The organism is Sorangium sp. So ce204 (assembly GCF_051526795.1).
In the GTDB taxonomy this organism is placed as follows: domain Bacteria; phylum Myxococcota_A; class Polyangia; order Polyangiales; family Polyangiaceae; genus Sorangium; species Sorangium cellulosum_B.
Genome location: NZ_CP150317.1, coordinates 7,854,320 through 7,911,990, shown reverse-complemented (window position 1 = coordinate 7,911,990; position 57,671 = coordinate 7,854,320). Strand labels below are relative to the sequence as shown.

At 70.7% G+C, this 57,671-nt stretch carries 43 protein-coding genes (1 of these 43 cut by a window edge); 14 read left to right on the top strand and 29 right to left on the bottom strand.

The window, feature by feature from the left end; all coding sequences use genetic code 11:
* Positions 1 to 11 carry the final stretch of a hypothetical protein gene (locus WMF22_RS29375; protein WP_438037350.1) on the top strand. The gene continues 652 nt to the left of window position 1, outside the view, so the window shows 11 of its 663 coding nt (coding positions 653-663); its start codon lies off the left edge, out of view; its stop codon occupies positions 9 to 11.
* Between the two features lie 49 nt (positions 12 to 60).
* Here the strand turns inward: WMF22_RS29375 and WMF22_RS29370 are convergent, their stop codons facing one another.
* The 12 genes from WMF22_RS29370 to WMF22_RS29315 all read right to left on the bottom strand — a co-directional run bounded on the left by WMF22_RS29370 (position 61) and on the right by WMF22_RS29315 (position 8,213).
* Entirely contained in the window at positions 61 to 690 is a 630-nt protein-coding gene (locus WMF22_RS29370; RefSeq protein WP_437293326.1) for an SGNH/GDSL hydrolase family protein, read from the bottom strand.
* A 33-nt stretch (positions 691 to 723) separates the two neighbouring features.
* Positions 724 to 858: a hypothetical protein gene (locus tag WMF22_RS29365; protein WP_437293325.1), complete on the bottom strand. Its 135-nt coding sequence runs from the start codon at positions 856 to 858 to the stop codon at positions 724 to 726.
* A gap of 183 nt (positions 859 to 1,041) precedes the next feature.
* Positions 1,042 to 1,449, bottom strand: coding sequence for a VOC family protein (locus WMF22_RS29360; protein ID WP_438031923.1), 408 nt, complete (start codon positions 1,447 to 1,449; stop codon positions 1,042 to 1,044).
* Positions 1,450 to 1,616: 167 nt separating this feature from the next.
* A complete protein-coding gene (locus WMF22_RS29355) occupies positions 1,617 to 2,033 on the bottom strand; it encodes a DUF6210 family protein (protein ID WP_438031922.1) in 417 nt (138 codons plus the stop codon).
* 157 nt (positions 2,034 to 2,190) lie between these two features.
* Entirely contained in the window at positions 2,191 to 2,763 is a 573-nt protein-coding gene (locus WMF22_RS29350) for a hypothetical protein (protein ID WP_438031921.1), read from the bottom strand.
* A 108-nt stretch (positions 2,764 to 2,871) separates the two neighbouring features.
* Entirely contained in the window at positions 2,872 to 3,246 is a 375-nt protein-coding gene (locus tag WMF22_RS29345; protein WP_437293321.1) for a hypothetical protein, read from the bottom strand.
* 155 nt (positions 3,247 to 3,401) lie between these two features.
* Entirely contained in the window at positions 3,402 to 4,832 is a 1,431-nt protein-coding gene (locus tag WMF22_RS29340; RefSeq protein ID WP_438031920.1) for an SPFH domain-containing protein, read from the bottom strand.
* A 278-nt stretch (positions 4,833 to 5,110) separates the two neighbouring features.
* Complete coding sequence (locus WMF22_RS29335) at positions 5,111 to 5,665, bottom strand: hypothetical protein (RefSeq protein ID WP_438031919.1); 555 nt, start codon at positions 5,663 to 5,665, stop codon at positions 5,111 to 5,113.
* A gap of 128 nt (positions 5,666 to 5,793) precedes the next feature.
* Positions 5,794 to 6,333: a carboxymuconolactone decarboxylase family protein gene (locus tag WMF22_RS29330; protein WP_438031918.1), complete on the bottom strand. Its 540-nt coding sequence runs from the start codon at positions 6,331 to 6,333 to the stop codon at positions 5,794 to 5,796.
* A 75-nt stretch (positions 6,334 to 6,408) separates the two neighbouring features.
* Complete coding sequence (locus tag WMF22_RS29325) at positions 6,409 to 6,873, bottom strand: MarR family winged helix-turn-helix transcriptional regulator (protein WP_437293317.1); 465 nt, start codon at positions 6,871 to 6,873, stop codon at positions 6,409 to 6,411.
* A 121-nt stretch (positions 6,874 to 6,994) separates the two neighbouring features.
* Positions 6,995 to 7,735 (bottom strand): HEAT repeat domain-containing protein, encoded by a 741-nt coding sequence (locus WMF22_RS29320; protein WP_438031917.1) that lies wholly within the window; start codon positions 7,733 to 7,735, stop codon positions 6,995 to 6,997.
* Between the two features lie 82 nt (positions 7,736 to 7,817).
* Positions 7,818 to 8,213 carry a type II toxin-antitoxin system PemK/MazF family toxin gene (locus WMF22_RS29315; protein ID WP_437301626.1) on the bottom strand — a complete coding sequence of 132 codons (396 nt, stop codon included), beginning with the start codon at positions 8,211 to 8,213 and terminating at the stop codon, positions 7,818 to 7,820.
* A 350-nt stretch (positions 8,214 to 8,563) separates the two neighbouring features.
* Here WMF22_RS29315 and WMF22_RS29310 point away from each other — a divergent pair, with 350 nt between their 5' ends.
* Positions 8,564 to 9,898 carry a serpin family protein gene (locus WMF22_RS29310; protein ID WP_438031916.1) on the top strand — a complete coding sequence of 445 codons (1,335 nt, stop codon included), beginning with the start codon at positions 8,564 to 8,566 and terminating at the stop codon, positions 9,896 to 9,898.
* Between the two features lie 7 nt (positions 9,899 to 9,905).
* On the opposite strand, the gene WMF22_RS29305 is transcribed toward WMF22_RS29310, so the two are convergent.
* From WMF22_RS29305 to WMF22_RS29295, 3 genes are all read right to left on the bottom strand, one after another.
* Positions 9,906 to 10,292 (bottom strand): DUF5615 family PIN-like protein, encoded by a 387-nt coding sequence (locus tag WMF22_RS29305; RefSeq protein ID WP_437293314.1) that lies wholly within the window; start codon positions 10,290 to 10,292, stop codon positions 9,906 to 9,908.
* Positions 10,289 to 10,525: a DUF433 domain-containing protein gene (locus WMF22_RS29300; protein WP_437293313.1), complete on the bottom strand. Its 237-nt coding sequence runs from the start codon at positions 10,523 to 10,525 to the stop codon at positions 10,289 to 10,291. The genes WMF22_RS29305 and WMF22_RS29300 overlap by 4 nt, the downstream gene beginning before the upstream one ends.
* Positions 10,526 to 10,602: 77 nt before the next feature.
* Complete coding sequence (locus tag WMF22_RS29295) at positions 10,603 to 12,120, bottom strand: xylulokinase (RefSeq protein ID WP_438031915.1); 1,518 nt, start codon at positions 12,118 to 12,120, stop codon at positions 10,603 to 10,605.
* A gap of 136 nt (positions 12,121 to 12,256) precedes the next feature.
* Between WMF22_RS29295 and WMF22_RS29290 the strand changes: the two genes are divergently transcribed.
* Positions 12,257 to 13,291, top strand: coding sequence for a zinc-dependent alcohol dehydrogenase (locus tag WMF22_RS29290; RefSeq protein ID WP_437293311.1), 1,035 nt, complete (start codon positions 12,257 to 12,259; stop codon positions 13,289 to 13,291).
* A 158-nt stretch (positions 13,292 to 13,449) separates the two neighbouring features.
* Positions 13,450 to 14,208, top strand: coding sequence for an SDR family oxidoreductase (locus tag WMF22_RS29285; RefSeq protein WP_438031914.1), 759 nt, complete (start codon positions 13,450 to 13,452; stop codon positions 14,206 to 14,208).
* 55 nt (positions 14,209 to 14,263) lie between these two features.
* On the opposite strand, the gene WMF22_RS29280 is transcribed toward WMF22_RS29285, so the two are convergent.
* The 3 genes from WMF22_RS29280 to WMF22_RS29270 form a co-directional block, all read right to left on the bottom strand.
* The gene (locus tag WMF22_RS29280) at positions 14,264 to 14,593 is read right to left on the bottom strand and encodes a hypothetical protein (protein WP_438031913.1); all 330 of its coding nucleotides are present in this window, start codon (positions 14,591 to 14,593) and stop codon (positions 14,264 to 14,266) included.
* 770 nt (positions 14,594 to 15,363) lie between these two features.
* Entirely contained in the window at positions 15,364 to 16,488 is a 1,125-nt protein-coding gene (locus WMF22_RS29275) for a glycosyltransferase (RefSeq protein WP_438031912.1), read from the bottom strand.
* A 632-nt stretch (positions 16,489 to 17,120) separates the two neighbouring features.
* Positions 17,121 to 25,310 (bottom strand): CARDB domain-containing protein, encoded by an 8,190-nt coding sequence (locus WMF22_RS29270; RefSeq protein ID WP_438031911.1) that lies wholly within the window; start codon positions 25,308 to 25,310, stop codon positions 17,121 to 17,123.
* A 211-nt stretch (positions 25,311 to 25,521) separates the two neighbouring features.
* Here WMF22_RS29270 and WMF22_RS29265 point away from each other — a divergent pair, with 211 nt between their 5' ends.
* Positions 25,522 to 26,349 carry an SDR family oxidoreductase gene (locus WMF22_RS29265; RefSeq protein WP_437293306.1) on the top strand — a complete coding sequence of 276 codons (828 nt, stop codon included), beginning with the start codon at positions 25,522 to 25,524 and terminating at the stop codon, positions 26,347 to 26,349.
* Between the two features lie 249 nt (positions 26,350 to 26,598).
* On the opposite strand, the gene WMF22_RS29260 is transcribed toward WMF22_RS29265, so the two are convergent.
* The gene (locus WMF22_RS29260) at positions 26,599 to 27,528 is read right to left on the bottom strand and encodes a hypothetical protein (protein WP_438031910.1); all 930 of its coding nucleotides are present in this window, start codon (positions 27,526 to 27,528) and stop codon (positions 26,599 to 26,601) included.
* A gap of 350 nt (positions 27,529 to 27,878) precedes the next feature.
* On the opposite strand from WMF22_RS29260, the gene WMF22_RS29255 reads away from it, so the two are divergent.
* Positions 27,879 to 30,884: a PEP/pyruvate-binding domain-containing protein gene (locus WMF22_RS29255; RefSeq protein WP_438031909.1), complete on the top strand. Its 3,006-nt coding sequence runs from the start codon at positions 27,879 to 27,881 to the stop codon at positions 30,882 to 30,884.
* 16 nt (positions 30,885 to 30,900) lie between these two features.
* On the opposite strand, the gene WMF22_RS29250 is transcribed toward WMF22_RS29255, so the two are convergent.
* Positions 30,901 to 31,746 (bottom strand): hypothetical protein, encoded by an 846-nt coding sequence (locus WMF22_RS29250; protein WP_438031908.1) that lies wholly within the window; start codon positions 31,744 to 31,746, stop codon positions 30,901 to 30,903.
* A 406-nt stretch (positions 31,747 to 32,152) separates the two neighbouring features.
* On the opposite strand from WMF22_RS29250, the gene WMF22_RS29245 reads away from it, so the two are divergent.
* Positions 32,153 to 33,193 (top strand): Gfo/Idh/MocA family protein, encoded by a 1,041-nt coding sequence (locus tag WMF22_RS29245; RefSeq protein ID WP_438031907.1) that lies wholly within the window; start codon positions 32,153 to 32,155, stop codon positions 33,191 to 33,193.
* Between the two features lie 7 nt (positions 33,194 to 33,200).
* Here WMF22_RS29245 and WMF22_RS29240 read toward each other — a convergent pair whose 3' ends face one another.
* A complete protein-coding gene (locus WMF22_RS29240; RefSeq protein ID WP_438031906.1) occupies positions 33,201 to 36,740 on the bottom strand; it encodes an AgmX/PglI C-terminal domain-containing protein in 3,540 nt (1,179 codons plus the stop codon).
* Between the two features lie 274 nt (positions 36,741 to 37,014).
* Between WMF22_RS29240 and WMF22_RS29235 the strand changes: the two genes are divergently transcribed.
* Both WMF22_RS29235 and WMF22_RS29230 read left to right on the top strand, forming a co-directional pair.
* Positions 37,015 to 37,683, top strand: coding sequence for a hypothetical protein (locus WMF22_RS29235; RefSeq protein WP_438031905.1), 669 nt, complete (start codon positions 37,015 to 37,017; stop codon positions 37,681 to 37,683).
* 51 nt (positions 37,684 to 37,734) lie between these two features.
* Positions 37,735 to 38,823 carry a Kelch repeat-containing protein gene (locus WMF22_RS29230; RefSeq protein WP_437293299.1) on the top strand — a complete coding sequence of 363 codons (1,089 nt, stop codon included), beginning with the start codon at positions 37,735 to 37,737 and terminating at the stop codon, positions 38,821 to 38,823.
* Positions 38,824 to 38,936: 113 nt separating this feature from the next.
* On the opposite strand, the gene WMF22_RS29225 is transcribed toward WMF22_RS29230, so the two are convergent.
* Positions 38,937 to 41,003: an ATP-binding protein gene (locus WMF22_RS29225; RefSeq protein ID WP_438031904.1), complete on the bottom strand. Its 2,067-nt coding sequence runs from the start codon at positions 41,001 to 41,003 to the stop codon at positions 38,937 to 38,939.
* 163 nt (positions 41,004 to 41,166) lie between these two features.
* Here WMF22_RS29225 and WMF22_RS29220 point away from each other — a divergent pair, with 163 nt between their 5' ends.
* Positions 41,167 to 42,393 carry a sigma-54-dependent Fis family transcriptional regulator gene (locus WMF22_RS29220; RefSeq protein ID WP_437293297.1) on the top strand — a complete coding sequence of 409 codons (1,227 nt, stop codon included), beginning with the start codon at positions 41,167 to 41,169 and terminating at the stop codon, positions 42,391 to 42,393.
* A 156-nt stretch (positions 42,394 to 42,549) separates the two neighbouring features.
* Positions 42,550 to 43,329, top strand: coding sequence for a hypothetical protein (locus tag WMF22_RS29215; RefSeq protein WP_437293296.1), 780 nt, complete (start codon positions 42,550 to 42,552; stop codon positions 43,327 to 43,329).
* Between the two features lie 82 nt (positions 43,330 to 43,411).
* Here the strand turns inward: WMF22_RS29215 and WMF22_RS29210 are convergent, their stop codons facing one another.
* Positions 43,412 to 45,322, bottom strand: a complete 1,911-nt coding sequence (locus WMF22_RS29210) for a DUF4215 domain-containing protein (RefSeq protein WP_438031903.1) — start codon at positions 45,320 to 45,322, stop codon at positions 43,412 to 43,414.
* Between the two features lie 268 nt (positions 45,323 to 45,590).
* On the opposite strand from WMF22_RS29210, the gene WMF22_RS29205 reads away from it, so the two are divergent.
* Positions 45,591 to 46,355 carry a TVP38/TMEM64 family protein gene (locus WMF22_RS29205; protein WP_438031902.1) on the top strand — a complete coding sequence of 255 codons (765 nt, stop codon included), beginning with the start codon at positions 45,591 to 45,593 and terminating at the stop codon, positions 46,353 to 46,355.
* A 652-nt stretch (positions 46,356 to 47,007) separates the two neighbouring features.
* Positions 47,008 to 48,753, top strand: a complete 1,746-nt coding sequence (locus WMF22_RS29200; RefSeq protein ID WP_438031901.1) for a glycoside hydrolase family 5 protein — start codon at positions 47,008 to 47,010, stop codon at positions 48,751 to 48,753.
* Between the two features lie 265 nt (positions 48,754 to 49,018).
* Here the strand turns inward: WMF22_RS29200 and WMF22_RS29195 are convergent, their stop codons facing one another.
* Positions 49,019 to 50,434, bottom strand: a complete 1,416-nt coding sequence (locus tag WMF22_RS29195; protein WP_438031900.1) for a right-handed parallel beta-helix repeat-containing protein — start codon at positions 50,432 to 50,434, stop codon at positions 49,019 to 49,021.
* A gap of 488 nt (positions 50,435 to 50,922) precedes the next feature.
* On the opposite strand from WMF22_RS29195, the gene WMF22_RS29190 reads away from it, so the two are divergent.
* On the top strand, positions 50,923 to 51,930 hold the full coding sequence (locus tag WMF22_RS29190) for a hypothetical protein (protein WP_437293291.1): 1,008 nt from the start codon (positions 50,923 to 50,925) through the stop codon (positions 51,928 to 51,930).
* 63 nt (positions 51,931 to 51,993) lie between these two features.
* Here WMF22_RS29190 and WMF22_RS29185 read toward each other — a convergent pair whose 3' ends face one another.
* The 5 genes from WMF22_RS29185 to WMF22_RS29165 all read right to left on the bottom strand — a co-directional run bounded on the left by WMF22_RS29185 (position 51,994) and on the right by WMF22_RS29165 (position 57,644).
* The gene (locus tag WMF22_RS29185; protein ID WP_437293290.1) at positions 51,994 to 52,368 is read right to left on the bottom strand and encodes a DUF4406 domain-containing protein; all 375 of its coding nucleotides are present in this window, start codon (positions 52,366 to 52,368) and stop codon (positions 51,994 to 51,996) included.
* Between the two features lie 9 nt (positions 52,369 to 52,377).
* On the bottom strand, positions 52,378 to 53,412 hold the full coding sequence (locus WMF22_RS29180; protein WP_437293289.1) for an aspartate-semialdehyde dehydrogenase: 1,035 nt from the start codon (positions 53,410 to 53,412) through the stop codon (positions 52,378 to 52,380).
* Between the two features lie 161 nt (positions 53,413 to 53,573).
* Positions 53,574 to 54,836 carry a glucose-1-phosphate adenylyltransferase gene (glgC, locus tag WMF22_RS29175; protein WP_437293288.1) on the bottom strand — a complete coding sequence of 421 codons (1,263 nt, stop codon included), beginning with the start codon at positions 54,834 to 54,836 and terminating at the stop codon, positions 53,574 to 53,576.
* Between the two features lie 96 nt (positions 54,837 to 54,932).
* Positions 54,933 to 56,603, bottom strand: coding sequence for a serine hydrolase domain-containing protein (locus tag WMF22_RS29170; protein ID WP_438031899.1), 1,671 nt, complete (start codon positions 56,601 to 56,603; stop codon positions 54,933 to 54,935).
* A 213-nt stretch (positions 56,604 to 56,816) separates the two neighbouring features.
* Positions 56,817 to 57,644: a TIGR02452 family protein gene (locus tag WMF22_RS29165; protein WP_438031898.1), complete on the bottom strand. Its 828-nt coding sequence runs from the start codon at positions 57,642 to 57,644 to the stop codon at positions 56,817 to 56,819.
* Positions 57,645 to 57,671 lie beyond the last annotated feature (27 nt).

Sequence of the window (57,671 nt, the reverse complement as noted above, 5' to 3'; positions counted from 1 at the left end):
CATCCTTCTGACTGGCGCCGAGTCGAAACGGCGTTCGGCTCGCGCAGCCGCAACGGCTTTCTAGCCGGCGGTCACGGTCGTCGCTCGCTTCTGGACTGCGGCGGCGCCCAGCGCGCGGACGAGCGCCTGCGCGATCTTCAAGCCGCCGGCGCCCGACGGCTCGATGGCGTTCGCGAAGTCCCCCACCTCCGAGCAGACAAGGCGGAGGTCGACGACGTCGAGCGCGCGCGAGAAAGCTTGACGGAGGATGACGTCATTGAACGTCATCAAGGCGATGCGAGCTCGCTCCGCCTCACCGGGAGCGAGGTTGCCGTTGTAGATCGTGCAGACCGTGGTCGGTCGACCGAGCGCGACGACGGCCTCGAGCGCCCACGAGTAGGATTGCGCGAACGCGTCCACGCGTTCGCGGAATATGTCCAGAGCCTCGGCCGTCGACCGGACGGGCAGTCCGAGAATGTCGGCGTTCGAGAGCGCGTCGTTCCCGCCAAGCGAGAGGATGACGTGGGTCGCGTCCTTCGGTGTTCGATCGAGCTGGGGTCCGATATCAGAAGTGGTCGTACCGTCGACCGCACACAGGGTGACTCGCCAGGAGGGCAAGAGAGCGCGGAGGTGCGATGCGACATCGGGCTCGCCGTTGGTATACGAACCATTGTCGAAGATTGAATCACCCAAGAGAACGACAGACGACATGATTCTCTCCCGTGAAATGAGTCGCGTCCGCGATCATGCGCTCGGCCGTGGACGGGAGCGGGCGCGGCCCCGGACCCGCTCGTCGTTGCGGCGCGTGGTGCCGGCGGTCCGCGGACCGTCGCCGTCGAGCCCGCCGCGCTTGTTCTCCACGTACATGATCCGGCGCATGGCGACCCCTCTCGTCCGTTCTATCACGACTCGAGCTCGAACTCGTCCGCGAGTTCGTACGCCCGGCGCTCCAAGAGCCGCGGCGGCCGGACCGGCCGGAACGGCCGGGCTGGGCGGAGCCTCGATCGGCCTCGAGGCCCCCGCCCAGCAGGTTGGCGATCGAGCCGGCCGGCGGCCGCACGGTCAGCGTTCGTGCAGCACCGCCTCTAGCCGGTGGCCGTCGGGGTCGCGAACGAACGACGCGTAGTAGCCGGGATCGTAGTTCTCGCGAACGCCGGGCGGTCCTTCATCGACACCGCCCTTGCTGAGGGCCTCCGCATGGAAGCGATCGACCGCCTCGCGGCTCGGGGCAACGAAGGCGAGGTGGAAGCCTCGACCGGGCGCCTTCACGTCAGGACCGGACGCGACGATGGCGAAGGGCGGCTCAGCTTCGTATCCCTCGGGCCCGTACCCCACGCTACGGGCGTTTTGCGAGAGCCGGACAAAACCGAGCGGCGCCAGACAGGCGTCGTAGAACTCCGCAGCACGTTCGAGGTTCTCGACACCGACCGAGACGTGATCGAACACGAAGACTCTGGCGTCCTTGGGCATCGGTGCGAGGTACCTCTTGCGGTCGTCCGTGGCAAGCGACAACGCGCGGGAGGACCTGTACGGACGCGCCGGAGAGAGCGGCGCTGAGCGGACAGCCAAAAACTACCGAGGACAAGAGTTGCCTGGCGCTCGCCGCCGAGCAGCGCGCGCCCGGCGAGCGCGCGGCCTCAATCGGAGTTGGGCCAAGTCAGAATCCCAGGGCGCGGGTACGGTCCGAACCCGGTGAAAGGGCCCGAGGCCGATTCGCCTTCTATCACAACGTGCACCCACGCTTCGTGCGAGTCTACGAGGCGTGCCCGGTCGGTCACAATGCCAACGATGCGACACTCGCGCAGGACGCGGTCGACGACATCCGCGTCCTCTTGGTCGAGTCCGAGCATCGCGCCGCTGCCCATGTACTTCGGACCTTCGAAGTGCGCCGCGAGGGAGCGCCACCCGTCTTCGGCGTCGAGCGGAACGAAGACGCCTTCGATCTCGGGTTGCATGCAAATGTTCCCGCAGGTCTGGTTCGAGTAGATGACCCCGCTCGGGCAGGGGATGAGCAGGCCGAGGCCTGCGTCGTATAGCCTGATGATCTTGTTCATCGTCCTCGCCTCCCGAACGCCTGCGGCTCCGCCGCGCCGCCGATCGCCGCCGCTCGCTGGGCAGCTCGCGCGACGGTTCGTGAGCAATCCGGCCTATCCGGCTCCGCGATGTTTGCTCACGAAGCGATGGTTCCAGACCGTGGGCCATGGCGCAGGCTCAAGGTGAGAAGCTGAAGGAAGACTCCACCAGCTCGAGGCCAGGCTTCACATGCGTCATGTCGTCGTCATAACATTGCTCCACCGCGATGAACGAACGTTTGTCGTCCGCGTGCGAAAACACTCGAACCGAGCCCGCGCTCACGCCTAGCAGCTTCCCTTTCAGGAGCATGCCTTGTCCGGCGTACTTGCCCCACGTGGTAAACGGCGTGCGTGCGGGCGCAGAGAGCAACCTGGGGACGAACCCGTCGATCTGCGCTTGAACGTTGTCTGCGGGATCGGTCGGCACGTCAAGGACGAAGATCATCGTCATGCACGAGCCGGGGCTCTCGACGTTCACGTGGTGATCGGGATCATTGTCCGGTGGGTCCGCCTCGACCCTCCAGTTTCCCGGGTATTTGAAGGAGAAGCCGGGCCGCACGTAGCGCTGGGTGTGCACCAGATCGGCGGGCGCCTCGCTCGACGCGAGATCTTCGAGGAACGCAGCGCCGGCCTTCGTCGCTCCGATTCCGGCGAAGAACCCCACCACGAGCCCGATGAACAGGAACAGGAAAGCGACGGCGGTCTTGCTCATTCCGCCTGCTGATCGCGACGGGCCGTGGGGTGTCATCATCGGTAGATCCTGCTGTCCCCCGGGCTGGCAACTACATCAGCCCGATGCCTTACCTTTCCAGCGACTCGCTCAGGCGCGCGTGTTTCGCGCGTCGATTGGCTCGGTGCCGCCTGCGGGGCTGTTTCTGGCGCCGAACAATGCGAGCATCACGAGGACGAGCCCGACCAGCTCCAGGAGGTGAGAGGCGAAGCCCGTCAGGGAGGCAATAAAAACCAGCTTGTGCGCTGCGCCGCCGCTCCGGATACTGGATATTTGCCAGTACAGGTGCACGGCATTGATGAGCCAGCCCATGACGAACAAGGAGAATCCGCAGCCCGCGAGGAGAGCCGGCTTGCCTTGCGTCGGATAGCGATAGAACGCGAGGGCGATCGCCGTGATGTAGGCGATGAGAAATGGCATGCGGAAAATCTGCGACCCCAGGAACGTCAGCATCGTCTCACCCATGATTGTGCGCAGCTCCTCTCGCGATCCGACCCCACCCCGTCGTGCCGCCCGCACTCATCGTGAAAAGGTAGCGTAGCTGACGGCTGCCCCGCCTTGTCAAGGCGGTCAACGCGTGATCGTGCGGCCTCCAACGCCGGACGACGGCGCGGACGGGCTCAACGCTGGCTGCCGTCCAGCGCGCTCTCCTCGGTCAGCTCCGCCTTCGGCGCGCGCGCCGGCGGCACCTCGAGCCCTGCGGCGCGAGCCAGCCCCATCACCCCCTCCACGGCCGCCGCGATGTATCCGAACGGGTTGGCGCCATCGACGGCCGTGACGTGCACCTCTCCCATCCGCTGCTGGAAAGCGGCGGCGAGCGCCGGCATCTGCTGCGCGACCGTCAACCGGATGACCTCCGGCGACACGGTGTTCTCAATCTCCCGGAGCGCCCGCGCGCGGTCGATCTCGATCTCCTGCGTGAGGCGCGCCTTCTTCGCCTCGATCTCGGCGATGGCGAGCTCGGCCTCGGCCACGAGCCGGCGCGCGCCCGCGATCGCCGCGCGCTGCGTGAGCAGGTCGATCTCCTGGGCGCTCGCGGCCATCTTCGCCGCGTGGCGCGCCGCCGCCGCCTCCGCCTCGAGCGTCGTCTTCTCGATCTCGGCCCTCAGCGTGAGCGCCGCGATCTGCTGCTCGTGGGCCAGCCGCGTCTCCTTCAGCCGCGTTTCGGAGGCGAGCTCCTCGAGCCGGGCCTTCTCGCTGGTCTCCTGGCGTCGCGTGCGCAGCTCGACCTCGGCGGAGAGCCTGGTCAGCTCGATCGCGCGCTGCGCCTCGGCCTCGCCCTGCCGGACCGCGCGCTCGGTGATCAGCGACGCCTCCCTGGCCTTCCGCTCCTGCTCCTGGCGATAGTGCGCCTGCAGGTTGCCGAACACCGCCGGAGAGAGGATGCGCACGTCCTGGATCTCGATTGTATCGATGAGGACGCCCCACCCCTTGTCGGTGGCGTCCTCGGCGCTGCCGCGCCCGGAGACGACGGGCACGATCTCTCGTATCAGCTCGCTGGCGAGCCCTTCCTTCCGCCGCGTCAGGCATTCCTCGACGGAGAGGTTCGCGACCAGCCGGCGCACGGCGCCCGCAAACATGTCCACGAGGAGCGCCTCGAGCTTCTCCTGCGCGCGCTCGGGGAACGAGAAGTTCAGCATCCGGAACGCGATGAGCGGCTCCGCGATGCGGTAGACGGCGAGCCCCGTGATCTCCACGCCGACCTTCTCGAGGGTGACCTGGTCGGCCGTGAACTGGAGCTTCTGGACCGTGGTCGGCACGATGGCGACGCTGTCGCCCGGGAGCTTGAAGCACGAGGCGCCCTGACCGGAGGTGGGCCGGAGGCTACCCCGCCGCATGTGAATCAGGTACTCGCTCGGCTTCGCGCTGACACGGCCCCATCTCTTGAGCTTCTCTGGATCTTCGGCCGGCTTGCCGGCGCGCCAGCCCTGATCGTACCGCCCGCGATGGGCCGCCCCGGTCCCGTGATCGTCCGCGTGGAGGACCGCCGCGGCGCCGCCCGGCACCCCGTTCTCATGGATGATGACCCTGCGTTGCTCGATGTGCGTCATGACCTCTACCTCGCGAGAACGGCTTTCGCAGGAAGCGGGCCAGGCAGGAGAGGCGGCGAAGGAGGCGTCCCGGGGCCGCGCCGCGCGCCGGCGACCCGCGACAGGCGAGGCGCCGATCCGGAATGGAGCGCAGCGCCGATCCGGAATGGAGCGCAGCGCCGGTCCAGGATGGAGCGCTGTCGCCCGGCCGCGGCGGCGGCCGACCCCTCCTGCCGCGAGCCATCACACCGATCTCGGCCACCCGCCACAACGCACGCTCCCGGGATCAGGAGACGACGTCAGTACTTGCGGGAAAAGGCACGCTCGACCCACGCCTCGATGTCCTCGTGGGAGCTCCCCGGGCCTGGCTCATCCGTGCCCGCGATGCGGCTGCGGATGTCGGCCATCGGCTTCGAGCAGTCGGTGACGCGCGAGATGCGTCCCGCCTCGAGCTCCACCTCGAGGACGTGGGCGTATTTCCACGCCGGGTGGAAGCCCATGTGAACATACAGATCGAGCAAGAAGTCGCGCGCGAGAAGCAGGCCGCCGCTGAACGGGACGTGGAGCCCGATCCCTTCGTAGACGGCCGTGAATCCCAGGGGCGTCGTCGGCTCCTGGGGCATCTTGTCCAGCAGGGGAGGAGCTTCGCCTTCGAGCGCGACGTCCAGGCCGTCGAGGTACAGGGTGTTGTGGCGAAGCCCATAGCGACAGACGAAGCCACGCCAGCACGCGGTGCTCGCCGGGCGAACACGAAGTCCGTAGCTCGCCGGGTCGAACAGCTCGCCGCCGTTCACGCCCGCCAGGCTCCAGTCAGCGCCCGCATAGGCGACGTCGTCACCGATTTGCGCAGTCATCTATCTGCTACCTCGAACCCTTCTGTCGTGGAGAGCCAGCGTACCTGACGCTTCCCCCGCCTTGTCAAGGAGACCAACGCGAGATCACCGCGGCGCTTCCGCTCTCGAGCCCCGCGCTCCTGTCGCGATCAGCGCAGCGCGTGGGAGCGGGTCATCCGGTTCGCGAACGTCGACAGCGTGTAGGTTCCGATGCCGACGATCACCTCGAGGGCCTGCTCGGCGGTGAAGCCCGCGCGGAGGAAGGCGTCGAGATCGGCGTCCGGCACCTGGCCCCGCTCGCGCAGCGTCGCCTCGGTGAACGCCGCGAGCGCCTGGAGGCGCGCGTCGGGCGCCGGCCTTCGCTCGAACAGCGCCGCGGCGACCTCGGGGGAAGCCCCCGCGCGGAGGAGCAGCCCGCGGTGCATCGTGCGGCAGAGATCACAGCCGTTCTCGCCGGCGACGACCATCACCACGACCTCGCGCTCCACCGGCGAGAGCGTCGCACCCTCGAAGACCGCGAGGAGCTCGTCGAAGGCGCGCACCAGGAGCGGCGAGGTCGCGAAGCGCGCCAAGGGCAGCGGCAGGAAGCCGAACTTCCGCGAGGCCTGCTCCAGCGCGGGGCGGGCCGCCGCGGGCGCCGTGTCGAGCGTGTGCGCAGGAAAGTGAGGGGAAGCAGCGGTCTGGCTCATGCGGGTCTCTCCTGAATTGGTTGTCTATGCAATTAATTGGCGATGAAGAAGGCGGCGTGGAGGGCGGGGCTACGTTCAGCCTTTGGGCTCGAGGTTCGCGAGGATGCGCTGCAGCGTGCGCCGGGTCGTGAGCAGATCGTCCTCCGGGATGCCGGCGCGCGACGTGTCCACGAGGGCCTTGGCCTCGCCCGACAGGGCCTTGCGCAGCGCTCGCCCGCGCGCGGTGAGGTAGACGAGCCGGGCGCGCCGGTCCGTCGGGTCGGGCCGGCGCTCGACAAGCCCGTCGCGCTCCATGAGCGCGACGATCCGGCTCATCGTGGGCACATCCCGGAAGGTGCGCTCGGCCAGGTGCGTCTGCGTGACGCCCTCCTGCTCCCACAGGCGGACGAGGACCATCCATTGCTCGGGCGTGATCTCGACGCCGTGCGCGCGGAAGCGCCGGTACATCTCGGCGCGGGAAGCGAGGTAGACGCGCGCCACCCAGTAGCCGAGCGCGTTGTCGAGGACGATCCCCCCTTCGGCGGTGAACTGGTCGCGCATGATGGCCGAGCATACCGCGCGGTATTTGATTGTCAATGCAACCAATCGTGCGATGCGCCGCGCTGCTTCGTGCGGCCAGGCTTGCCGGCGGGATCGACCGGCGAGGCCGCGGGAGGCGGCGTCAGGGGTTATCCTGGGTCGTACGGAGCTCCCGTACGAGTCGCTCGAGCGTGAACCTCGACTCATGCCACCAGGTGTCGCTCTGGCTGAGCTGGGAGGTTCGATCCAGGAGCTCGTTCAGCTCGGGCCACAGCGCGGACGCATCCCGTCCAAGGGCGGCGACCGCGCGCAGCCAGCGCTCGAGCTGATAGGGAGCAAGCCGAGCGTCGAGCCGTGGACGCGACGCCCCGAGGACCGGCGCCATCGGGTGTTCGTCGCCGCTGCGCGCGAGCGCCTCCACCGCCAGCCAGCGCACGGTGAAGAGCTCGTCGGAGAGCGCACGACGGAGCGCCGGAGCCTGCTCGGGACACGGCGCAGCGCGCGCGAGGACGCGGGCCGCGGCGATCCGAACGGTGGGCTCCTTGCTCGTGAGGGCATCGGCGACCGTTGTCAGAACAGGCCGCGCAGCCACCCCGGCTCTCTCGAGGGCGACGACGGCGGCTCGCTGGACGTTTGGATTGGATGCATGTACCCAGCGGGCCGCGCTCTTCACGCCCCGCTCGGTCGGGGCGACCGGCGGCAGCCACCTTCCGATCGGCGCCCGACATGGAACCGGGCGGCCCCACGCCCCGGCGAGCGCGAGCAGGAACCGCTCAGGCTTCGGCTCTTCCCCCGAGAGACGCTCGATCGCCGCATCGATTCGCGCCCGATCCTGCGCAAGCGCCTTCTTGAAGTCGTCCTCCGGGTCACCGTGGTGAGGCATTCATCGTCCTCCAGAGAAACCGCGCTCGTCCGACGTCGCCGCCTCGGTGAAGTCGACCTGCCCCACGAGGTGCACCCGCTCGCTACCGCCTGAAGAACGATGCCTGCTGGAAGCGCAGGCCGGCCAGGATCTGATCCACCCGTGCGTCGGACAGCGACCCGATCCGCTCGCCCAGGCGGGCCTTCTCGACCGAGGAGATCTGCGACACGACCACGACGCTCTGCCTGGGAAGGTTCCCCTCGCCCACGTCGAGCAGGATGTTCCCAGGCTCGTTCGCCCGGTGCAAGTTCGACGTCAGCGCGCACACGACCACGGTCGTGATCCGCGAGTGGTTGAAGACGTCGTCCTGGACCACCACGTGGGGATGAGAGTAGCTCGGGACAGGCCCCCGCGAATCATCGGGCCCTATCCAGAACACGTCGCCGCGATCGATCCGCGCTGAGCGCGTGCCTGTCGGTTCTCCTGCGCCCTCGTCCATCTTCATGTGCCTCGCGCGCCGGCACGAAGGATGGTCCGTGGCGCACCTCGGCGCAACCCGCTCCTGCTGCACGACCTTCCCAGCACACCACGGGGTCTGGCAAGGAGGCACAGTCGCATCGACACAGTCGCATCGACCCCGCCGATCCATCGGTTTCGCCGTCACCGGAGGCTCCCAAGCTCACCCGTGAGCACCGTGCACGGCTCACCTTGGCACAATCTGCTCCAGACTTGCTGGCAGCGCGCGTCTCCCCGGGACAAACATGCGATTTGCGGCGCAAAAGCGCACTGGCACGCAGGCTGCAAAACCCTGGCATCATGAGAACATCAATTGTCTTGGCGACCGTGCTCATGTCGGCTCTCGTGGGGTGCAGCTCGAACGAGGGAGGCGGCAGCGGCGGTGGCCCGGACCAGGGAGAGGGCGGCTCGGGGCAGGGAGGGGGCGGCGGGGCCGTCGAGTGCTTCGAGAAGAAGGCTGGATGCGTGCTGCCGTCGGACGCGGCGCGGATCGAGAGCCCGGTCGTCTCGGAGGAGGATCGGGTGTTGCTGGCGCGCAACAACGCGAGCTTCGCGCTCGACCTCGGCCGCGCGATCTCCAGCGCGAACGCGAACGTCGTCTACTCGCCTTACAGCATCTCGACGGCGCTCGCCATGACGTACGCGGGCGCGCGGACCACCACGGAGCAGGCGATGGCCGCGGCGATGCGGTTCGAGCTCCCGCAGGAGCGGCTGCACCCGGCGTTCAACTACGTGGATCTCGAGCTCCACAAGCGCGCCGAGGGATCGAGCGGGTTCGAGGGAGGCGGCTTCCGGCTCCACACGGCCAACGCGATCTGGTCGCACGTCGACCTCGCGCTCGAGCAGCCGTTCTTGACGGTGCTCGGCGAGAGCTACGGGGCGCGCGTGCGGCTCGCCGACTTCAATGCCCCGGAGGAGGCCGAGAGCCTCATCAACGCGTGGGTGAAGGACCAGACGGAGGGCAAGATTCCGAATCTCCTCAACGGCAGCGTGACCCCGGAGACGCGCGTCGTGCTCACCAACGCCATCTACTTCGACGCCGCGTGGCACACGCCGTTTGACGAGGACTTGACGAAGCCCGGCGCGTTCCAGCGCGGCGACGGCACGAGCGTCACCGCCCAGATGATGCACGGTAGACAGGAGACGCGCTACGGCGCCGGCGACGGCTGGGAAGCGGTGGAGATCCCCTATGCGGGCACCCCGGTCTCGATGTTCGTCGTCCTGCCGGCCGAGGGGACCGCGGACGCGCTGGCGGAGTCGCTCGACGGCGCGGCGCTCGAGACGATCATCACCTCGCTGCAGTCGCGGTCGGTCGACATCACGATGCCGAAGTTCTCGTTCGGCACCGCGGCCGCTCTCAAGGCGGCGCTCGAGGACCTCGGCATGGGCGTCGCGTTTGGCGACAGCGCCGACTTCTCGGGCATCATCGAGGACGGAGGGATCCAGATCCAGGACGTCATCCACAAGGCGGTCATCGACGTGGACGAGGCCGGGACCGAGGCCGCGGCGGCGACGGCGGTCGTCCTCGCCGTATCTTCCGCGGCCTCGGGCGTCTTCAACGAGCCCGCGGCGATCGTCCTGGACCGTCCGTTTTTCTTCTTCATCCGTGATCTGTACACAGGGGCGCTCCTCTTCGCGGGGCGCGTCAACGATCCGACCGCGCAGTGAGGAGACGTCAGCCAGGTCCTTCCAACCGTCGTCGGATCGGTAGGATCCTGACCCGCGAGGATGCCCCATCGAGCGAGACGATCGCGCCGCGGTCGAGCTCCTCGGCGTACTGGCGCAAGAGGCCGACGACATCGGCCCCGATGGCGCTCGGGAGCAGGTTGAGCGTTCGGACTTGCAGGACGCTGGGGCCGATGGCGCCCGTGGTGGCAATCAGGATGCTGAAGTCGAGATCGTGTGTGAAAACGACGTATCCGCCCTCGCGTGCCCACGCCATCAGCTCACGATCCGGCGCTCGTGGGTCACCCATTTCAGACCAGTGGACAGCCTCGAACCCGGCGTCGACAAGAAACGACACCCAGGTTGGCGACAGGTTCATGTCCACGAGGATCTTCATGACGCCTTCAGTGGAAGCTCGACCTCCTCGGTGCGCCAGGCTGCATACGTGAGCGCCGCCAGCACATCGTCCTTCTCGAGGTACGGGTAGAGATCCAGCACCTTCTCCACGGAGTGTCCGGCCGCCAGCAGTCCCAGGATCGTGCCCACCGTGACCCTCATCCCCCGGATGCACGGGCGGCCTCCCATCACTGCAGCGTCCTGAGTGATCCTTGCAAGCAGTTCCGTCGCCATGCCCTGGAGGTTACCCTGTCCTCGGACTCATGGCACCGGCCCGGCTCGCTCCTTCGCGAGCGGAGCGCGCGCCGCGCCTAATCCCTCGTGAAGGCCGAGAGGCGGCGCAGCAGCCCCGAGAGCTGCGGGTACATGTCCCGGTAGATCCCCAGCAGCGCCGCGTAGCGCCCCCGGCGCCCGGCATCGGGATGGAACGTCGCCGTGGCGGTCCCGCGCATCGCCCTCGCGGCCGCCTCGATGCTCTCCGCCAGCCCGGCGCCGGCAGCCGCGCACATGGCGGCGCCCAGGCACGCCGCCTCGACCGTCTCGGACCGTTCGATGGCGACGCCCGTCGCGTCGGCCATCACACCGCACCAGAGGTCGCTCGCGGCCACGCCGCCGACCGCGGCGAACTCCGCGACCTCGATCCCCGCCGCGCCGCGCATCAGGTCCAGCACCAGGGCCTGCTCGAGCGCGACGCCCTCGATCAGGGCGCGGTAGACGTGGCCGCGCCCGTGCGCGTCCGTGAGGCCCAGGATCGCGCCGCGGGCGTCGGGATCCCAGTGAGGGTTCATGGCGCCCTCCCAGTAGGGCAAGAGCAGCAGGCCGCCGCTGCCGGGCGGGAGCGACGCCGCCTCGGCTTCGAGCGCGGCCATCGCGGCCCCGTCGCGCGGATCGACGCCCAGCTGGCGGCGCAGGTACCAGTCCGAGAGCAGCGCCCCGCTGCGCAGGCTGCTCTCCAGCACGTAGCCGCGGCCGGAGGCGCTCGTCATGGTCCGCCATGCCGGGTCCTGCCGCGGCTCGGGGCAAAAGACGCCGAAGACCACCGCCGTGCCGAGGTTCAGGTAGGCGCGCCGCGGGTCCAGCGCATCGACGCCGAGCCCGGCCATCTGGCCGTCGCCGCCGCCGGCCAGCACCGGCGTGCCCTCGCGCAGGCCGGTGGCCGCCGCTGCGGTCGCCGACACCGCGCCGAGCGGCGCGCCGGGAGGGAGCGCCTCCGGCAGCCGCTCGGGCGTGATGCCGGCGGCGGCGCAGAGCTCCTCGGACCAGCGGCGCGCGCCGATGTCGAAGAGCGCGAGCGGATCGGCGCTCGCCCAGCTGGTGCGGGCGCGCCCGGTCAGCGCCTGCACGAGGTACGCCTGCACGTCGCAGAAGAGGGCCGTGCGGCGATGGGTGTCCGGCTCCTCGCTGGCCAGCCAGGCGATCTTGGGCAGCGCCGGGCCGAAGTCCGCGGCCTTGCCGGACAGCGCCCGCAGGCGGTCTTGCCCGATGCGGTCGATCACGGCGCCGAGGTGCCCGCGCGCCCGGCCGTCCAGCCAGAGCATGGCGGGGCGGAGCGGCTGGCCGTCGGGACCGAGGCAGGCGAAGGTCTCGCGCTGGTGCGCGAGCGCGAGGCCAGCGATGCGGCCCGGGTCCACCGTGGCGGTGACGCCGGCGACCGCCTGGCACAGGGCAGCCCACCAGTCCCGGGGATCCTGTTCGAATCGGTCGGGGGCCGGCCGCGCCAGCGAGAGCGGCGCCCGGCCGGCGGCGTGCAGGCGCCCCTGGACGTCGAAGGCCGCCGCCTTGGCCGCGGTGGTGCTCAGGTCGATGCCGAGGACGAGGTCGGCCGGCATGGCGCCGTCAGCGCCCCGGAACGCAGGATTGACAAGCGATCACGGGCGCAGACTACAGTACGGAATCGCGCCGGCACAATCGTCCAGCGCGGCGCCGCCGGGGAGCCGGCGGCGCCTTGAAAGGGAGACTGGAACAGTGCGCGCAACGTTCATTCACGGCATCCGCGATGTCCGGCTCGGCGAGGTCGAACCTCCGCGGCCGCGCGAGGGCATGGTGACGATCCAGGTCGCGGGCTGCGGGATCTGCGGCAGCGATCTCCATTATTACCTGGAGGGCGGGATCGGCGCGGCGCAGGTCCGGGACCCCTTCGTGCCAGGGCACGAGTTCGCCGGCTGGGTCGTCGACGACCACCCGGCGCTGGGCCTGTCGAGGGGGCAGCTTGTCGCCGTCGACCCCGCGCACGCCTGCGGCCGCTGCGAGTGGTGCCACCGCGGCCACGTGAACCTGTGCCCGCACGTGGAGTTCCTCGGCGCGCCGCCGCTCCACGGCGGCATGGCGGAGCGGCTGGCGGTGCGCCCCGAGCAGGTCGTGCCGGTCCCCCGCGGCTTCTCGGTGCGAAAGGCCGTGATGCTGGAGCCGCTGGGCGTCGCCGTCCACGCGATCGACCTGGCGCGGCCCCACGTGCAGGAGACGGTGGTGGTGCTGGGGTGCGGGCCGATCGGCCTCTGCCTGGTCCAGCTCGCGCGCCTGGCCGGCGCCGGGCGCGTCTTCGCTGTCGATCCCGTCGCGTACCGGGCCGAGGCCGCGCGCCGGCTGGGCGCGCACGACGTGGCGCCGAGCTTCGAGGCCGTCGCGGGGTGGACGGGCGGCCGGGGCGTCGACCTCGTGCTCGAGGCGACGAATTCGCCCGAGGGCTTCCACCACGCGGCCGAGGCCGCCCGCATCGGCGGTCGGATCCTGCTGGCGGGCATCCCGGAGGGCGACCGCTATTCGCTGCCGGCGGCGCTGTGCCGCCGCAAGGGGCTCAAGATCAAGCTCTCCCGGCGCATGGGGCACGTGTACCCGCGGGCGATCCGCCTGGTCGCCGAGGGGGCGGTGGACGTCGAGTCCATCGTCACCCACCGGTTCGACCTGTCCGAGGCCGAGAAGGGCTTCCGCATGCAGGCGGATTGCCAGGACGGGGCGCTGAAGTCGATCATCGTTCCGGACGAAGGCGACACGCCGTTCTGATCGGGGTCGTCGCGCCGGATCTCCAGGCGAGGCAGCGCGGCTGTCATTTTTCCTTCGCCCCATGTCACACGAGCTAGACCCGCTTCGTCATCGAGGGCGAGCGCGGGGTCACAGGAGCAAGGCACCGGCCGCTCGCGTGATCGACAAGGGAGAAAGACATGAAGATCGTGGTTATCGGTGGAACCGGCCTGATCGGGACGAAGCTCGTACGCAGGCTCCGCCAGCAGGGCCATGAGGTCGTCGCGGCGTCGCCTTCCACGGGCGTCAACAGCCTCACGGGCGAGGGGCTCGCCGGAGCGCTCGCGGGAGCCGAGGTCGTGGTCGACGTGGCGAACGCGCCGTCGTTCGAGGACAAGGCGGTCCTCGATTTCTTCGAGACCTCGGGCCGCAACCTGCTCGCCGCCGAGGCCGCCGCGGGCGTCAAACACCATGTGGCGCTCTCGGTGGTCGGCACCGATCGAATGCTCGGCAGCGGCTATTTTCGCGCGAAGATGGCGCAGGAGGCGCTGATCGAGGCCTCCGGGATCCCCTACACCCTCCTGCGGGCCACGCAGTTCTTCGAGTTCATGGACGGCATCGCGCGCTCCAGCGCCGACGCCGAGCGGGTCCGCCTCTCGTCGGCGCAGCTGCAGCCGATCGCCGCCGAGGACGTCGCCGACGCCCTGGCCGACGTCACGCTGAAGGCGCCCATGAACGGCATCCTCGAGGTGGCCGGCCCCGAGAGGCGCCCGCTCGCCGAGTTCGTCGGCAAGTACCTGAGCGCGAAGAAGGACCGCCGCGAGGTGATCGTCGACGCGGAGGCGCCCTATTTCGGTCTCCGGATCGACGATCGGTCGCTCACCCCGGGCGACGGCGCGCGCGTCATGCCGACGCGCTTCGACGACTGGCTCGCCCTGTCGCTGGCTGGCGCGCCGTGAGGCATCCGAGGGCACGCTCAAAGCGAGCTATCGATCGTATCCCTGCGGGGCGTGGTCAGCGCCGCTCGAGCGGCTTCACGACGAGCGCCCCGGTCTTGACATAGCGCTCGTAGACGACACGCAGCTCCGCGTCGTTGAGCCCCTGCTCGTCGTCGATGAGGTAGACCCCGCGCTGCGGGTCGCGGTAAACGTTCGCCTGGAACTCCTCCCAGCTCATGGTTTCGTCCCGGTCCGGCGCGGACTCGTCGGACTCGGACGAAGAGGAGGGCTCCGTGCCGCCGCAACCGGCGAGCGCGAGCGCCACCACGGGCACGCAGAGAAGCACGGACAGGGAGCTCGCGACGCGGCTCCTGGACAGACGTCTCGAAGACGATCCTCGATTCATTGAAACACCTCTCACGGTAAGGTCACACGTTGTTCGCAACCAAGAGAATCCTGCCGGCGGCGACTCGACATCCAGCGCCGACAGCATCTGGTATATTTACACAGGAATCGAGGGATATGGAAGTCCCATGCGGGAGTAGCAGGGCATTTTCATCGTCGCCGCATCGCCGCATCGCCGCATCGCCGCATCGCCGCATCGCCGCATCGCCGCATCGCCGCGTCGCCGCCAGCGGGGGGTGCAGTCTCGGTGGTGACTGCGCCTTGCGAGCCAGGAGGATGAAAAGAAGCGCGCACAGCGTCTGCCACAGGTCGTGTAAATCGAATGAATCCGGCGCGCCTGGGCTACCTCGGCCCCATCACGGCGCGCGGCGGAGGGGGTCGACTTCGCGCCGAGGGAGAGCGGCTCCTCGCGGGGCTGACCGGGGAGCCCATCTCACGCGTGTTTCGCGCGTGAGATGGCGAGTTCCGTCTCAGCGATTCTCGGCCTGGGCGGGGACCTCGAGGCGCAGCGCCCACGCCTCGTACGCCGGAACGCCCAGCGCGGCGAGCGAGGGGAGGATCACGCGGTCGATCCGCTCGTAGAAAGCGCGCGCCGCCGGGCGCGAGGGGATCCCTGGTTCTGCGTGTCAGAAATCCCGCCAGCGATCTGTCTCTCACCGGATCCCTGGCCGGACCTCTGGCGGGCGGAACCAGGTTCGGGCCGGCGGGAGGGGGCGCCTCGGGGAGCGGGTCGCCGTCGGCGCGCGAGGCCGCCTCCCGCCGCCGAGAGACTCAATATCTCCCGGTCGCCGCCACCGCCCGCCTCACCTCTTCGATCCTCACATCCCAGCTCTCGTATCGCATCGACGCGCCCCGCTCCGGGCGCGGGCCGGGCAGCTTCAGCTCTTCCTCGATCAGCTCGATGAACGCCTCGGTCGTGTCGCCGATGCGGGCCTCCTTCACCACCTCGACCTCGGGGATCCGCGTCGAGACCACCGGCAGGCCGGCGGCGAGGTACTCGCGGACCTTGAGGGGGTTGGCGTTGAGGGTCATCTCGTTGATAGGGAAGGGGTTGATGGCCACGTCGAAGCCCTTGCAGTAGGCCGGCAGCTCCGAGAAGGGTTTGCGGCCGAGGACGTGGACGTTGGGCAGCGCGGTGAGGCGGGAGATGTCGGTCGTCACCTTGCCGAGCAGCACCATCGACCCGCCGGAGAAGTGCCTGGCGACCGCCTCCATGAGCGGGATGTCGATCCACTCGTCGGCCATCAGGCCGAAATAGCCAATCACCGGCTTGGGGAGGGCGGCGATGTCGGCCGGGATCTTCGTCTTGGGGGCGAGCGCCGCGCGGAAGTGCTCGTACTGCACGCCGTGGCGCACCAGGGCCGTGCGCGGGTTGTACTGCGATTTGGTGCGGAGCAGCTTCTCGGAGGAGACGATGCAGAGGTCGGCCTTCTCGACGAGGGATCGCTCGAGCTCCATCAGCTCGGCCGGGACATCGTGGAAGGCGGTGAACTCGTCGACGCAGTAATAGATCAGGAACGACTCGCCGAGCGCGCCGGCGATGACGGCGGCCGTGGGCGTGAAGACCCAGTTGACCACGTTGCGGAAGCCGAGCCGATCCGTCGCCCGCCGCACCTGGAGCTTGAGCAGCTCCCGGTTGACCTCGTGCATGGCCGGGTTGCCCCAGGCCGGGATGGCGAGCGGGTTGAGCACGAAGAGGTTCGGCTCGACCTCGCGCACTGGCTCGGTGAAGGCCTTGAGCTTGTCGAGGATGCGCCGGAAATCGCGGCCCGAGGCCTTGGGCGCGCGGTATCCGATGGAGCTCACCCAGAGGATGCGGTTGTCCTTCGACAGCCCGCGCATGAGGTGGGTCTTGGAGAGCGGATCTCCCGTCCAGTCGTGGGCGAAACACAGCATGTCGCGTCCGCGCAGGACGCCGCTGGTGTCAGAAATCGAAGAGAACGGGATGCTCACGGTTGCCATTTAAGAGAGATACGATGATCTCGGGCGAGCGTCAAATGACGAGGTTTCTGCGGAGAAACGGTGCGCGGGGCCTCGTGTCTCGGGCATAACGAGCGGCACTCGCCTCGGCGGAGGACGGAGGATGAAAGGATGCGTGCAATGGTGTTCCGATGAAGACGATCGGATTCGCCGGCGGCGGACGGGCAGCGGGGCATCGCCGACGTGGTCGTCGACGTTCGATCTGCTCGGCTTCATGCATCACTGGTGCAGGTCGCGGCGAGGCGACTGGGCGAACCGGCTGCTGAAGAGGTATCCCCTTCCGCAGCCGCGCATCACGCACCCCGCTCCTGCCCGGTCGTAGCAAACCCGTGTCCCGAAGAGCCGGATGCGGGAATTCCGTACGTCTGGATCTGTGGGGGGCCGGGGGGCAGCCGACCCCGGCCTACCCGACTAGGCTCTACGATGAGATCAAGCGCGCAACCGCACAGCGCGGTGAACCCCGGCCGCTTTGCGGGTCAGGTCGGCCACGCGGCCGCGCGCGATCCGCGTCGCGCGCTGCCGGCCTCTCCCGACGTGGAAGCGGGCGATCAGAAGCTGACGACGAGCTCGCCGCCGGCCGTGGCGTTGTTGCCCTCGAGGAGCTCGGGGACCTCGCCGTAGGCGTCCACGATCGCCCCGAGCGTGTAGGTATCCACGGGGACGTAGGTATCTGCGGCGACGACGAGGCTCTCGCACTGGCCTACGGCGAGGCTCGGCACCCAGGCGCCTCCGGGGAGGAAGTCGGCCGTCGTGATCGTCGCGTCGGCCGACAGCCGGACCTCCACCATGGTGCCGTAGCTCGGGTCCGTCCCCTGGTTGCAGACGGTGATCGAGACGTCGAAGAGGCTGCCCTGCGCGACGCTCGGCGGGCCGCTCACCGCCGAGACGACGAGATCGGGGCCGTAACCGATGGCCATCAGCTCGCCGGCGGTGGTGTTGTTGGTCTCGATGAGCTCCTGGACCGGGCCGTCCAGGTCCACGATCGCGCCGAGGTGGTAGGCGCCGTCAGGAGCGTAGGCGCCGGCGGCCACGGTGATGCTCTCGCACTGGCCAGGGCTCAGCCCGGGGACCCAGCCGTTACCGACATGGATATCGGAGGGCGTGATCGTCCCGTCTGACGACAGCAGCACATCGACGCTCGTACCGCCGCTCGGGGTCGTGCCCTGGTTGCACACGGTGACGATGGCGTCGAAGCCGCTGCCGGGCGCGGCGGTCGATGGGCCGCTCACGGACGCGATGAGATCCGGCTGGTAGCCGACGCCGAACACGCCGCTTGCGTTGGTGTTGTTGGTCTCGATGAGCTCCTGCGTCGAGCCGAAAGGGTCCACGACGGCGGCCAGGCGATAGGCGCCGTCAGGCACCGCCGAGTAGGCGGGGATGGGCACGACCGTGCACTGGCCAGGATCCAGGGGTGGCACCGGCGCGCCCCCGGCGATCACACCGGTGCTGGCCGCCTGGTCGCTGGCCGCCAGGCGCAGCTCCACGTCGCTGCCGTAGCTCGGCTGCGTGCCCTGGTTGCAGACGGTGACCTCGGCGTCGAAGCTGCTGCCCGGGAGGGCGCTGGGCGGGACGTCCACCGCGGAGACGATGAGGTCCGGTCCATAGCCGACGCCGAGCACGCTGCCCGCCGCGGCGTTGTTGGTCTCGATGAGCTCGGGAGTCCAGCCGGACGGATCGACGATCGCGCCCAGGTGGTAAGCGCCTTCGGGCATATAGGCGTTCGCCGGGAGGGTCACGGTGGCGCATTGGCCCGGATCCAGGTACGGCACCGGTCCGTTGCCGGCAGGGAAGTCGGCCGTCGTGATGGTCGCGTCCGAGGAGAGGTGGAGCTCCACGTCGGCGCTGCCCGCCTGCGTGCCCTGGTTGCAGACGGTGACCTCGGCGTCGAAGCTATGGCCCGGGGCGACGCTCGGCGGCCCGCTCACGGCGGAGACGATGAAATCCGGCCCGAAGCCGACGCCGATCACGCTGCCCGCCGTGGCGTTGTTGGTCTCGATGAGCTCGGCGATCGATTCGCCTGGGTCCACGATCGCCCCGAGGCGGTGGGCGCCGTCGGGCCCATAGGCGCTCGCGAAGACGAGCACGGAGGTGCACTGTCCAGGGCTCAGGCCGGGCACATAGCCGATCCCCGCGCTGAGGTCCGAGGGCGCGAAGACGTCGTCGCTCGACACGAACAGCTCGACATCGACGCCGTAGCTCGGGGACGTGCCCTGGTTGCAGACGGTGACGGAGGCATCGAACCCGCTGCCCGGCGGGGCGCTGGGCGGACCGCTGACCGCCGAGACGACGAGATCCGGCCCGAAGCCGACGCCGATGAGGTCACCCGGGGCGGCGTTGTTGGACTCGACCAGCTCTTCCTGCCAGTCAACCACATCGACGATCGCGCCGAGGCGATAGGTGCCGTCGGGAACATAGGAAGTTGCGGCGACTGGGACCGCGGCGCACTGCCCGGGTGCCAGGAAGGGGACCATGCCGCCGCCAGCGGAGGTGTCGCCTGCCGTGATCGTGGCGTCGGTGGACAGGTAGAGCCCCAGTTCTGCGCCGTAGCTCGGCTGCGTGCCCTGGTTGCAGACGGTGACGGAAGCGTTGAAGCCGCTGCCCGGCATGGCGCTGGGCGGGCCGCTGACCGCGGAGACGATGAGGTCGGGCAAGTTGCCGATGCCGATCATGGCGCTCGCGTCGGCGTTGTTCGTCTCGATGAGCTCGGGGATCCAGTTGTCGCGGTCGACGATCGCGCCAAGGTGGTATGCACCGTCGGGCACGTACGCGCTCGCCGGGAAGGTCACGGTGGCGCACTGGCCCGGATCCAGGTACGGCACCGGACCGCTGCCAGCAGGGGAGTCGGCCATCGTGAGGGTCGCGTCGGCGGAGAGGAGCAGCTCCACCTGGGTGCCATAGCTCGGCTGCGTACCCTGGTTGCAGACCGTGACCGACGCGTCGAAGCTTCCGCCAGGGATCACGCTCGGCGGCCCGCTCACCGAGGACACGATGAGGTCGGGCTGGTAGCCGACGCCGATCACGCTGCCCGCCGCGGCGTTGTTGGTCTCGATGAGCTCGGCGAGCGCGCCGCTCGGGTCCACGATCGCGCCGAGGTGGTGAACGCCGTCGGGCACATAGGCGCTCGCGAGGATCGTCGCGGAGAAACACTGCCCTGGGTTCAGGTAGGGCACATAGCCGCCGCCGATCGGGAAATCGGCGGGCGTGATCGCGCCGTCGGGTGAGAGCAAGAGGTTGAGATCGGTGCCGGAGCTCGGCTCCGTGCCCTGGTTGCACACGGTGACCGAGGCGTCGAAGAGGCTGCCCTGCGTGACGCTCGGCGGGCCGCTCACCGCCGAGACGACGAGATCGGGGCCGTGGCCGATGGCCATCAGCTCGCCGGCGGTGGTGTTGTTGGTCTCGATGAGCTCCTGGACCGGGCCGTTCAGGTCCACGATCGCGCCGAGGTGGTATGCGCCGTCAGGAGCGTAGGCGCCGGCGGCCACGGTGATGCTCTCGCACTGACCAGGGCTCAGCCCGGAAACGACCTCGTTGCCGACATGGATATCGGAGGGCGTGATGATCCGGTCGGACGAGATCAGCACATCGACGCTCGTACCGCCGCTCGGGGTCGTGCCCCGGTTGCACACGGTGACGACGGCGTCGAAGGCGCTGCCCGGCGCGGCGATCGATGGGCCGCTCACGACGGACGCGATGAGATCCGGCTGGTTGCCGATGCCGAACACGCTGCTTGAGGCGGTGTTGTTGGTCTCGATGAGCTCCTGCGTCCACGCGTAGGGGTCCACGATGGCACCGAGGTGATAGGTGCCGTCGGGGGCTGCCGCATACGTGGGGATGGTCACGACCGTGCACTGGCCAGGATCCAGGTACGGAACCGGCGCGCTGCCGGCGAAGAAGCCGGTATGTGCCGCCTGGTCGTCGGCCGCCATGCGCAGCTCCACGTCGCTGCCGTAGCTCGGCAGCGTGCCCTGGTTGCAGACGGTGACCTCGGCGTCGAAGCTGCTGCCTGGCAGGGCGCTGGGCGGGCCCTCCACCGCGGCGACGATGAGGTCCGGGCCATAGCCGACGCCGAGCACGCTGCCCACCGCGGCGTTGTTGGTCTCGATGAGCTCGGGAGTCCAGCCGTACGGATCGACGATCGCGCCGAGGTGATAGGCGCCCCAGGGCACGTATGACGCGCTCGCCGGGAAGGTCACGGTGGCGCACTGGCCTGGCGCCAGGTACGGCGCCGGCCCGCTGCCGGCCAGGAAATCGGCCGTCGTGATGGTGGCGTCCAAGGAGAGGCGCAGCTCCACGTCGCCGCCGTAGCCCGCCTGCGTGCCCTGGTTGCAGACGGTGACCTCGGCGTCGAAGCTATCACCCGGTGCGAGGCTCGGGGGCCCGCTCACGGCGGAGACGATGAAATCCGGCCCGAAGCCGACGCCGAGCACGCTGCCCGCCACAGCGTTGTTGCTCTCGATGAGCTCGTCGAGCGATTCGCCCGGGTCCACGATCGCCCCGAGGTGGTAGGCGCCGTCGGGCCCATAGGCGCTCGCGGGGACGAGCACGGAGGTGCACTGTCCAGGGCTCAGGCCGGGCACATAGCCACTCCCCGCGAGGAGGTCCAGGGGCGTGATGACGTCGTCGCTCGACAGGAACAGCTCGACGTCGACGCCGTGGCTCGGGGTCGTACCCTGGTTGCAGACGGTGACGGAAGCGTCGAATCCGCTGCCCGGCGGGGCGCTGGGCGGGCCGCTGATTGCGGAGACGACGAGGTCGGGCTGGAAGCCCACGCCGATGACGTCGCCCGAGGCGGCGTTGTTGGACTCGATCAGCTCTTCTTGCCAGTCGTTCACATCGACGACCGCTCCGAGGTGATACGCGCCATCGGGCACATAGGCGCTCGCGAAGACGAGCACCGAGGCGCACTGCCCGGGTGCCAGGAAGGGGACCATGCCGGCGCCAGCGGGTGTGTCGTCTTCCGTGATCGCGGCGTCGGCGGACAGGTAGAGATCCACGTCGGTGCCGTAGCTCGGCTGGGTGCCCTGGTTGCAGACGGTGACGGAAGCGTCGAATCCGCTGCCCGGGATGGCGCTGGGCGGGCCGCTGACCGCGGAGACGATGAGGTCGGGCAAGTTGCCGAAGCCGATCATGGCGCTCGCGCCGGCGTTGTTCGTCTCGATGAGCTCGGGAACCCAGTCGTCCCGGTCGACGATCGCGCCAAGGTGGTAGGCGCCGTCGGGCACGTACGCGCTCGCCGGGAAGGTCACGGTTGTGCACTGGCCCGGATCCAGGTACGGCACCGGACCGTTGCCAGCCGGGGAGTCGGCCATCGTGAGCGTCGCGTCGGCGGAGAGCAGCAGCTCCACCTGGGTGCCGTAGCTCGTCTGTGTGCCCTGGTTGCAGACCGTGACCGACGCGTCGAAGCTTCCGCCAGGGATCATGCTCGGTGGCCCGCTCACGGCGGAGACGACGAGATCCGGCGCGTGGCCGACGCCGAGCACGCTGCCCGCCGCCGCGTTGTTGGTCTCGATGAGCTCGGCGAGCGCGCCGCTCGGGTCCACGATCGCGCCGAGGTGGTGAACGCCGTCAGGCACATTGGCGCTCGCGGGCACGACGACGGAGGCGCATTGCCCGGGATTCAGCCCGGGGAGATAGCCGTTCCCGGCGTGCATGTCCGAGGGCGTGATCGCCCCGTCGCTCGACAGCAGCAGCTCGACGTCGACGCCGTAGCTCTGGGTCGTGCCCTGATTGCAGACGGTGACGGCGGCGTTGAAGCTGCTGCCGGGCGTCACGCTCGACGGCCCGCTCACGGCTGAGACAACGAGGTCGGGCCAGCTGCCGACGCCGATCAGATCGCCCGGCGCCGCGTTGTTGGTCTCGATCAGCTCGGGCTGCCCGCCGTACGGATCGACGATCCCGCCGAGGTGATAGGCGCCGTCGGCCACGTAGACGCTGGCGGGGATCGTTACGGCCGCGCACTGGCCGGGATCCAGGTAAGGCGTCGGCGCGCCGCCCGCGAACGCGTCGGTCTCCGTGATCGTGGCGTCGGCGGACAGGCGCAGCTCCACCATGCTGGAGCCCGGGGTCGTGCCCTGGTTGCAGACGGTGATCTCTACGTCGAAGCCGCTGCCCGGCAGGACGCTGGGCGGACCGCTCACGGAAGCGACGGTGAAGTCAGGCCCGTAGCCGATGCCGATCAGAGCGCCTGAGCCCGCGTTGTTGGTCTCGATGAGCTCGAGGACCCCGTCCTGCGGGTCGACGATCGCGCCGAGGTGGTAGGCCCCCTCGGGCACATAAGCGCTCGCCGGGAAGGTCACCGTGGCGCACTGGCCGGGATCCAGGTACGGCACAGGACCGCCGCCGGCGAGGGAGTCGGCGGTCGTGAGCGTCGCATCCGCGGAGAGGCGCAGCTCCACGTGGGTGCCGTAGCTCGCCTGCGTGCCCTGGTTGCAGACGGTGACCGACGCGTCGAAGCCGCCGCCGGGGAACACGCTCGGCGGCCCGCTCACGGCGGAGACGATGAGGTCGGGGCCATGGCCAACGCCGATCAGACTGCCCGCCGCCGCGTTGTTGGCCTCGATGAGCTCGAGGAGCGAGCCGCCCGGGTCGACGATGGCGCCGAGGTGATAGGCGCCGTCGAGCACGTAGGCGTTCGCGGGCACGGTGACGGAGGCGCACTGCCCGGGGCTCAGATCGGGCACATCGCCGCCCCCGGCGGGCGCGTCGAACGGCGTGATCGCCTGATCGTACGAGAGCACCACGGCGATGTCGCTGCCGTAGCTCTGCGTCGTGCCCTGGTTGCAGACGGTGACGGAAGCGTTGAATCCGCTGCCGGGCACGAGGGTCGGCGGCCCGCTCACGGCGGAGACGATGAGATCCGGCCGATCGCCCACGCCGATCCGCCCGCCCGACGCGGCGTTGTTGGCCTCGTTCAGCTCTTCTTGCCAGTCGTACAGATCGACGATCGCGCCGAGGTGATAGACGCCGTCTGGCACGTGAGCGTTCGCTGGGATGGTCACGGCGGCGCATTGCCCCGGATCCAGGTCCGGCGCCTGGGCGCCGCCTGCGGGCGGGTCGGTCCACGTGATGTTGTCGTCGGGTGACAGGCGCAGCTCCAGGGCGGCGCTGTAGCTCGGGATCGTGCCCTGGTTGCAGACGGTGACGGTGGCATCGAAGCCGCTGCCCGGAAGGGCGCTCGGCGGCCCGCTCACCGAGGAGACGATGAGATCCGGCCGGTCGCCGATGCCGACCACGTCGCCAGCTGCGGCGTTGTTGCTCTCGATGAGCTCGGGAACGCTGCCGTACCGATCGACGATCGCGCCCAGGTGGTAGGCGCCGTCGGGCGCGTAAGCGCCCACGTGGAGCGTTCGCGTGGTGCACTGCCCCGGATCGAGGTACGGCACCGCATCGCCGCCGATGGGCACGTCGGCCGCTGTGATGATCGCGTCCGAGGAGAGGTACAGCTCCACGTTGCTGCCGTAGCTCGCCTGCGTGCCCTGGTTGCAGACGGTGACCGAGGCGTCGAGGGAGCCGCCGGACATCGCGCTCGGCGGCCCGCTCACCGAGGACACGACGAGGTCCGGCTGGTAGCCGACGCCGATCGCGCCGCCCGCCGCCGCGTTGTTCGTCTCGATGAGCTCGACGGTCCAAGCCGGGACGTTCACGATCGCGCCGAGCGTGTACGCGCCGTCGGGCACGTACGTGTTCGCGGGGATCGTCGCCGAGAAGCACTGTCCGGGGCTCAGGCTCGGCACATCGCCGGCTCCGATCGGGAAATCGACGGGCGTGATCTCGCCATCGGGCGAGAGCAGGAGATCGACATCGGTGAGGTAGCTCGACTGCGTACCCTGGTTGCAGACGGTGACCGAAGCGTCGAACCAGGCGCCGGGCACCTGGCTTGGCGGCCCGCTCACCGCCGAGACGACGAGGTCCGGCTGATAGCCGACGCCGATCAGCCCGCCCGCCCGCGCGTTGTTGGACGTGATGAGCTCCGCGTACCAGCCGTTCTCGTGCGCGATCGCGCCGAGGTGATAGGCGCCTTCGGGGACAGTGGCGCTGGCGGGCACGGTCACCGACTCGCACTGGCCAGGTTCCAGCCATGGAACCGGGATGCCGCCGCCGAGGAGGTGATCCGACGGCTCGATCGCGGCGTCCGGCGAGAGGAGCACATCCACGAGCGCGCTCTGGGTCGACGTCGTGCCCTGGTTGCACACCGTGGCCTGGATCTCGAAGCCGCCGCCGGGGAGCGCGCTCGGGGGGCCGCTCACGGCCGAGACGATGAGATCCGGGGCGTAGCCGATGCCGATCTCGCCTGCGACGGCCGCGTTGTTGGTCTCCGACAGCTCGATCACCTGCTCGAACGAGTCCACCACGACGCCGAGCGTGTACGCGCCATCGGGGACGGCCGCGGCGGTCTGGACGCGGAGCTCGACGCATTGCCCCGCGTCGAGGTACCCCAGAGGCGCATAGCCGGTGATGGGATCCGACGGTGTGATGATGTCGTCGTCCGAGAGGCTCACCTCGACCTGGGTGCTGTAGCTGGCCGAGTTGCCCTGGTTGCACACCGTGACCGACGTCGTGAAATAGCCGCCCGGCAGGACGCTGGGCGGCGCGCTCGCGCTCGAGATCACGAGGTCGGGTTCGTCGCCTGTGAGCGCCCCGGTCGCGGCCCCGACCGGCTCGGGATCGTCAGGGGGTCCGCTGCTCCCGCACCCCACGGTCATCGCCAGCATGCCGAGCACGAAGCACGCCCGTCGCACCAGAGATACTCTCAGGCTGAGCATAGAGAATCAGGAGAAGCCGGGGGCGCGTCCACGTCAAGGGGGTCGCAGATTCTTGCCGGAGTTTCGCGGGATAGGGACGTTGCGCCGTCACGAGGTGGGGGGCGCCGCCGCTTCCCTGGCGTCTTCGGTGGCGAGGCGCGCGCGCGCTGGCCTTGCGCTCACCGCTGGAACCTGAGAGAGGAGCTCCATGAACGGGAAGGTCTGCATCGTCACGGGCGGCAACACGGGCATTGGCAAGGAGACGGCCCGCGGCCTCGCTCAGCGCGGCGCGAAGGTGGTCCTGGCGTGCCGCGACACGGGCAGAGGGGAGGCGGCGCGCGACGACATCGCGCGCTCCACGGGCCGCAAGGACGTGGAGGTGATCGCGCTGGATCTCGGGAGCAAGGCGAGCATCCGCGCCTTCGGCGAGCGGTTCCGCGCGGCGCACGAGCGCCTGGACGTCCTTGTGAACAACGCCGGGGTGTGGCGGAACTCGCGCGGCACGACCGACGACGGGATCGAGGCGACGTTCGGGGTGAACCACGTGGGGACGTGGCTGCTCACGCAGGACCTCCTCCCGCTCTTGAAGAAGAGCGCGCCGTCGCGGGTCGTGGTCCTGTCCTCGAAGCTGCACTACCGCGGCCGGATGGACTGGGAGGACCTGCAGTTCGAGCGGCGGAAGTACGGCACGACCGCGGCATACGCCCAGTCGAAGCTCGCGAACGTGCTCTTCACCAAGGCGCTGGCCCGGCGGCTCGAGGGCACCGGCGTCACGGTCAACGCCGTCCATCCGGGCGTGGTCAGGACTGACCTGATGCGCGATTATCCAAAGCTCCTTACGAAGCTCTTCAACCTGTTCCTTCTCACGGCCGAGCAAGGGGCCGAGTGTTCGCTGCACGTGGCCACGGCGCCGGAGCTGGCCGGGGTGACGGGCGAGTACTTCGAGAAGAGCCGCATCAAGCCGGCGGCCGAGGCGGCGCTCGACGAGGCCGCGCAGGAGCGGCTCTGGAAGCTGACCGAGGCGCTGGCGGCGTAGCGCCGCGCGGCGGCCCGCGCTATCGCGTCTTTGCGCCTTTGCGTTGAACTCTCTCTCCGGAACCATGGCCAGGACTCCTGGTGGGCTAGAACGCCGATCACGTTGAACCCCGGAGAATTTTCACAGGGAGGCGGGGAGGCGGGGAGGAAGAAAAAATGAATTTCTCCCTCTTGCCGTCTCTCGCTCCCCGCCTCCCCGCCTCCCTGTGAAATTCTTGCTTTTTCTCGTGGTCTCAACCCGTTTGTCGCTCTAGGGGCAGCTCGGCCGCCAAGCGTCGTCGGCGAAGTACCTGGCGATGAGGTCGTGGAGCGGGCGATCGTAGTCGCGCAGCTCGGCCCGGGTGTCGATGTCGTTATGGATCCCGTTCGTGGGGATCGCCTCGGTGTTGGCGTCGAACCAGGACTGGACCCCCTCGGCCCAGTATTCGTCCTTGTTCGTCGCCGCGTAGGTGTTCTCCCATTTCCCCGCCTGGAGCGCGGCGTCGAAGACGTCCTCGAGCTCCCTGTTGAACGTCGGCTCGACGAAGGCGATGCCCATGATCGCGATGGCGTGCGAGAACTCGTGCACAAGGATGTCCTCCCCGAGGTACGGATCGCTCGGATAACACAGGACGTTCTCCTCGGCGCAGGAGCTCGCCGGCCGGGCGGGGGTCGCGCCGAGGCCGCGGGCCCGCGTGTCCCAGTCCGTCCCGGGGAAGGCCTCGTACAGGTCGCTGTGCTCGGGGATGTCGGTTGTCACCTCCGTCTCCGCCATCACGGCGACGCGCGTGTGGTTCTCGATCATCGCCTGACGCACGTCGTCGCGGTGGCCGAGCATGCGGACGACCACCGAGCAGGTGCGCAGCAGCGCCGCGTCAGGCACCTTCTCGGAGCTGATGACGGCAATCCCCGCGGCGTCGACGTACTTCTCGTAGAAGGGGTCGAACCCCAGCTCGGGCGGCACATCCGAGACGCTCCCGCACTCGCCCTCGGGCTCTCCTCCTCCCCCGCCGCCGGCCCCGGCGCCCGTCGCGGCGCTGGAGGTCGCGCCCTCGGCCGCGCTCGAGCTGGCCTCGGCGGCGCCGCCGGAGCCGCCGGAGCCGCCGCCGCCGGCTGGACCCGCGCCACCGCCGCCTCCGCCGCCCTCGCCGGCCGGCGACTCGGAACAGGCGGCCAGGGCGCAGGTGAGGAGAGCGATCAAAGCAAATCGTCGATGCACGCTTTCACGCATGCGCGCGAGGCTACAAGAGCTGACGCCAGCATCCAAGTCGCGCGCCGGCCGAATGGGCAGTTGATGGTGTCAGCCGGCGCGGCCCCTGGCGGTGACGGCGCGGGAGCTGGCACAGCCCGGCGCACGGCGAGCCACGCCATGCGGCCGAAGGACTGGGTTCCACGAGCTTTCTGCGCCGCGCCAGGCGCCGGCGCGTGCGGCACGCCGCGTGCTGTCGGAGCGGGCATGACGGTGCAGGAACGACGGGAGCACGCATGATGGAGCGCTCACCCAGCGATCACGTTCACCCTTTGTCCCAGCCGCGCGTGGGCGCGGCCCTCTTGTCGCTCGCCCTTGGCGTCGGCTGCTCGGGCGAGACCCGGCTCCCGACGGAGGAGAACCCACCGGAGACGAGGGTGTGCGACTTCGAGCTTCCCGTGGCCGCCGCGCCCGCGCCGAGCGGCGATCTTCGCATCAACGAGGTGATGACCGGCAACGACGGCGCCTGGGTCGACGAGGTCGGCGAGACGGACGATTTCATCGAGCTGATGAACATCGGCCAGCGCGCGCTCGACCTCGGGGAGTACGCGCTGAGCGACAAGTCCGGCAAGGCGACACGGCTGCCGAAGCTGACGCTCGGGCCGGGGCGAACGGCGCTGTTCTGGGCCGACGACACGCCGGAGCAGGGCCCGCTGCACCTGCCGTTCAAGCTCTCGAACTCGGGCGCGCGCGTGGCGCTGTGGTCGTCGTCGTGCCAGCTCGCCGACCTGGTGAATGTGCCGGAGCTGCCGCGGTCCGAGAGCTACGCGCGCTTGCCCGACGGCACGGGCGAGCCGTCGATCTGCCGCTATGCCACGCCCGAGCGAGAGAACGGCGAGACCTGCGGTCCGCCGGATCCGCCGAACCTCGACGACAGCATCCGCTTCGCGCCCTTCCCGTGGCCCGAGCCGTTCCCGGCCATCGCCGGTCCGCTGGTCATCTCCGAGCTCTCGCTGCGGCCCGCGGGGTTCGTCGAGGTGCTGAACGCGAGCGGCGCGCCCGTCGCGCTCGACGGCTTCGCGCTGCGCCTCGCCGCGCTCTCCCCTGGGCAGGCGCCGCCCGGCGCCGATGCGGGCGTGCTGCTCGCGTGGCCCGAGCCGTCCGTCACGCTCGCGCCCGGGGAGCGGGTGAGCGTCCCGGTGGGCGCGAGCGACACGGCCGAGCTCGAGGCCTCGCCCGATTTCGAGGGCGTGGCGACGCTGTGGCGCGAGGACAGCCCGGAGCCGAGCGATCGCATCGACTTCATGGCCTGGCCCGAAGGCGCGCCGCTGGCCCGCGTGCCCGACGCCACCGGGGCGCCGCGCTTCTGCGCAGCGGCGAGCCCCGGCGCCCCGAACGAGGGCTGCGCCGAGCTCCCGGGGCGTGAGCTCGCGAGCGGGCGCGCGCACCGGCTGGAGACGGCCGCGGACTTCGCCGAGCTGGCCGAGGGCGGCACCGCGGTCGGTGAGCTCGGCGTCAAGTTCGTCGTCGACATGGCCGCGAACGACACGGTGCACCTCCTGAGCACGCGAACGTGGGCGCTCCACTATACGTTTGTCCGCGAGCAGATCCGGAAGGAGCCCCACCTCGATCGCTGCGATCCCGCGCAAGCCGCGGAGTTCAACGTCGGCTGGGGGGTGTTCAGCCAGACCGAGTATTTCCGGGCCGAGGGCCGTCGCTACCTCCTCGGCACGCTGGTCGAGCACACCAACGGAGCCAAGACCGTCGAGTTCTCGCCCGGCGACCAGATCGTCGGCGAGCAGATGCGGCGCGCGTTCTTCGCGGCGATGAAGGCGGTGCCCGACCCGGAGGCGTGGGCGATACGGCCCACCGAAGGGCGCCAGATCCTCGAGCTGCGGGCGATCGAGGGGACCGCGCCCATCGTGGGGCCGAACGCGCCGTACAAGGGGCTCACGTACCAGTCGCTCAACCCGGCCGAGGGCTTTGGCACGCTGACGTTCGTCCCGGCGCGCGATCTCGAGACGGCCGAGCTCGGGCCCAACGTGATCGTGGTGACCGACGACGTGCCGAACGAGACCGCGTTCATGGGCGGCCTCATCACCGAGGCGTTCCAGACGCCGCTCGCGCACGTGAACGTGCTGGCGCGCGGCCGGGGCACGCCGAACATGGCCCTGCGCGGCGCGCGCGACGACGCGCGCCTCAAGGCCCTGTTCGGCAAGCTGGTGCGGCTCGAGGTGCGCGCGTCGGACTTCGACATCCGCGAGGCCACCGCGCAGGAGGCGGACGCTTACTGGGAGAAGCGCAAACCGACCGGCGCGCGGCTCTCGCCGGCGCTCGACCGCTCCGTGCGCGGGGTCGTGCCGCTCGACGCCGCGGGCTACGCCATGGGCGACAGCATCGGCTCCAAGGCGGCAGGCATGGCCGAGCTGTACCGGGTGAGCGGCGTGGGGCAGTATTGCCCGCTCGACCTGCTGCCGCTGTACGTGCCGCCCGCCGCGTTCGCGATCCCGTTCTCGCACTACATGGATCATTTCGAGGCGAGCGGCGCGGCGGAGCTCCTGGCCGAGCTCGAGCAGGATCCCGAGTTCCGCGCCGATCCGCACGCGCACGCCGAGGGCCTGGCCGAGGTGCGGGCGCGGATGCTGGCGCACCCGGTGGACCCCGCGATCTTGAGCGAGGTCACGGGAGCGATCGATCAGCGCTTCGGCGGCGACCGCGTGCGCCTGCGCAGCAGCAGCAACACGGAGGATCTCGCGACCTTCAACGGCGCGGGCCTGCACACGTCGACGAGCGGCGACCTGGACGCCGAGTCGAGCTCCATCGAGGACGCGCTGCGCACCGTCTGGGCGAGCCTGTGGAACACGCGCGCTTACGACGAGCGCGAGTTCGGCCACGTCGAGCAGGCGCGCGCCGCCATGGCCGTGCTCGTGCACCAGGCATGGCAATCGGAGCGCGCGCAGGGCGTGGCGATCAGCCGCAACGCGCTCGACGCCACCCGCGACAGCCAGTACTACATCAACGCGCAGATCGGGGAGGCCTCGGTCACCAACCCCGCGCCCGGCGTGACGAGCGACGAGATCGTGTACACGCCGCCGCCTCGCACGATCAAGGCGGAGTACCTCACGCGCTCGAGCCTGTCGCGCGGGCGCGACGTGCTGTCGTTCCCGGAGGTCCAGCGGCTCGGGTGCGTGCTCGAGTCTGTCCACGCTCATTACCGGCCGCTGGTGGACCCGAAGGGGGAGAACCGGCTCTACGCGATGCAGATCGAATGGAAGCTGATCGGCCCGGAGCGCCGTCTGCTGGTGAAGCAGGCGCGGCCCTACAGCTTCGGCACGCTGGAGGCGCCTGGCGACTGCCGCGAATACTAGGCTCGACGCCTCCCTCTCATTCGAGGAACACCGTGATCGGCTGCAAGCTCATGGTGGCCGGGCGGTTCGCCGGATCCGTGAAGCATGAAGGGTGGTAGATGCCGTTCTTGGGGGCAATGGGGTCGCAATAGCTGCTGCACGGGCCAAGGAGCTGGATCGCCCCGCACGGCTGGATGGAGCCAGTCGTCTCGTCGATGTGCCCGGCGGCGCAGTCGCGAAGCGCCGCCCGTGAGCTCGCCTCGTTCTCTGGAACATGGCAGGCATAGAGCGCCGGCGAGCTCCCGTAGATGTTGCCCCAGAACGCGCCCTCCTCCCGCGTGAACGTGGACACCTCCGGCGTGTTCTGTTTGTTGATCGCCTTCGTGGGTCCACGCGAGGAGAGCGTGACGGGGACCCCGTAGTAGTTGGTGCGCGCCGCGAGGCACGCCGAGACCCAGCGCTGTCCGTCACCATCCAGCGGGATCCACGCCCAGCTCCTCGCGAGCCCGAGCATGCCTGTGTAGATCTCGTCGTGATAGACGCCAGAGGCGTCGATCCAGCCGAAGCGGAATGATTGCGAGCTTTCGAGGGCGCATTCGACGGCGTACCTCAGGTGCTCGCGTGAGAGGGCGCCGTTCGGCCCGGGGTCGAGGATCGCGGTCAGCGCCTGCGAGCCAAGGGCGATGAGGCTCAAGGCGCCGACAGCCAGCGCGTTGGGGTTGAGCGCGTTGGGATTGAGCGCGTTGGGGTTGAGCGCGTTGGGGTTGAGCGCATTGCCGGCCTCCAGCGCGCTCCGCGCTTCGCCCAGGGGCTCTTCCAGCCACTCTCCGTCCTCGCCGCATCCGGTTCCGGCCAGAACGATGAGCGGTATCAGACCTACCATGGTATTTCGAGCCATATCAGTCCCCCACTGAAAGGCTGCAATTCTGGTAATAGTGGCAGAGTCTGCCGAGGGTGTCGAGCGCGCGGGTCGAAGTCGTGACGTGACGTCCGATGGTCAGACGTCTGGAGCGTGAGGGGGACTTCGATGGCGTGCTCTGTCTCGCCTGTTTCGCCTGTCTCGCCTGTCTCGCCTGTTCCGCCCCTGAACGATCCCGGGTACGTCATTGGCGGCGAGGAGATCGCGGGGCGCTCGTCGCCTCGTCGCCTCGTCGCCTCGGCGTCTCGTCGCCTCGTCGCCTCGTCGCCTCGTCGCCTCGTCGCCTCGTCGCCTCGTCGGTTCCGCCGGTGCTTGCCGAGCGTTTACAGGCGCGCCGTCGACCGTTAGTTTCGCGAGCAGCGAGGTGCCCATGTCCACATCTGCCGAACGTCCGACGTCCGAAGAATCCCTCACCCCCGTGCGCTGGGGCGTCCTCGGGGCGAGCAACTTCGCGCTGGCGGTCAGCCTGCCCGGCATGAAGCGGGGGCCCCTGACCCAGCTCGCCGCGCTGGCGTCGCGCGACATCGGCAAGGCGCGCGACGCCGCGCGGTCGCTCGGGATCCCGAAGGCGTACGGCAGCTACGATGAGCTGCTCGAGGATCCGGAGATCGAGGCCGTCTACAACCCGCTGCCCAACCACCTGCACGTGACGTGGACGGCGCGCGCCGCCCGCGCCGGCAAGCACGTCCTGTGCGAGAAGCCGATCGCCCTCAGCGCGAAGGACGCCGAGGCGCTCGTCGACGTCCAGCGCGAGACGGGCAAGCTGATCGCCGAAGCGTTCATGGTCCGCAACCACCCGCAGTGGCAGCAGGCCAGGGACTGGGTGCGAGGCGGCCAGATCGGCGATCTGGTCAGCGTCCAGGCGGCGTTCTCGTATTTCAACCGCGACGCCACCAACATCCGCAACAAGATGGAAGTCGGGGGCGGCGCGCTCTACGACATCGGCTGCTACGCGGTGAACACGTCGCGCTTCCTGTTCGGACGCGAGCCCGTGCGGGCGATCGCGCTCGTCGAGCGCGATCCCGAGTTCGGCACCGATCGCGTGACCTCGGGCCTCGTCGACTACGGCGGCGCGCACCTGACGTTCACGTGCAGCACGCAGGCGGTGGCCTACCAGCGCGTGAACGCGCTCGGCACCAGGGGCCGCCTCGAGATCGAGATCCCGTTCAACGCCCCCGCCGACCAGCCGTGCAAGGTCTTCCTCGATGACGGCTCGACGCTGAACTGCAGCTCGGCCAGGGTCACCTCGTTCCCCGCCGTCGACCAGTACCACCTGCAGAGCGAGGCGTTCTCGCGCGCCATCCGCACGGGCAGCCCGGTCGAGAATTCGATCGAGGTCGCGGTGGGCAACATGCGGGTCATCGACGCGCTCTTCCGTTCCGTCGAGAGCGGGCGCTGGGAGAGGGTCTAGCGGCGCGTCAGCGCGTGACGGCGCCGAGCTCCACGAAGGCTCCGTCGGTCATGACCACGAAGGGGCGCTCGTCGAAGGTCAGACCGCCCTTGCCGTCGTGGTCGACGATCTGCAGCTTGCCCATGCCGTAGCCCATCGGGCCGCGCGCGTAGTAGTGCGCCTGCAGGGTGTACCGGTTCGCTCGCTGCTCCCGGGGCGCGCGGATGGTGAAGCACTCGGGCCCGTAGCCGGTGGTCACGTCGGCGTAGAGGCGCCCGCCGCCTGGCAGCGTCGGGTCGCCGTAGTAGGCGTGGCCGCCGCGGTCGTCCCGGATGTGGAAGTCGACGTCGTTGGCGTCGGTCTCCCAGTTCAGCACGAAGCGGAGCGAGGGCGCGTTTTCGAGCGCGGCGCCGGCCTTCGCGAGCCGGGCCAGGATGGCCGCCCGGCGCGCGGGCTCCGCCTTGAGCCACGCCGCGGCGACAAGGCCGAGATCCTCGCGCAGAATGCCCTCCACGCCCGCGAAGCGCCCCGGCGGGTAGCGGCGCGCGACGCCCGCCGCGAGCGCGTCGAAGGCGGCGGCGTGCTCGCCCCGCTTGAGGCGGGCGAACGCGAGCAAGCGGTGGCTCGCGGGGTGGTCGGGGCGCTGCTCGCGCGCCTTCTCGTACGTGTCGACCGCGAGCTCGAGGCCGGCACCGCCCGCGAGCCGCTCGAGGCGCGCGCCGGCGAAGCGGCGGAGATCCGCGCGCGCCGGGAACAGATCGATCAGCGAGCCGTACGCGCGGGCGGCGCCCGGCGTGTCGCTCGCCGCCTCGAGCGCCTCGCCGAGCGCGACGAGCGCGAGCACGTCGCCGGGGGCCTCCGCGTGCCAGGCCCGGGCGTCGCGCACGGCGGCAGGCGCGTCGCCCCGGGCGAGGAGGTCGTGGATCTGCTTGAAGCGGCCGGTGTACGGCTCCGCTCGAGGGGGCGCGGCGTCGCCGGGCGCACCGGGGGCGTCGGGCGAGGGCGCGGCCAGCGCGGGCGCGTCGCTCGAGGGCGGCGCGAACAGGATCGGGTACACCACGTCGGCGCTGCCGCCCTCGGGCGCGGGGAAGGTGAGGTCGCGGAAGGCGCGGACCACGCAGGAGACCGTGGCCGCGTCGGGCAGATCGGAGCCGCCGTCGCGCGCGTTGACGAGCGCGCCGCGCGGGTCGATGGTGAAGCGCACGACGACGCGGCCTTGCAAGCCCGCGTCGCGCTGGAGCCCTTGCTCGTAGCAGAGGCGGAAGCGGCCGAAGCTCTGGCGGACGATCCGCTGGATCACCTCCGGCGGGAGCCGGCCGCTCACCAGGGTGGCGCCCGCGCGGACCTGCGGCGCCCTGGCCCGGTGGCTGCCAGCGAGGCGGCCGTGCCCGCTGCCGAAGCCCTGGCCGGTGCCCGTGGCCGCCTCGGCGCTCGGCGCGGGCGCCGCGGCCCCGCTGCCGTGGCCAAGGGTGCCGATGTCGCCGAGGCCGATGCCCTCGCCGCGACCGCCGCCGCCCTCGCCGACGCCCGATAGCCCGAGCCCGCCGGCGCTCCCGCTGGCGCCCGTCGGCGCGACCCCGTCCACGATGAAGAAGTGTCGGGTGTCCGCGCCGGCAGGAGGCGCCGGCGGCGCGGGGGGAGGGCGCAGGGCGGCGCTCCCGCCAGGGGAAACGTCGGCGCTCTGCTCCGTGGAAACCTCGGCCTGCTTGCCAGGCGAAGCGCCGGCGACCGGGCGTTGGGCCGGCGCGGGGGCCGGCGGCTTCCCGGACTGCGGCCGCGAGCGCCTCTGCACGGCGACGCGGCCGCCCTCCACGGTCAGGATGTCGGAGAGCCCTCGCCGGGCGATGTCGAAGCGCGCGTAGTCGTGCTCGGTCTCCAGCACGAGCAGCGCGGTGTACGGGCTCAGCACCCGGTGCGCGATCGAGAGATCGATGATCTGCTTGCGGATCGCGTCCTTGTCGCCACCTTCGCCCTCTCGGGCGAGGAGGCCGTCGATCTTCGCCCGGGCCCAGGAGCGCTCGAGCAGCGGGCGCTCCACGCGGCGGAGGTCGGGCGTCGTGGCGCGGCCGTCGACCGTGAGCCGGACGGGCAGCTCGGCCGGCACCTCGGCGTAGACGAGCGCCTCGTCGCCGGGCTGCACGCCGTTCAGGGTGCGGGGCCAGACCCAGCGCGCGCCCTCGATGTTCACCGCGATCCCCGAGCGCGTGGCCGAGCCGAGGCGCCGCTCGATCTCGGCGGCGCCGCGCGCGCCGTCGACCACGGCGCCGTCGCGGGGCAGGCCCGCCGCGACGAGCTGCCGCAGCGCGACCTCGTCGCGGAGGCCGCCGAGCGCGACCGCGTCGAGCCGCTCGACCCCCGCGCCCCGCAGCGCCGCCGCGGCGCCGCGCAGCGCGCCCGGCGCGACCTCGCCCGCCGTGGCGATGCCGTCGGAGAGCAGCACCACGCGCCGCTGGCCGCGGGCGCGCGCGCGTTCGCCGGCCCAGCGGAGCGCGCGCCCGAGATCCGAGGCGCCGAGCGCCTGCCGCTCGCGGATGCGCGCGAGCTCCACCTCGCCGAACGCCGCGGCCGCGCCGTCGAAGACGGGGGTGACGGCCTGGTCGTAGCAGGCGACGGTGAGCGGCGCGCCCGGGCCGCCTGCCTGGGCGACCGCCCGCGCGAGGGCCGCGAGCACGCCGAGCTGCTCCTCGAGCCCGAGCGCGCGGGAGGCGCTCGTGTCCACGAGGATCACCGCGGAGGCGAGCGGATCGGGCCGCGCGTCGACCGGAGCGCTCACGCGGGCGAGCACGAGCTCGCCGCTGCGCAGGCCGCCGCGCGCCTCGATCGACGCGAGCCGCGCGGGATCCACCACGAAATCGGCCTCGGGCGCGGCGTCGTCCCGGCGCAGCGCGTGGACGGGCGCCGCGGCGCCGGCGACGGTGGCCTCGATGTCGAGGCGGCTCACCGTGGGCAGGCCGCGCAACGGGACGGCGAAGGGCGCGTCCGGGCGGAGCTCCTGGGAGTACGACAGGACGATGTGCTTCACGCCGCGCGCCGGGATGGGGAAGACCCGCGCGCTCACCTCGTTGCCCGCCGCCTGCTCGAGCAGCGCAGGGTCCTGCTTGCGGTGGAGGAAATCCTCGTACGCCTCGCGCGCGCGCTGGCGCTCGACGACCTCGCCCTCCTGCCACCGGTCGTCGATCTTCATGGCGAGGCGCCCGACGCTCGCGCCGGGCGGCAGCGTCACGCTGAAGGTGCCCTCGAGCACGCGATCCTCCGGGTTCTCGAAGGTGAGGTGCAGCTCGGCGAGCGCGAGCGGCGCCTCGATCACCGCGCGGCCGGTGAGCGCGACGAGGCGCAGCCCGGTGCCGTCCGCGGCGGTGAGCCGGAACGGCGCGGCCTCGGCGCGGCGCGCCGCGACGGCGACGGCCGGCGCGGCGGGCAGGGGGCGCGGCGCGGCAGGCACGGGCCCGCGCGAGAGCGAGGCGGGGGTCGCGGGCGGCGAGGGGCTGTCGGCGCAGCTGAGGAGGGCAGGGACGAGGGCGGCGATCGCGGCGAGCGCAGCGCGGCTGCGGAGGAGGGCTCTGGGCACGGGGCATCTCCGGTCGTTGCGCGGTGGGCCGAGCCAGGGCGCGGGCCCGCCGGCGGTGGGGCTGGGCGATCGACAACCCGGGCGGGCCCGAGGTTCCCGCCTCGGCGAGCGCGGCCGAGCGGCGAATCCCACGGCGTGGTCGGTGCGGCGTGGAGACGCAGGGGACTTGCATCCTCTCGACGGACAGCATCACCGCGGGGGCGCGACAGGGGCGCCAGCGCCGGGATCGAGGCATGTGTCCAGCGTGCGCTTGAACTAGATTGCCGCGCACCTGATGCAGCTCCTGAACCTCCCTCCCGCCGAGCGCAGCTCGCTGCGTGTGCCGGGCGCGCCGTCGAGCCGCCGCCGGCTCGTCCCCGTTTTCCTGCTGGCGCTCGCGGCAGCCGCGTGCGGCGGCGGCGAGCGCGGGCGCGCCGGTGGCAACGGCGGTGCTGGCGGCAACGGCGGCGACGGCGGCGACGGCGGCGACGGCGGCGACGGCGGCGCCGGGAGCGCGGGCCAGGGCGGCGCGCGTTGCCACGACTACACGCGCTTCGACGCCGGGCGCCCCGTGGAGTTCCGGACGGAGGTGCTGCCGCTCCTGCAACGCTCCTGCGCGACCGGCGCCGCTTGTCATGCCGACACGGGCGGCGACCCGACGCGGCCCTACCTGGGACCTACCGCGAGCACGCCGCCGGCGCAGGTCAGCGCGGAGGAGCTCGCCGCCATCCGCGAGCAGAACGTGAACGTCGACTCCGGCGAGGCCTCCGGGATGAAGCGCGTGGCGCCGGGGGACCCGGAGCACAGTTACGTCATGCACAAGATCGATGGAACGCTCGAATGCGAGCTCGTCTCGTGCGACGAGGGGTGTGGCCTCGCGATGCCGCCGACGCTGAAGCCGCTCTCGGCCGGCGAGAAAGACACCGTTCGCCGCTGGATCGCTCATGGCGCCGCGATCGATTGAGGAGGAGGCCGCCAGCGGTCCATGGCTTCACTCAAAAGGAGATCCGTCACGATGTCTCACTGGAACGGTTCGCTGTGGTTTACACGGTGCATGCTCGCCGCGGCGAGCGCTCTGGCAGTCCTGGGTTGCGGCGACGACGAGCAGCTGCAGCCGGCCCCGACGGCCCCAGCGTTCCGCTGGCTCCCCACGGTCCCCACGGGGGAGGCCCGGGAGCTCGATCTGCCGCGGGCTCAGCCCCCGCGCCGCTATCCCGACCTGCCCGAGGCCGTCAGCTCCTTCGGCGCCGCCCTCACCGACGACACGATCTATACCTACGGAGGGAACCTCGGAGGAGGCTTTGCAGCCGAGCACCAGTCGACCGGGTTCCGGCGGCTCTCCCGCGCGCAAGGCGGCGCCTGGGAGGACCTCGGGGCCGTGGAGCACCTGGAGAGCACCGCGCTCGTGGCGCACGGCGGCTTCCTCTACCGCATCGGCGGACTTCGCGTGGACAGCGCCATCGACGAGCCCGAGGTCCTCACCTCGGTGGCGACGGTCCAGCGCTACGATCCACGCGAAGGGACATGGCAGGCCATGCCGGACCTGCCCGAGGGGCGCTCCGGGCACGGGGCCGTGGTGGTGGGCGACCGGCTGTACGTCGTGGGGGGCTGGACGCTCGCGGGCCCCGGCGAGCTGCTGACCCGGGGCGTCGTGCTCGACCTCTCGACGCCCGACGCGGCGTGGGTCCCCCTGCCCGAGGCGCCGTTCACGCTCCGCTCGCTGGGCGTCGCGAGGCGCGGTGACACGATCTACGCGCTCGGCGGCGTCGGCGAGGGGATGGCGTTCTCGGGCGAGGTCTACCGATTCGACACGAAGACCGAGACCTGGTCGCCCGGCCCGGCGCTCCCCTCGGAGATCCCGATTGCGGGCTTCGGCGCGACGGCGTGCAACGACGAACAGGACCTCTACCTCAACATCGCCGACGGCCTCTTCCGGCTCAACGCGGCGGGCGACGGCTGGGAGCCCGCGGGAGCCCTGGAGTTCACGCGGTATTTCAGCCCCCTGATCTGTCCTGGCGGCGGCGAGGTGATCGTCCTCGGCGGGCGATCCGCGGCGGACAACGAGCTGACCGCATCCGTCGAGTCCGTCGACGTGGCGCGGTAACGGCCGCGCGCCGGGCGCAGGAGCGCCGGCTCATCAAGTGGAGCTGGCTCCAGTTTGCTGGAGTCGTGCAACCCGTCGGGCATGCGGTGAGGAGCGGGCTGGCCTCCCTGGGTTCAGCGCGTGACGGGGATCGTGCAGGAGAACGTCGTCCCCGCGCCGAGCTCGCTATCGACAGAGATCCGCCCCCCGTGCGCCTCGACGATGCCCTTGACGATGTACAGCCCGAGCCCCGCGCCCGCGCAGCGCGCCGCCCGCCCTTGCCAGTAGCGATCGAACAGGCGCGGGATGTCTTCCGGCCGGATCCCCGTGCCCGTGTCGCTGACGGACAGGCGGACATCGGGCCCCTGGCGCTCCGCGCCGATCGTGATCTCCCGTCCTTCGGCGGTGAACTTCAGGGCGTTGCCCACGAGGTTCGACAGCACCTGGAGCATGCGGCCGCGGTCGCAGCTGAGCTCCAGGCCGCTCCCCGGAAGGAGGGTGTGGAGCTGGATCCGCTTCTGCTCGGCGAGCGGCGCGAGCATCTCGGTGACCTCGCGCACGAGCGAGCCCACCTCGCACGGCTGGATGTCGAGCTTCAGGCCCTTCGCCTCGATGATCGCGGCGTCGAGCAGCTCGCCGAGCATCTCGACGGCGCGCTCCGCGGCGCGCTTGATCTGCCGCGCCCGATTGCGGAGCGGCTGCCCCGCCGCGTCCGCGGGGGCCGATCGCTCGAGCAGGGACGCGGCCAGGATGATCGACGACAGCGGGTTCCGGAGGTCGTGCGCCGCGATGGCCAGCGCCTCCTCGCGGAGCCGCCGCGCCCGCTGCTCGGCCTCGTAGAGGCGCGCGCGCTCCAGGGCCTGCGCGCATTGCAGGGCGAGCGTGGTCATGAAGCGCCGGTCGTCCTCGCTGATCCGGCAGGTGTCGCGGTACGTGACCCCGAGCACCCCGATGGTCACGTCGCCCAGCGTCATGGGGACGCAGATCAGGGTCTTGGCCCAGTCGCCTGCCGGCGCGTCGGGGTAGGCGGCCTGATACGCCTCGATCGACTCGAAGATCAGCAGCTGGCCCGAGCGGATGCAGTCGACGACGGGCATGCGCGCGGACATGGGAATGCGGCGCAGGCGCGCGACAACGTCCTCGGGGTAGCCGGGCGCGCGGAGGACCTCGATCACGTCGTCCTCCGCGAGCAGCGCGACGTACCCCGCGTCGGCGTAGAGCGCGGCGAGCCCGAGCGAGAGGACCACCTCGGCCACCTGCGCGGGCGTCACCGCGCGCGAGAGCTCGGACGTGAACGTCTGGAGGCGCGCGACGCGCGCCTCCGCCAGCTCGACCCGGATGCGCGCGACGCGCTCGCAGGCGAGCGCCCGCTCCCGCGCCTCCTCGGCCCGCTTGCGGCGCTCGATCTCCTTCACGACCTCGACGACGTACAGCGGCGCCCCCGCGCGATCGCGGGCGAGCGAGCGCGTGACCGCGACCCAGAGCATCGACCCGTCGCGCCGCACGCAGCGCTCTTCGGTGGTGGACGAGGGGATCTCCCCATCACCCAGCGCATGGACGTGCCGGAGCGCCCCCTCCGCGTGGTCCGGGTGCCGGAGATCCTGGGCGCGGAGCGCCAGCAGCTCCTCGACGGTGTATCCGAGCAGCTCACAGAGCTTCGGGTTCACGCGGAGCAAGCGGTCGTCGAGGGAGACGTGGGCCATCCCCACCGCCGCCTGATCGAAGGCCGCGCGGAACCGCTCGTCGCTCTCGGCGCGCGCGACGTTCGCCGCGCGCGCCGAGAGCAGAGCGCGTACGGCCGTCACCAGGAGCCGGCTCTCGGCCGGCCATGCGCGCGAGCCGGCACGACAGCAATCGTACGCGGAACCATACGCTGAACCATACGCGGAACCGCACGTCGGACCGAGCGTCGAGCTCGACATCGATGGCCGACCGACGGCCGCGTTCGGCCGGCTGGCGTGCAGCACCGGCGTGGCCGCCGCGCCCAGGGCCGCCTGGAGGCGCTGGCAGAGCTCGCACCGCTCGCCGTCCGGCAGATCGACGCCGATGAGCACCAGGTCCGGCGGTCGGTGGGCTCTTCGCAGGCTCTCCGCGATCGTCGCCGCGAGCTCGACCCGCAGCCCAGCGGCCTCGAGCGTGCGGCGGATCTCCTCTCGTTGGGCCTCGTCATGATCGACGATCAGGACGGTAGGTGCCTGCATACGGTCCGCGCTCTTCCTTCGGAAAATGGAGCATTGAAATAGCTCACTTCCTCGCGGCTCGCCTCTCGAGGAGGCGTGTCGAGGGTACGAACTGTGCAAGATCCCGGAGTCGAATCGCGGACGATGGCGGACGCAACCGCGCGCTTGAACGAGGGGTGGGCTCATGGCAGCATGGCTGGAATCAGCGCTCGAGGCGGGGCGCCTCTACCGCTCGATCGGCGCCCTGGAGGCGGAGCAGCTGCGCCCTCACGTGCACCGCGCCTGGGTGCGCTCTCACGGGGGAGGGGCCGATCCGCGCCGCCCCAAGGCCGAGTTCCTGAGCGCGCTCGACACCGAGCGCCTGCGCGCGCGGCACCAGGACCTCCTCCTCGCTTCCGAACCCTACCTTCACGCGCTCAGCCTGGCCTCGGGCGACGAGCGCCATGCGATCATGGTGGGGGACGCGCGGGCGATCCTCCTGGATGTCCGCGGTGACGAGCAGACGATTCACGGCCCCGAGCGCGTGCCCGGTCCGGGCGCGTTGCTCGAGGAGCGCGTCTGTGGCGCGAACGGCGTCGGTACGGCGCTCGCCGAAGATGGCTATACGGAGCTCGTGGGGCCGGAGCATTTCATTCAGGGATTCCACGCCTTCACGTGCCATGGGCTCCCGCTCCGGGACGGCGATGGGGCGGCCATCGGCGTGCTCAGCCTCTCGGTCAGGAGACCCGAGATTGGCTGTCGTCTCCGCGAAATTCTGCTCTGCGCCGCGCGCGCCATCGAGATGGATCTCCTCGCCATGCGGCTCGAGCGGGACATGGATCGTCTGCTCACTGCGCGGGACGTGCCCATGGAGGACCTGCGGCGGTTGCTCCAGGACATCCTCCAGGCGCGGGCCGCCGCGCGGCTCAGGATCGAGCTCGCCGCGGATCAGCTCGCCGGGAGCGTCCTCGCCCAGACGCGCGATCTGCTCCACCTCGCCGCCAGCGTGCTGCGCCGCTTCCAGCGCTCCGCCGCGCTGTGGCGGGCGCTCGCGCTGGGCGAGGCGGCGGCGCCGCGCCCGGTGGCGCTCGACGCGCTGATCCGCGATCTCGCGGAGCTGCTGGAGGTCGAGTCGGCTGTCTTCGACGTCACGACCAGCATCGAGGAGCTCGAGCCCGTGGTGGTCCTGGCGGACCACGACACCCTGGCGCGCGGGCTCTTTCGCGTGCTGGTGAGCGCCATCCGGGCTGCGCGCCGCGGCGCCGTGCACCTCGCGCTCCGGGCGAGGCCGACGGGCGGAGAGCTGTGCCTCACGCTCTCACCCGGCGCGGGCTTCGCCCCGCGCGCGCTGCGCCCCGTGCGTGTGCTGGTGCCGGCACACCCGGGAGCCCCGCAGCGCGCGGCGAACGATCGCTCGGCGTGCATGGCCTGAGCCGGCGGGTCCGCGCGCGCCGCTCACCGCAGAAGCGAGCCATCACCATCGCCGATCGAACGGCGTCGTCCCGGCGATCCGATTCTTGCTCCGCGCGCCGCGAGCGGTTCGACGCGCGTTATGCTCGACCGTCTTTTCGCTTGGAGGAGGTCCAGCATGAGTCGATCATCGCTCGTCAACGTCGGGTTCGCGGCAATGTTCCTTGCGGCGGCGCCGCTGCTCCCGGCGTGCGCCGTCGATCCGGACGGCACGGAAGAAGCGGAGTCCACCGGCCGCGCGAGCATCGCCCTGGTGGCGCAGACCAACGGGCGCGTATACCGGCTGAGCAACGCGATCTTCAGCATCGAGGGGCCGATCGTCACGTACCTCGGCACCTCGGATGATCCGGGCGAGACGGTGCTCAGCGCGGCATTGCCCACCGGCAATTACTCGAGCACCCTGGAGCAGGGCTGGGTCTTGCAGCGCGATGATGGGGGCACGTTTGTGCCCGTGCAGGCGACGCTGCTCTCGCCTCCCACCGTCTCATTCACGATTCACGATGGGGCCGTCACGCCGCTGGTCTATCAATTCCAGACGGACGGCACGATCATCACGATCGGGGATGGGCAGCTGGACATTTCCATCGATGTGACCGAGGTCGGCGGTGGCGGCGCGTGCACGCCGTTCGGCGCCGGCTGTGGCGGCGGCGAGTGGTGTGCCCCAGGAGCGCTGGTGGGAGGGGCTCCGGCCTGCCTCCCGGGAGGCACCATCCCTGTAGGAGGCACCTGTGGAGGCGTCGAGGCGTGTGTGTCCAACGCCGCGTGCGGCGACCTGACCGGGGAGGGCGTCACCCTCACCTGCATCGAGCTCTGCCCGGGGAGCAGCTTCGGCGCGCCGTGTGCCAGCGGCGGGAGCTGCATCGACATCGGCTACCCGGAGTTCGGGATCTGCTTCTGAAGCGGGGTTCGCGGCGATCGTCGCCGGGAGCGCGCGGGCAGCTTCCGGTGACGATCGCATCGGGCGGCGACCCTCCGTCGGGTCAGCGCGGAATGAGGTTGCGGCAGCCGCTGCCGCAGGCGTCTCCGTCGCGGTTGTTGCCGTCGTCGCACTCCTCCACGGCCTGGACGACGCCATCACCGCAGTACTCGCCGAGCTTGCAGTCCTGCGCGCACTCGCCGTAGCCGCCGTCGTTCACGCCGTCGTCGCACTCCTCGCCCAGGCCGACGACGCTGTCGCCGCAGATGGGCTTGCACTCGCTGCGCGCCGTCGCGAAGCCCTGCAGCGTGAGCTTGAACGTCGACGCCGCGGTCTGTCGCTCGGCGTGGAACACGGCGATCTGGTAGACGCCGCCGTCCGTCAGGCCGAGGTCGACGTTCCGCGGCTGGATGACATCGTCTTCCTCCGTCGCGTAGGTCACCCTGCCTCCCCCGTTGGCGTTGATGACGAGGCGTCCGTTGACGGCGCTGTGGATGCCGCCGACGTCGACCGCGAGCCGATCGTTGATGAACACCCACACATCGTCGTCGCCGGTGAAGTCGAGCTCGTACTGCTCGCCCGCGTTGTACTGGAACCAGTAGCGGATCTCGCTCGTGAAATGGAAGTTGTGCTTCGGGCTGCCCTGCTCCTTCAGCCAGTCGCCGCCGCCGTAGCTCGGGAAGATGTCGGCCGCGACGCGCTCGGCCGCCGGGGTGAACGGATCGTCGTCGACAGGGAAGAACAGCGGATTCCCGTCGTAGGTCTCCTCGATGTACCTCGCCCAGTAGACCCCGTCGCGCACGTTGCAGCTGTGGAACGCCTCGCTGTGGATGTCGCCGCACTGCGGGGTGGCCTGGGCCGACGAGGTGCACTCCTCGTCGTTCACCTCGTTGCCCACGTTGCCGCAATAGTGCTCGCTCTCCTGGGACAGCAGGGTCCACTGCTCTCCGTCCTCGCCCCAGCGGTTCACGAAGCGGCCGTCGCCGGTGTCCCAGAGCGTGAGGGTGGTGACCGTGGTGCTGTTGGTGCCGGGCACGTCGTGGTACCACTGGGCGAAGGTCTGCGCGCTATTGACCAGGCTGTTTGCGGTGGTCATGTACGTCGGCTTCTTCTCGGCGTCGAGCCGGGGCGCGACCATGTTGAAGACCGGCGTGCTGCGGCCGGGACCATCCGGCTCGAAGTCGGGGTGGGCCTCCTTGAAGTCGCGGAAGACGACAGGCACGGCCATCGATCCCGAGGGCTGGGGAACGGCGCAGGTGTAGCCCGGCTCCTCCGTGCACGTCGCGGAGCAGCCGTCGCCGTCGATGTTGTTGCCGTCGTCGCACTCCTCGCCGAGCACGAGGCCATCGCCGCAGGTGGACGCGCAGGAGCCCGCGGAGCAATCGGGCTCGGCCTGGCAGCTCGAGGAGCAGCCGTCGAAGGGCATCGTGTTGCCGTCTTCGCAGCTCTCCGCGCCCTCTTGCGTCCTGTCGCCGCAGGTCGTCCGCGTGCAGGCGCTCGGGCTGCCGCTGCACTTGAAGCCGACCTCCACCTTGCAGGTCGGCGAGCAGCCGTCGGTCGCCTCGGTGTTGCCGTCGTCGCACAGCTCCGGGAACACGACGGCGCCGTCACCGCAGCGCGCGATACGCGTGCAAGCGACCCCGGGCAGCGGGCACGACCAGCCGAGCTCGACCGAGCGGCAATCCGCCGCACAGCCGTCATCCCCCACGGTGTTTCCGTCGTCGCACGCCTCGTCGTTGGTCAGGCCCCCGTCGCCGCAACGGTACGCGCTGTCGCTGTCGCCGATGTCCGATCCGCTCCCCGTGGTGTCGCCGTCGCCGAGATCGCCGCCGGTCGTCGTGGTGGGATTGTCCCCGCCGCCACCGGGGCCACCGCCTCCGGAAGGGCGGTCGGCGCTCGCAGAGCAGCTCGCCACCAGGGCGGCGCAGCTCGTGATGAAAATGGTTGAACCAAGCCACGAAGATCGAGGACGCATGACCTGCTCCTTCCGGTTGCCCGGGACCTCTCGGGATGCGTGAATTGGCGACAGTCTCCCACGCGGGTGCCCTGAATTCGAGCCCTTCCTGCGCGCGCCGCGGTCTCCAGGGCTGTTGAATAAGGCGACTCCCCCTGTGCGTGGACAAATCCTGAACCAGCGTCTCTTTCCCCCGAGGGCGGACCGCGTGAGGGACGTATACTCGCGCGCCTGCTGGCTCGCTCCTCCTCGCAGGGCGGCCGGCCCGTCACCGGACCTGGAGCGCTGCATGTCGCGATCGTCTGACTCGACCCGTCCTCCGGGGGGCGCACGCCTCCCCGGCGCGACCGCGCGCTCCCGGCGCTCCTGGCCCGGGTGGGCCGGCTTCTCCGGCCTGCTCCTCCTGGTCATCCTCGTGCCGTTCTTCCTCTTCGCCGACAGCCTCGAGGCCGCGGCGCGAAGGCTGCTCGCGGCGCCGCCTTCGCCCGCGGCGACGGCGCTCGTCCTCGGCGGATTGCTCGCCGGCGATATCGTCCTGCCGGTGCCATCGAGCCTGGTGAGCACGGCGGCGGGCGGGCTTCTCGGCTTCTGGCGCGGGACGGCGGTCTCCTGGGCGGGCATGATGGTGGGCTCGGGGCTGGGTTATCTGGTCGGCGCGCGCGCGGGCGCGCCGGCCTTGCAGCGGATGGTGGGCGAGGCGGAGCTCGCGCGCCTGACGCGGGCCGCCGAGCGGCACGGCCGCTGGTTCCTGCTCCTCTTCCGCGGCGTGCCCGTGCTCGCTGAGGCGTCTCTCGTCTTCGCGGGCGCGGGCCGCATGCCCTTCTGCGCTTTCGTCACGGTGACGGCCCTGGCCAACCTGGGCATCTCGGCGACCTATGCCGCGGTGGGCGCCTCGGCCGCGCGGCTCACGTCCTCCCTGCTGCTGCTCGCAGGGATGGTGCTTCTGCCGGGGCTCGCGCTGCTCCTCGTGCGCCTGCCGGAGCGCTGGCGGAGACCGCGAGGGGAGGGCGAGGGCCGCGGACGCGGAAGCGGAAGCGGAAGAGGAGGGGAGTAGCGTTACCCGCTCAGCCGCCGGCACACCCGCCGCCGTCAGGATCGATGAAGGCCGGAGCAGCGCGTCGACGCGTCGACGCGTCGCGTGCCCCGTGACAGGCATCGTGGCGAGTCGTGGTCTTTCAGCGTGCCTTTTCCATTGACGAGCTCTGCCGATGTCCCCTTTCGTCGAGTTTGACGCTGTGCGCAGGATGGATGACGCTGCGCACCTGTCGAATGACGCTGTGCACCTATCGAATGACGCTGCGCGCCCCCCGGGAGCGCAGGGCGCCCGGGTGGTCCGGCGATTGATGTGCAATTCGAAAGTCAAGCGCCTCGTGGTGGTCGCCCGCTCGTGCAGCGCTCCTGCAGGATCCCGTTGGAGGAGAGCGCCTCCTGCGATCCACCGTCGTGGGAAAAACACCGCCCTATCGATAACCGGTCCGGGCATCGGGGGATGCGTCTCGTCTTGACCCTCTGTTTGGTGGCGGGTAACATGCGAGCCCGGTTGGCAACCCGTCGGTGTTGCTTGATTGCGAATTCTGCGCAGGGTCGACTGTAGAGCGTGACCAACCGTTTATCTGGCTGAGATTGTCTTACGGACGAGCCGTGGGGGTTGTCGCTCGAAGCAGTGCGCCGTGCTCTGAATTTGTGCTTAACGAAAGAACGAACCTATGAGAATCCGAAGAAGCCATATCTTCTTGTGTTCCTTCGCCGCCCTTGCTCTGATGGGCATCGCCTGCGGTGGTGATGGATCGACCGCGGCGACCGGGGGTGGGCTGACGGGCTCCGGCGGCGCGGGCAGCGGCAACGGCAGCGGCGCGGGCACCACGGTGGGCAACGGCGCCGGCGCGGGCACCACGGTGGGCAACGGCGCCGGCGCGGGCACCACGGTGGGCAACGGCGCCGGCGCGGGCAGCTCGACGAGCAGCGGCGACACCAGCGGCGCCGGCGCTGGAATCCCGAGCGGCAGCGGCAGCGGCAACCCGGACGCGAAGCCCACGCCGGACACCGACGGCTCGCCGACCGGCAGGTTCCGCGTCAACCTCGACAACGGCCGCCTGACGCAGGACGGCACGGAGATCCAGGTTCGCGGCGGCAACTGGTTCGGGCTCGAGGGACAGGACGATCTCGAGCGTCCCGGCGCCATGGAGCTCTTCATCGGGTCGATGTGGTGGGCGGAGAGCAGCGCCCCGCGCACGATCGCGGACACGATGAAGGAGCTCACCAGCTCCAACCTCAAGTTCAACACGATCCGTCTCCCCATCGCGCCGCAGACCCTGGTCGCCAATCACCCGGACGGCAACTACAGCACCACCGAGCCCCGGATCAGGAACAACGACGAGAGCGTCTACCCGTACGCCAACGCCCTCGAGGCGCTGGAGGACTTCCTCAAGCAGGCCGACCAGAACAAACTGAACGTCATCATCGGCATCCACTCCTGCTCGAACCACCTCGGGTGGCGCGCGGGCAGGCTCGACGATTCCCCGAAATACGTGGACAGCGATCGCGAGAACTACGATTACAAGGCGGACGACTACAACTGCCTCACGGGCGAGGACGCCTACAACTACGACAAGTGGCTCGCGGACATCCGTACGATCGCGCAGCTGCCCAAGAAGCTCGGGATCAAGAACATCATCGGCGTCGATTGCTTCAACGAGCCGTGGAAGTACAGCTGGCCCGAGTGGGCGGACATGGCCAAGGCCTGCTACGACGTCATCGCCGAAGAGAACGACGACATGATCGCGGTGGTCCAGGGCGTTTCCGGCAGCCACCAGCCCGCGGGCGCCAGCGGCCTGACGCTGGAGCCGGAGCCCCACGGCGACCCCGACCTCAACCCGAACTGGGGTGAGAACTTCTACGGACAGACCGCCTATCCGATCCAGATCCCCCGGAATCGGCTCTGCTTCTCGCCCCACACCTACGGGCCTGCAGTGTTCGTTCAGAAGCAGCACGTCGATCAGTCCAAGCCCGAGTGCGTCGGGCTCGAGGACGAGGCGGCCGCCAAGGCCGGGTGCGGGCTCATCCTGGAGCGGAGCAACGCAGCGGCTGTCGCGAAGCTGGAAGCGCAGTGGGACGAGCACTTCGGGTTCCTGCACGACCAGAAGTTCTGCGTGATCACCGGCGAGTTCGGCGGCGTGAAGGACTGGCCGAAGAACGAGATGGATCCGCCGCTCGCCCAGCAGTGGGCGCACCTGCCTGCCGGCAAGCGCTACGACTGGGAGTGGCAGAACATGTACGTGGACTACCTCATCAAGAAGAAGATGACGGACTTCACGTACTGGTCCATCAACCCCGAGTCGGGTGATACGGGTGGTATTTACAACCACAAGTACACCGACGCGGACAAGTCGGGCTGGGGCACCTGGACGGGGCTGGACACCGAGAAGGTCGAGATGCTGGCCCGCCTCAAGTAGGCCGAGCCGCTGACGAAGAAGACCGCCCGCGGGCCTGGACCTGCGGGCGGTTCTCTTTTGTGACTCCAGCTTTGTGCACCCCGCTCTACAGCGCTTTCCGCCCCCCTCTGCACCATCCAGAGCCGCAGCAGAGCGGCAGCAGAGCGGCGGTCACCCGCACAGGAGACGGGCCCAGATCGGCGTTTTCGGCGCGCAAGCGCACTCCAGTGCGCTGAGCACCGAAAACGTCGAGATGGGCCCGTATCCGAAGCGGGTGACCGCCGCTCTAATCGCAGCTGTTGTTGCGGGCGTTCACCAGCGTGAGGTTGCGGAAGGTGCTGTTCTCGGCGCAGGGGTTCTCGTTGACGGCCGTGTCCGTGATCGTGAGGTTCTGGATCGTGATGTCCGAGGAGTTCGCGAACTCGGCGCGTGCGGCCAGGCGGATGTCGCCGCCGCCGTCGACGGTCCCGGACTCGGCGGCGATGTTCACGTTGTGGCAGTTCTCGATCAGGATCGCGTTGTTGCCGGTGTCGGCGAGATCGATCCGGTCGATCGTGACGCCCCCGCTCTCGGACACGCAGAAGATCCCGCGCCCGCCGCCGCGGGCGATGACCTGGCCGACGTGGATGTTGGTGGGGTAGCCGCTGCCGATGCGCCCCGCGCGGTTGGCGAGCCGGAACGCCGCGTAGCCGGTGCCCGCGCCCGCGTTCACGGCGTCGACCTTCCCGACCTCGGCGTTGGTCGTGTCGTTCAGGAGGAGGCCGCATTCCCCTGTGTCGCGCGCGATGACGGTGCCGATGCGGATGTCGTCGACGCCGTAGGTCTCGACGGCGTGAGAGCTGGTCCCCTCGGCGTGGACATGGTCGATCTCGATGTTCTTCACCTTGTTGGCGCGGTCCGAGCGCCCATGGTTGTCGATGCGGACGCCGAGTCCGCTCGAGACGCGCAGCTCGACATGGCCGAGGCGCAGGTTCTCGACGTCGCGGAAGAACATGGCGTAGAGCGGGGTGCCGCTGATCGTGACGTTCGGGATCTCGATGTCGGTCCGGCCGCGCGCGTAGATGGGCGCGTTGTCGCCGGAGCCGGTGCCGGTGACCTCGATCGTGCCGCAGACGTTGAGCACGGTGTAGCTGGGCACGTTCAGCCTCGAGCTCGCGGCCACGGTCCCGGAGCCCTGGACCAGGACGCTCTGCTTGCTGGTGCGGCCGGAGCTCAAGCTGTCGAGCGCCGCCTGCATCGCGGCCCGCATGTCGCCGCCGCTGTAGACGTTGCGAGCGCCGTTCTTCGCGATCCAGTCGGATCCGGATCGGGTCACCACGGCGTTGTAGCCGCTCGTGTCTCCGTCGCACGGATACGCCGCGTCACCACCGCCGCTGCCGCCCGTTCCGGCCCCTCCGGCGCCGCTGCCGCCCGCTCCGGCCACGCTGGAGCCCGCGCCTCCGGCGCCGTTCCCGCCGGTGCTCGCCGCGCCGGAGTCCGCGCCTCCGCTGCCGGTGCTGCTCGTGGCGGCGGAGCCTCCCGAGCCCGCCGCGCCGGCGCCCGACGTCCCGCCGCTCGCGACGCCGCCGCCCGCGCCAGAGCCACCGCTTTCGGGCGAGCCCCCCGTCGCCGAGCTGCCGCTTTCGGGCGAGCCCCCCGTCGCCGAGCCGCCGCCGCCGCTCTCCGGGTCGCTGCCGGCGTCCGAGCCGCAGGCCGCTGCCATGAGCAATCCGATGAGGGTTGCGGGTATCGCTGAGATGGTGCGCAATCGAGTCTTCATTCCAAGCTCCGGACGGTGAAAGAGACCTGGCGCCCCCTGCTCCGCGCTCGCGCTCGGGGCCCGGCGCCCGGACCCCCGAGGGGCAGCGTCGAGCGTCGACAGGACGGCCGTCGCCAGGAGGGTGTCGACGTGGGGGCAAGACCAATCACCGCTCTCGACCGGCGACGCGCTGTTCGCGTGCAAGCGCACGATTGCAGTACTGCTCGTCACCGGATCGAGGCTCGAGGCTTCCCCAGCCGCCCGCATCGATGGCGCCCGGAGCCGCCGGCGCGCCCGATGGCTCGCACGGCAGCGCGCTCGCCGATCGGCGGCAGCGGCGCGCTGCCGTGTTCCGCGGCGCTCCCGGCTTGGATACGCTGCTTCACGAGCTCCCCCGTCTCGTGTGTGCATCCGGGGCCGAGCGCGCTGCTGTTCGAAGCCCCGCACCCGCCATGTACCGTACCGCCGCTCCCCTGCCTCCCGAGCCGCCCCGCGAGTGGCAGCTCATCGTCGAGGCCTTCCTGTACGAGCACCTCTCCGTGCCCGAGGCATGGCTCGCGCGCGCCGGGGGCACCGTCGCGCTGCTCGTCGGCGCGCGGATGCTCGCGCCCGAGCACCACGGGGAGAACCGCGCCTGGCTGTTCGGCGATCTGCGGCGGATGGAGGGCCAGCGGCCGCCGCTCCTCGCCCCCGCCTCGTTCGGGCTGGAGCGCGTGTGTGCGCCGGGCGAGGCGGAGGCCCTCCCGCGGCACGTCGCCGTGTGCCCCTGGCCCGACGCGGCGGGGATGACGCTGGCGGGCATCGCGCGCCACCTTCCGGGCTCCCGCTTCGAGATCGGCGCGGCGGCGGAGGTCGCGGCGCAGCTCGCGCGCGTGCGGCTCGCGGTGCCGCACGCGCGCTTCACGTACGCGCGCGTCATCGTCTTCGAGAGCGGCGAGGTGCGGGTCGCGCCGCCCCTGCCCGAGACGGAGCGCTCGGCCGCGCTGAGCCATACGGGGTTCGAGTACCTCGATGATCTGGGAATCAGGGTCTCCCAGCCCCACGACCCCGGCGAGGTGGAGCCAGGCTTCGGCGTCGCGTCGGCGCTCTTCGAGCTCGTCGTGGGCTTCGGCGAGGCGGGCGGCGTGGCGAAGCGCCAGTTCCTCCACGCCGCGGTCACGGCGCAGCCCGCGCACCCGCTGCCGTCGGACTTCGGCGTGCGCAGCCGCGAGGTCGACGCCCTCGTCGCGCGGGGCACGTCGGGCGACGCGTCGCTCCCCGAGCTGGCGCAGGCGCTCGCGGCGCTCAGCCAGGCGTTCGACGGCGCAGCCGCGCTCGGGCGCGCGGTGCGCGCGAGCGTCGCCGCGGCCGCGCCCTCGCCGCCCCACGGGCAGACGTGGAATGGAAAGCGTATTTACATGCTCTTCCCCGACGTGCAGGCGCTCCCTGTCGGCGCTGGCTGGCCGGGGTCCGAGCCCTGAAGAGACCGCGCCGCCGCGGCGTCTCGTGCGCCTCCCACGTGTCTCTCGTGTGGCCAGCCGCGGCTAGGCGCAGCCCGGCACCTCGTCGAAGCTGAAGAAGACCTGCTTGCCCATGGAGCGGGACAGCTCGACCATCTCGTCGGCTCCCTTCGAGGGGCCGCCGATCCGCAGGCAAGCGTCGCAGCGCGCGACGAGCCGGCGGGCGACGGGATGGAAGATCTCATTGAAGATCTCGTCGCCGATCTGCCGCGACCCGGCGTGCTCGATGAGCGGCAGCGCGAACCATTCGCCGAGGACGGGGAGGTGGCCGGCCCGGAAGAGGCGCACCGCCATGTCGTTCATCGCGCGAACGTTGGCCGCGATCAGGACCGGATCATCGCCCGTGCCCGAGCGATACGGCCCGGCGACGAGGATCATGAGGGGCTGGGTGGCTTGCATCGTCTGCCGTCAGGGGGCCTGCAGGTCCCGATCGGCGCTCGGGAACCAGCGCGTCGCGGCGCGGACCGCGTTGGTGGCCGCGCCGAGCCGAAGGTTGTCCCCGACCACGGTCAGGCAGACGCTCTTCCGGTCGCGGTCCCGGTGATCGGGGCGGATGCGCCCGACCAGCGCGAGGTCGCGGTCGTGCACGCAGTGGAGCGCGCTCAGGCCCTCGCCGGCGGCGCCGGGCAGGTGCTTCACGAAGGGCGACTTCGCCGGATCGCCCAGGATGCTCGCGACCCGCTCGAGATCCACCGGGCGATCGAACGTGACCCACGCGTTCTCGTAGTGGCCGACCGCGACGCCGACCCGGCAGCACTGCGCGGAGACGCCGAGCTCCGGCATGCTCAGGATCTTGCGGCTCTCGAAGATGAGCTTCCGCTCTTCCGAGGAGAAGCCGCTCTCGTCGGTGCCGCCGTTGTGCGGGACGGTGTTGCCGGCGTAGCCCGACGGCTTGAACGGCAGGCCCAGGCGATCGAGGGCCTGGAAGCCGTCGCGCGCGTCCGCGAGGAACGAGTCCAGGGCGGCGATGCCGGCGCCGCTGACCGCCTGGTACGTGCTCACCGTGACCGCGCTCAGCCCGAACTCCCGGCGCAGGGGCGAGAGCGCGAGCATCAGCGGGATGGTCGTGCAGTTCGGGTTGGCCACGAGCCGGACCGAGTCGTCGACGATGCTCGAGTTCACCCCGGCGACGACGAGCGGCACCTTCGGGTCGGCGCGGTACGTGTTGCTCTTGTCGATCACGCGGTACCCGAGCTCCACGAGCCGCGGGACGTACCGCTTGCTGTGATCGTCATCCAGGGCCACGAACGCGAGGTCTCCGCGGGGGGCGTCCTGCGTCTCGAGGCGCGACGCGCCGAGCACCTCGTACGACTTGCCGTCGAGGGTGAGCTCCTGGTCCCGGCTCGCGAACAGGGCGAGCGTCGCGCCGGGCCAGGCCCGCGCGATGAGGGTGATGGTTTCGCGGCCGACAAGGCCCGTGGCGCCGAGGATGCAGATTCGCATAAGGGCGCTCTTTACCAGACCGGGGCCCAGCCGACGAGGGGCGAGTGGCCGGGCGCCGCGGCGGCGTTCTGCCTACCTACCTACAGCCTGGCCGCGCGGCGCGCCCCTCCCGCCCGCGCGCCCAGCCGCCGTCCCCTCGGCGGCCGGGGCGCGGCCCGCGCTCAGATGACCGTGCCCGGCGGGACGACGGCGTTCTTCGGGACGACCACGATGCCCTCCCGGGCCGCGTAGTACGGGGCGTCGCTGTCCGGCCGGTCGGGGATGTTGCGGATCACCACCCCGTCGCCGATGCGCGCGTTCTTGTCGATGATCGCGCCGTCGATCGTGCACCCCCGGCCGATGCCGATGGGCGGCAGACCCCGCGTGCTCTCGGGGCCGTGGGCCTGGAACAGCGACTCGTAGTCCGCGCCCATCATGACCGTGTTCGACATGGAGACGTGCGGCCCGATGGAGGAGAGCTGCCCGACGACCGACCGGGAGATCTTCGACTCGATGATCCGGCTCCCCTCGGCGAGGAGCACCTGGTCGAGGACCGAGCCGGCGGTGACGTGGGCCGGGGGGAAGAACTGCGGGCGCGTGTAGATCGGCCGCTGCGGGTCGTAGAACGAGAACGGAGGATCGGAGTCCGTGAGCGCGAGGCTGGCCTCGTAGTAGCTGCGGATCGTGCCGATGTCCTCCCAGTACCCGTCGAACGTGTAGGTCATCATCCGATGGGTGTCGAGCGCCCGGGGGAGGATGTGGCTGCCGAAGTCGGAGGCGTTGTCGTGCTCGAGCATCTCGTAGAGCGCCTTCGCGCTGAAGATGTAGACGCCCATCGAGGCGAGCCACGGGGTCGCCGGATCGGGCACCTGCCGCACGTTGTCGAGCAGCTTCATGTCCTTCGGCTTCTCGATGAACCTGACCACCCGCCCCGTGTCGTCGGTGTCCACGATGCCGAGGCGCGACACCTCGGCCGTCGGGACGGGGCGGACGGCGAGCGTGACGTCGGCCCGGGTCTCGCGGTGGTGCTCGAGGAAGGGCTCGTAGTCCATGCGGTAGAGGTGATCGCCCGAGAGGATCATGACGTCCCGCGGGTTCGGCGATTTCACCTCGACGAGCTGCTTGCGGACGGCGTCGGCGGTGCCCTGGTACCAGTCGCTGTGGGTCGGCGTCTGCTCGGCCGCGAGGATCTGCACCGCGCCGGCGGAGAAGACGTCGAATCGGTACGTCTGCGTGATGTGGTTGTGGAGCGAGACCGAGTTGAACTGCGTGAGGATGTGGATGCGGTTGAACCCCGAGTTGAGGCAGTTGCTGATCGGGATGTCGACCAGCCGGTACTTGCCGCCGGTCGGGACCGCTGGCTTCGAGCGCAGCTTGGTGAGCGGGTAGAGGCGGCTTCCTACGCCTCCGCCGAGGATCAAAACCACCACGTCGTTGTGCTTCAAGCGGGTCTCCGCGAGGTGAGGGGGACGGTTCGACGCCCGGGACGATGGGCGCGGTTACACTAGCAGGAGTGGCGAACCCACCGGGCTGCAGATCGCTCAGCGGCAGCGGGCTGGGCGGTCGCGCGGGCCGGGGGCTTCCCGGCCGATCGCCCCCGTCTGCTCCTCCACGCTGAGCGACGTGATCCGCGCGTCCGGCGAGGTGTCCACGCGCACGGCCAGCGAGAGCGCGCCGCGCTCGCAGCGCAGGCCGAAGCGCGCCGCCGTGGCGCTCTCCACCACGGCGGAGCCGTCGAGCGCGCACGCCCCCACCCGCGCGCCGGCGTCGCGCAGCGCCTCTCGCAGGGAGGCGAGGTGAGCCTCGGGGAACCAGCCGGGCCTGAGCCTGCGATCGAGCGCCCCCGTGCGCGCGCGGCCGATGACCGAGGCGACGGCCTGAGCGGCGCGGCGCACGGGCGGGGAGGGCGGGGCGACGCGCGCCTCCATGGCGCCGGTCGCCGCCAGCTGGCCGAGCACGTCCGCGTTGAGCGACTCGAGATCGGCGCCGGCGACGTTGGCGAGCGCGACGACGCCGACGCCCCGCTGCGGGAGGAGCGTCACCGACGCGGAGAAACCGTCGATCAGGCCATTGTGGAAGACCACGTGGCCGAGGTCGCAGTCCTCGCGCACGTGCCAGCCGAGCCCGGGGCCGTCGTCGCCGCCGCCGGCCGGGAACGCCGAGCCGTTGCGCGCCATCAGGTGCGACTCGCGCACCGTGCTCCGCCGCAGGGCCCCTGCCTCGGGCGCGTCGCGCGCGGGCCAGGCGGCGAGCTCGAACCCGACGAAGCGACCCATGTCGGCGAGGCTCGCGTAGAGCCCCGCGGTCGCCTCGGAGGCCCCGAGCCGCCAGGGCTGGATCGGCGCCACGGCGCCGTCGTCGACGCCGTCGACGCCGCGCGCGTGGGGCGACGCGAGCGCGCCGGGCGGCACCTGCGACGGGTCCCAGGCGGCGTCGCGCATGCCGAGCGGCCCGAGCACCGCGTCGCTCATGTAGCGCCGGTACGGCACGCCGGCGGCGCGCGCGACGATCAGCCCGAGGAGCGAATAGCCGAGGTTCGAGTAGGAGGTCGCGGTGCCCGGCGCGCTCTCGAGCCCGAAGCCGTCGAGCGTGGCCAGGATCTCCCGCTCGGTGACGTCGCGCGACGTCGACGCCGGGGGGAACACCCCGAGCCGCGGCAGGCCGGAGCTGTGCGTGAGCAGGTCCCGGACCGTGATCTGCCGCGCGTCGCGCGTCGGGTAGACGACGCCGGTGAGCGCCGGCAGGTAGCGCGCCGCCGGGGCGTCGATCGACAGCCGCCCTTCGTCGCGGAGCCGCAGTATCGCCGCCGCGGTCAGCGGCTTGGTGACGGAGCCGATGCGGAAGCGCGTGTGCTCGTCGACCGCTCCGCCCGCCGCGGCGTCCCGCACGCCGAGCACCGCCTGGATCGCGAGCTCCTCGTCGATGACGACGCCCAGCGCGAGCGCCGGCAAGCGCTCCCTCTCCGCGGCGCGCCGCGCGAGCGCCTGCACGCCGGCCGCCGCCGCGCGGAGCTTCCGCCCGCGCTCCGGATCGAGGAAGCGCGGCGCCGGCGCGGGCTCGCTGGCGAAGCGCTGGTCGAGCGGCGCCGCGGCCCCCCGCGCGACGGCCCGCGGCGCGGGCGCGGTCGACGCGCACCCGCAGAGGAGCAGGGGTGACGCGGAGAAGACGGCCGCGACGAGGAGCGCGGCGAGCCTGTCGTCGATCGTCCTCAAGTCGGAGCCATGACTCTCGCTCTTCGATCGCGACCCGACAATTCGAAACGGACCCGGCGGAAGGGGCGAGTCCTCGATTTTGGCGGTGGAGGTAGGCGGGGGGCGCGACGTCGCGCGACGTATGCGCAGCTCTGGGGTGGGGATCCCACGGTGTGATCCGCGCGGGGCCGTGGCGGCGCGCGCGGGATCGGAGGCGCCGGCGGCGGTACGCGCCTACGCCTGCGCGAACCGCTCCTGGAAGGCCCGGTAGTTCGGCCGATCGGCGCCCCGGTCGTACACCGCGAACACCACGCGCGAGAACGCGCCGCGGAAGCGCGGGCGCTCGAGGCACTGGGCGAAGACGTCGGCGACCTCGCGCGGATCGTTGCGGAAGACGCCGCACCCCCACGCCCCGAGGACCAGGCACCGGTGCCCGTGCGCGCCCGCCGCGGCGAGCACCATGTCCGCGCGGCGCTCCAGGGTGGCCCGGATCTCCTGGTCCGTGGCGTCATCGCGCTGGAACGCCTCGCCGGCGTTCGGCGCCGGCGCCGTGAGGATCGACAGCGCGAACGGCCGGTCCAGCAGGGCGTGCTGCTCGTCGCGGAAGAACGGCACGTCCGGCGAGTAGATGATGTGGTCGGTATAGAGAAAGCTCCCGCAGGCCCGGTTCTGGTCGTAATACTCGCGCTGCTCGACCAGGGACGCGTACAGCGCCGAGCACCTGGCGAGGTCCTCCTCCTGGGCCTTGGCCCCGCGCAGGAACCCGCCCCCGGGGTTCTTGGCGGAGGCGAAGTTGAGGGCCATGACGCGGGCCTCGCCCTCCTGCTCGATGAGCCTCCGCCCCGCCGCCCCGGTGGTCTCGCCGGTGACCTCGATCGCCGTCGGGCGATCGAGGCGCTCCTTCGGCTCCCAGGCGTCGAGTGATCCGGGCCGGTAAAGCACGGTCCCCTTCACCGCGGCGAGCACGCGGTCGCGGATGCGAACGGTCGCGCCCGAGGGCGCGATGTACTCGCCGCGACTCGCGATCTGCACGGTCTCTGCGGCGATGCTGGTCAGCTTCATGCGCCCAAGGATTGGCGAGCCGCGGCC

What these genes read in the sequence shown, in the direction of transcription:
- WMF22_RS29345 (WP_437293321.1), bottom strand. Translation starts at nt 3,246, where the DNA reads ATGGGTGAGACGATGCTGACGTTCCTGGGGTCGCAGATTTTCCGCATG.
- WMF22_RS29365 (WP_437293325.1), bottom strand. Translation starts at nt 858, where the DNA reads ATGCGCCGGATCATGTACGTGGAGAACAAGCGCGGCGGGCTCGACGGC.
- WMF22_RS29195 (WP_438031900.1), bottom strand. Translation starts at nt 50,434, where the DNA reads ATGGCAGCGGCCTGCGGCTCGGACGCCGGCAGCGACCCGGAGAGCGGC.
- WMF22_RS29370 (WP_437293326.1), bottom strand. Translation starts at nt 690, where the DNA reads ATGTCGTCTGTCGTTCTCTTGGGTGATTCAATCTTCGACAATGGTTCG.
- WMF22_RS29300 (WP_437293313.1), bottom strand. Translation starts at nt 10,525, where the DNA reads ATGGCGACGGAACTGCTTGCAAGGATCACTCAGGACGCTGCAGTGATG.
- WMF22_RS29330 (WP_438031918.1), bottom strand. Translation starts at nt 6,333, where the DNA reads ATGAGCCAGACCGCTGCTTCCCCTCACTTTCCTGCGCACACGCTCGAC.
- WMF22_RS29315 (WP_437301626.1), bottom strand. Translation starts at nt 8,213, where the DNA reads ATGGACGAGGGCGCAGGAGAACCGACAGGCACGCGCTCAGCGCGGATC.
- WMF22_RS29235 (WP_438031905.1), top strand. Translation starts at nt 37,015, where the DNA reads ATGCAGCTCCTGAACCTCCCTCCCGCCGAGCGCAGCTCGCTGCGTGTG.
- WMF22_RS29340 (WP_438031920.1), bottom strand. Translation starts at nt 4,832, where the DNA reads ATGACGCACATCGAGCAACGCAGGGTCATCATCCATGAGAACGGGGTG.
- WMF22_RS29180 (WP_437293289.1), bottom strand. Translation starts at nt 53,412, where the DNA reads ATGCGAATCTGCATCCTCGGCGCCACGGGCCTTGTCGGCCGCGAAACC.
- WMF22_RS29285 (WP_438031914.1), top strand. Translation starts at nt 13,450, where the DNA reads ATGAAGATCGTGGTTATCGGTGGAACCGGCCTGATCGGGACGAAGCTC.
- WMF22_RS29205 (WP_438031902.1), top strand. Translation starts at nt 45,591, where the DNA reads ATGTCGCGATCGTCTGACTCGACCCGTCCTCCGGGGGGCGCACGCCTC.
- WMF22_RS29295 (WP_438031915.1), bottom strand. Translation starts at nt 12,120, where the DNA reads ATGCCGGCCGACCTCGTCCTCGGCATCGACCTGAGCACCACCGCGGCC.
- WMF22_RS29245 (WP_438031907.1), top strand. Translation starts at nt 32,153, where the DNA reads ATGTCCACATCTGCCGAACGTCCGACGTCCGAAGAATCCCTCACCCCC.
- WMF22_RS29250 (WP_438031908.1), bottom strand. Translation starts at nt 31,746, where the DNA reads ATGGTAGGTCTGATACCGCTCATCGTTCTGGCCGGAACCGGATGCGGC.
- WMF22_RS29325 (WP_437293317.1), bottom strand. Translation starts at nt 6,873, where the DNA reads ATGCGCGACCAGTTCACCGCCGAAGGGGGGATCGTCCTCGACAACGCG.
- WMF22_RS29360 (WP_438031923.1), bottom strand. Translation starts at nt 1,449, where the DNA reads ATGCCCAAGGACGCCAGAGTCTTCGTGTTCGATCACGTCTCGGTCGGT.
- WMF22_RS29305 (WP_437293314.1), bottom strand. Translation starts at nt 10,292, where the DNA reads ATGAAGATCCTCGTGGACATGAACCTGTCGCCAACCTGGGTGTCGTTT.
- WMF22_RS29335 (WP_438031919.1), bottom strand. Translation starts at nt 5,665, where the DNA reads ATGACTGCGCAAATCGGTGACGACGTCGCCTATGCGGGCGCTGACTGG.
- WMF22_RS29225 (WP_438031904.1), bottom strand. Translation starts at nt 41,003, where the DNA reads ATGCAGGCACCTACCGTCCTGATCGTCGATCATGACGAGGCCCAACGA.
- WMF22_RS29165 (WP_438031898.1), bottom strand. Translation starts at nt 57,644, where the DNA reads ATGAAGCTGACCAGCATCGCCGCAGAGACCGTGCAGATCGCGAGTCGC.
- WMF22_RS29230 (WP_437293299.1), top strand. Translation starts at nt 37,735, where the DNA reads ATGTCTCACTGGAACGGTTCGCTGTGGTTTACACGGTGCATGCTCGCC.
- WMF22_RS29280 (WP_438031913.1), bottom strand. Translation starts at nt 14,593, where the DNA reads ATGAATCGAGGATCGTCTTCGAGACGTCTGTCCAGGAGCCGCGTCGCG.
- WMF22_RS29220 (WP_437293297.1), top strand. Translation starts at nt 41,167, where the DNA reads ATGGCAGCATGGCTGGAATCAGCGCTCGAGGCGGGGCGCCTCTACCGC.
- WMF22_RS29320 (WP_438031917.1), bottom strand. Translation starts at nt 7,735, where the DNA reads ATGCCTCACCACGGTGACCCGGAGGACGACTTCAAGAAGGCGCTTGCG.
- WMF22_RS29355 (WP_438031922.1), bottom strand. Translation starts at nt 2,033, where the DNA reads ATGAACAAGATCATCAGGCTATACGACGCAGGCCTCGGCCTGCTCATC.
- WMF22_RS29210 (WP_438031903.1), bottom strand. Translation starts at nt 45,322, where the DNA reads ATGCGTCCTCGATCTTCGTGGCTTGGTTCAACCATTTTCATCACGAGC.
- WMF22_RS29350 (WP_438031921.1), bottom strand. Translation starts at nt 2,763, where the DNA reads ATGAGCAAGACCGCCGTCGCTTTCCTGTTCCTGTTCATCGGGCTCGTG.
- WMF22_RS29190 (WP_437293291.1), top strand. Translation starts at nt 50,923, where the DNA reads ATGTACCGTACCGCCGCTCCCCTGCCTCCCGAGCCGCCCCGCGAGTGG.
- WMF22_RS29310 (WP_438031916.1), top strand. Translation starts at nt 8,564, where the DNA reads ATGTCGGCTCTCGTGGGGTGCAGCTCGAACGAGGGAGGCGGCAGCGGC.
- WMF22_RS29265 (WP_437293306.1), top strand. Translation starts at nt 25,522, where the DNA reads ATGAACGGGAAGGTCTGCATCGTCACGGGCGGCAACACGGGCATTGGC.
- WMF22_RS29185 (WP_437293290.1), bottom strand. Translation starts at nt 52,368, where the DNA reads ATGCAAGCCACCCAGCCCCTCATGATCCTCGTCGCCGGGCCGTATCGC.
- WMF22_RS29215 (WP_437293296.1), top strand. Translation starts at nt 42,550, where the DNA reads ATGAGTCGATCATCGCTCGTCAACGTCGGGTTCGCGGCAATGTTCCTT.
- WMF22_RS29200 (WP_438031901.1), top strand. Translation starts at nt 47,008, where the DNA reads ATGAGAATCCGAAGAAGCCATATCTTCTTGTGTTCCTTCGCCGCCCTT.
- WMF22_RS29275 (WP_438031912.1), bottom strand. Translation starts at nt 16,488, where the DNA reads ATGCTGTGTTTCGCCCACGACTGGACGGGAGATCCGCTCTCCAAGACC.